This window comes from Methanoregula sp. (assembly GCF_041663825.1).
Classification (GTDB): domain Archaea; phylum Halobacteriota; class Methanomicrobia; order Methanomicrobiales; family Methanospirillaceae; genus Methanoregula.
The window spans coordinates 1-46741 of the sequence record NZ_JBAYLY010000025.1 but is presented as its reverse complement, the minus strand read 5'-3'; the positions used below and the strand labels follow the sequence as shown (position 1 = coordinate 46741).

General features: G+C 53.2%; 43 protein-coding genes, 1 tRNA gene and 3 pseudogenes. 20 read left to right on the top strand and 27 right to left on the bottom strand.

Annotation, left to right across the window (positions count from 1 at the left end; genetic code table 11):
* Positions 1-194: 194 nt before the first annotated feature.
* The 5 genes from WCX19_RS10960 to WCX19_RS10940 all read right to left on the bottom strand — a co-directional run bounded on the left by WCX19_RS10960 (position 195) and on the right by WCX19_RS10940 (position 3709).
* Positions 195-455 carry a YhbY family RNA-binding protein gene (locus tag WCX19_RS10960; RefSeq protein ID WP_373008037.1) on the bottom strand — a complete coding sequence of 87 codons (261 nt, stop codon included), beginning with the start codon at positions 453-455 and terminating at the stop codon, positions 195-197.
* A complete protein-coding gene (locus tag WCX19_RS10955; protein ID WP_373008035.1) occupies positions 439-765 on the bottom strand; it encodes a ribonuclease P protein component 4 in 327 nt (108 codons plus the stop codon). Before WCX19_RS10955 ends, WCX19_RS10960 begins: the two co-directional genes overlap by 17 nt.
* 100 nt (positions 766-865) lie before the next feature.
* Positions 866-1474 carry a phosphoribosylglycinamide formyltransferase gene (gene purN / locus WCX19_RS10950; protein WP_373008033.1) on the bottom strand — a complete coding sequence of 203 codons (609 nt, stop codon included), beginning with the start codon at positions 1472-1474 and terminating at the stop codon, positions 866-868.
* A gap of 18 nt (positions 1475-1492) precedes the next feature.
* On the bottom strand, positions 1493-2770 hold the full coding sequence (locus tag WCX19_RS10945) for a hemolysin family protein (RefSeq protein WP_373008031.1): 1278 nt from the start codon (positions 2768-2770) through the stop codon (positions 1493-1495).
* 111 nt (positions 2771-2881) lie between these two features.
* Entirely contained in the window at positions 2882-3709 is an 828-nt protein-coding gene (locus WCX19_RS10940) for a sugar phosphate isomerase/epimerase family protein (RefSeq protein ID WP_373008029.1), read from the bottom strand.
* 44 nt (positions 3710-3753) lie between these two features.
* Here WCX19_RS10940 and xseA point away from each other — a divergent pair, with 44 nt between their 5' ends.
* Both xseA and xseB read left to right on the top strand, forming a co-directional pair.
* Positions 3754-5028: an exodeoxyribonuclease VII large subunit gene (xseA, locus tag WCX19_RS10935; protein ID WP_373008027.1), complete on the top strand. Its 1275-nt coding sequence runs from the start codon at positions 3754-3756 to the stop codon at positions 5026-5028.
* A complete protein-coding gene (xseB, locus tag WCX19_RS10930) occupies positions 5012-5197 on the top strand; it encodes an exodeoxyribonuclease VII small subunit (protein ID WP_373008025.1) in 186 nt (61 codons plus the stop codon). The genes xseA and xseB overlap by 17 nt, the downstream gene beginning before the upstream one ends.
* Here the strand turns inward: xseB and WCX19_RS10925 are convergent.
* Positions 5181-5609: a DUF371 domain-containing protein gene (locus WCX19_RS10925; RefSeq protein ID WP_373008023.1), complete on the bottom strand. Its 429-nt coding sequence runs from the start codon at positions 5607-5609 to the stop codon at positions 5181-5183. The genes xseB and WCX19_RS10925 overlap by 17 nt on opposite strands.
* A gap of 33 nt (positions 5610-5642) precedes the next feature.
* Between WCX19_RS10925 and WCX19_RS10920 the strand changes: the two genes are divergently transcribed.
* Positions 5643-6218, top strand: coding sequence for an HVO_0476 family zinc finger protein (locus WCX19_RS10920; RefSeq protein WP_373008021.1), 576 nt, complete (start codon positions 5643-5645; stop codon positions 6216-6218).
* 198 nt (positions 6219-6416) lie between these two features.
* On the opposite strand, the gene WCX19_RS10915 is transcribed toward WCX19_RS10920, so the two are convergent.
* Positions 6417-7109 carry a hypothetical protein gene (locus WCX19_RS10915; RefSeq protein ID WP_373008019.1) on the bottom strand — a complete coding sequence of 231 codons (693 nt, stop codon included), beginning with the start codon at positions 7107-7109 and terminating at the stop codon, positions 6417-6419.
* A 795-nt stretch (positions 7110-7904) separates the two neighbouring features.
* Between WCX19_RS10915 and WCX19_RS10910 the strand changes: the two are divergent.
* Positions 7905-8072, top strand: a pseudogene (locus tag WCX19_RS10910) (Hsp20/alpha crystallin family protein); the annotation flags it as partial.
* Positions 8073-8140: 68 nt separating this feature from the next.
* A complete protein-coding gene (locus WCX19_RS10905; protein ID WP_373008041.1) occupies positions 8141-8926 on the top strand; it encodes a CBS domain-containing ParB/RepB/Spo0J family partition protein in 786 nt (261 codons plus the stop codon).
* 17 nt (positions 8927-8943) lie between these two features.
* Here WCX19_RS10905 and WCX19_RS10900 read toward each other — a convergent pair whose 3' ends face one another.
* Positions 8944-10122, bottom strand: a complete 1179-nt coding sequence (locus tag WCX19_RS10900; RefSeq protein WP_373008017.1) for a sugar phosphate nucleotidyltransferase — start codon at positions 10120-10122, stop codon at positions 8944-8946.
* 72 nt (positions 10123-10194) lie between these two features.
* On the opposite strand from WCX19_RS10900, the gene WCX19_RS10895 reads away from it, so the two are divergent.
* Positions 10195-10461, top strand: a complete 267-nt coding sequence (locus WCX19_RS10895; RefSeq protein WP_373008015.1) for a hypothetical protein — start codon at positions 10195-10197, stop codon at positions 10459-10461.
* 42 nt (positions 10462-10503) lie between these two features.
* On the opposite strand, the gene WCX19_RS10890 is transcribed toward WCX19_RS10895, so the two are convergent.
* Positions 10504-11946, bottom strand: coding sequence for a cobyric acid synthase (locus WCX19_RS10890; protein WP_373008013.1), 1443 nt, complete (start codon positions 11944-11946; stop codon positions 10504-10506).
* Between the two features lie 128 nt (positions 11947-12074).
* On the opposite strand from WCX19_RS10890, the gene yciH reads away from it, so the two are divergent.
* Positions 12075-12380, top strand: a complete 306-nt coding sequence (gene yciH, locus WCX19_RS10885) for a stress response translation initiation inhibitor YciH (RefSeq protein WP_292425120.1) — start codon at positions 12075-12077, stop codon at positions 12378-12380.
* A 175-nt stretch (positions 12381-12555) separates the two neighbouring features.
* Here the strand turns inward: yciH and WCX19_RS10880 are convergent, their stop codons facing one another.
* From WCX19_RS10880 to WCX19_RS10865, 4 genes and pseudogenes are all read right to left on the bottom strand, one after another.
* Positions 12556-13605 carry a type II secretion system F family protein gene (locus WCX19_RS10880; protein ID WP_373008011.1) on the bottom strand — a complete coding sequence of 350 codons (1050 nt, stop codon included), beginning with the start codon at positions 13603-13605 and terminating at the stop codon, positions 12556-12558.
* 1 nt (position 13606) lies between these two features.
* Positions 13607-14236 (bottom strand): type II secretion system F family protein, encoded by a 630-nt coding sequence (locus WCX19_RS10875; RefSeq protein ID WP_373008009.1) that lies wholly within the window; start codon positions 14234-14236, stop codon positions 13607-13609.
* Positions 14237-14332: 96 nt separating this feature from the next.
* Complete coding sequence (locus WCX19_RS10870; protein ID WP_373008007.1) at positions 14333-14530, bottom strand: hypothetical protein; 198 nt, start codon at positions 14528-14530, stop codon at positions 14333-14335.
* Positions 14523-16907, bottom strand: a pseudogene (locus WCX19_RS10865) (type II/IV secretion system ATPase subunit). Before WCX19_RS10865 ends, WCX19_RS10870 begins: the two are co-directional and overlap by 8 nt.
* A gap of 528 nt (positions 16908-17435) precedes the next feature.
* On the opposite strand from WCX19_RS10865, the gene minD reads away from it, so the two are divergent.
* Entirely contained in the window at positions 17436-18239 is an 804-nt protein-coding gene (gene minD, locus WCX19_RS10860) for a cell division ATPase MinD (protein ID WP_373008005.1), read from the top strand.
* Between the two features lie 49 nt (positions 18240-18288).
* On the opposite strand, the gene WCX19_RS10855 is transcribed toward minD, so the two are convergent.
* Together WCX19_RS10855 and WCX19_RS10850 are read right to left on the bottom strand one after the other, a co-directional pair.
* The gene (locus tag WCX19_RS10855; RefSeq protein WP_373008003.1) at positions 18289-19080 is read right to left on the bottom strand and encodes a response regulator; all 792 of its coding nucleotides are present in this window, start codon (positions 19078-19080) and stop codon (positions 18289-18291) included.
* 131 nt (positions 19081-19211) lie between these two features.
* Positions 19212-19823 (bottom strand): hypothetical protein, encoded by a 612-nt coding sequence (locus tag WCX19_RS10850; RefSeq protein WP_373008001.1) that lies wholly within the window; start codon positions 19821-19823, stop codon positions 19212-19214.
* Positions 19824-20093: 270 nt separating this feature from the next.
* Here WCX19_RS10850 and WCX19_RS10845 point away from each other — a divergent pair, with 270 nt between their 5' ends.
* The 3 genes from WCX19_RS10845 to WCX19_RS10835 all read left to right on the top strand — a co-directional run bounded on the left by WCX19_RS10845 (position 20094) and on the right by WCX19_RS10835 (position 22662).
* On the top strand, positions 20094-21260 hold the full coding sequence (locus WCX19_RS10845; protein ID WP_373007999.1) for an A24 family peptidase C-terminal domain-containing protein: 1167 nt from the start codon (positions 20094-20096) through the stop codon (positions 21258-21260).
* Position 21261: 1 nt separating this feature from the next.
* Positions 21262-21633 (top strand): phosphoribosyl-AMP cyclohydrolase, encoded by a 372-nt coding sequence (hisI, locus tag WCX19_RS10840; protein ID WP_373007997.1) that lies wholly within the window; start codon positions 21262-21264, stop codon positions 21631-21633.
* Positions 21634-21696: 63 nt separating this feature from the next.
* Positions 21697-22662: a cation diffusion facilitator family transporter gene (locus WCX19_RS10835; RefSeq protein WP_373007995.1), complete on the top strand. Its 966-nt coding sequence runs from the start codon at positions 21697-21699 to the stop codon at positions 22660-22662.
* A gap of 62 nt (positions 22663-22724) precedes the next feature.
* Here WCX19_RS10835 and WCX19_RS10830 read toward each other — a convergent pair whose 3' ends face one another.
* Positions 22725-23759 carry a PhoU domain-containing protein gene (locus WCX19_RS10830; protein ID WP_373007993.1) on the bottom strand — a complete coding sequence of 345 codons (1035 nt, stop codon included), beginning with the start codon at positions 23757-23759 and terminating at the stop codon, positions 22725-22727.
* A gap of 134 nt (positions 23760-23893) precedes the next feature.
* On the opposite strand from WCX19_RS10830, the gene WCX19_RS10825 reads away from it, so the two are divergent.
* The 4 genes from WCX19_RS10825 (at position 23894) to phoU (ending at position 28326) form a co-directional block, all read left to right on the top strand.
* Positions 23894-24883, top strand: a complete 990-nt coding sequence (locus tag WCX19_RS10825; RefSeq protein ID WP_373007991.1) for a phosphate ABC transporter substrate-binding protein — start codon at positions 23894-23896, stop codon at positions 24881-24883.
* Positions 24884-25014: 131 nt separating this feature from the next.
* A complete protein-coding gene (pstA, locus tag WCX19_RS10820; RefSeq protein WP_373008039.1) occupies positions 25015-26901 on the top strand; it encodes a phosphate ABC transporter permease PstA in 1887 nt (628 codons plus the stop codon).
* Between the two features lie 3 nt (positions 26902-26904).
* Positions 26905-27666 (top strand): phosphate ABC transporter ATP-binding protein PstB, encoded by a 762-nt coding sequence (gene pstB / locus WCX19_RS10815; protein WP_373007989.1) that lies wholly within the window; start codon positions 26905-26907, stop codon positions 27664-27666.
* A gap of 9 nt (positions 27667-27675) precedes the next feature.
* A complete protein-coding gene (phoU, locus tag WCX19_RS10810; RefSeq protein WP_373007987.1) occupies positions 27676-28326 on the top strand; it encodes a phosphate signaling complex protein PhoU in 651 nt (216 codons plus the stop codon).
* A 45-nt stretch (positions 28327-28371) separates the two neighbouring features.
* Here the strand turns inward: phoU and WCX19_RS10805 are convergent, their stop codons facing one another.
* Positions 28372-28758 carry a plastocyanin/azurin family copper-binding protein gene (locus WCX19_RS10805; RefSeq protein ID WP_373007985.1) on the bottom strand — a complete coding sequence of 129 codons (387 nt, stop codon included), beginning with the start codon at positions 28756-28758 and terminating at the stop codon, positions 28372-28374.
* 802 nt (positions 28759-29560) lie between these two features.
* Here WCX19_RS10805 and WCX19_RS10800 point away from each other — a divergent pair.
* Entirely contained in the window at positions 29561-31531 is a 1971-nt protein-coding gene (locus WCX19_RS10800) for a PINc/VapC family ATPase (RefSeq protein ID WP_373007983.1), read from the top strand.
* Between the two features lie 58 nt (positions 31532-31589).
* A complete protein-coding gene (leuS, locus tag WCX19_RS10795; protein WP_373007981.1) occupies positions 31590-34370 on the top strand; it encodes a leucine--tRNA ligase in 2781 nt (926 codons plus the stop codon).
* Between the two features lie 80 nt (positions 34371-34450).
* Here the strand turns inward: leuS and WCX19_RS10790 are convergent, their stop codons facing one another.
* Both WCX19_RS10790 and WCX19_RS10785 read right to left on the bottom strand, forming a co-directional pair.
* Positions 34451-35011 carry a YkgJ family cysteine cluster protein gene (locus WCX19_RS10790; RefSeq protein ID WP_373007979.1) on the bottom strand — a complete coding sequence of 187 codons (561 nt, stop codon included), beginning with the start codon at positions 35009-35011 and terminating at the stop codon, positions 34451-34453.
* 57 nt (positions 35012-35068) lie between these two features.
* Entirely contained in the window at positions 35069-35383 is a 315-nt protein-coding gene (locus WCX19_RS10785; protein WP_373007977.1) for a DUF5611 family protein, read from the bottom strand.
* Between the two features lie 34 nt (positions 35384-35417).
* On the opposite strand from WCX19_RS10785, the gene WCX19_RS10780 reads away from it, so the two are divergent.
* Both WCX19_RS10780 and WCX19_RS10775 read left to right on the top strand, forming a co-directional pair.
* Complete coding sequence (locus WCX19_RS10780) at positions 35418-36146, top strand: proteasome assembly chaperone family protein (RefSeq protein ID WP_373007975.1); 729 nt, start codon at positions 35418-35420, stop codon at positions 36144-36146.
* Between the two features lie 6 nt (positions 36147-36152).
* The gene (locus tag WCX19_RS10775; RefSeq protein ID WP_373007973.1) at positions 36153-36551 is read left to right on the top strand and encodes a DUF473 domain-containing protein; all 399 of its coding nucleotides are present in this window, start codon (positions 36153-36155) and stop codon (positions 36549-36551) included.
* A gap of 124 nt (positions 36552-36675) precedes the next feature.
* Here the strand turns inward: WCX19_RS10775 and WCX19_RS10770 are convergent, their stop codons facing one another.
* Positions 36676-37923, bottom strand: coding sequence for a PEGA domain-containing protein (locus WCX19_RS10770; RefSeq protein ID WP_373007971.1), 1248 nt, complete (start codon positions 37921-37923; stop codon positions 36676-36678).
* Positions 37924-38126: 203 nt separating this feature from the next.
* Between WCX19_RS10770 and WCX19_RS10765 the strand changes: the two genes are divergently transcribed.
* Positions 38127-38201 (top strand) — tRNA-Arg (locus WCX19_RS10765).
* Between the two features lie 122 nt (positions 38202-38323).
* On the opposite strand, the gene WCX19_RS10760 is transcribed toward WCX19_RS10765, so the two are convergent.
* The 7 genes and pseudogenes from WCX19_RS10760 to WCX19_RS10730 all read right to left on the bottom strand — a co-directional run bounded on the left by WCX19_RS10760 (position 38324) and on the right by WCX19_RS10730 (position 46599).
* Positions 38324-38794 (bottom strand): NusA-like transcription termination signal-binding factor, encoded by a 471-nt coding sequence (locus WCX19_RS10760; protein WP_373007969.1) that lies wholly within the window; start codon positions 38792-38794, stop codon positions 38324-38326.
* 1 nt (position 38795) lies between these two features.
* A complete protein-coding gene (locus WCX19_RS10755; RefSeq protein WP_373007967.1) occupies positions 38796-39089 on the bottom strand; it encodes a 50S ribosomal protein L30e in 294 nt (97 codons plus the stop codon).
* A gap of 42 nt (positions 39090-39131) precedes the next feature.
* Complete coding sequence (gene rpoA2, locus WCX19_RS10750; RefSeq protein WP_373007965.1) at positions 39132-40304, bottom strand: DNA-directed RNA polymerase subunit A''; 1173 nt, start codon at positions 40302-40304, stop codon at positions 39132-39134.
* 6 nt (positions 40305-40310) lie between these two features.
* Positions 40311-42948: pseudogene (locus WCX19_RS10745) on the bottom strand (DNA-directed RNA polymerase subunit A').
* Positions 42949-42958: 10 nt separating this feature from the next.
* On the bottom strand, positions 42959-44773 hold the full coding sequence (rpoB, locus tag WCX19_RS10740; RefSeq protein WP_373007963.1) for a DNA-directed RNA polymerase subunit B: 1815 nt from the start codon (positions 44771-44773) through the stop codon (positions 42959-42961).
* Positions 44770-46338 (bottom strand): DNA-directed RNA polymerase subunit B'', encoded by a 1569-nt coding sequence (locus tag WCX19_RS10735; RefSeq protein WP_373007961.1) that lies wholly within the window; start codon positions 46336-46338, stop codon positions 44770-44772. Before WCX19_RS10735 ends, rpoB begins: the two co-directional genes overlap by 4 nt.
* A 9-nt stretch (positions 46339-46347) precedes the next feature.
* Positions 46348-46599 carry a DNA-directed RNA polymerase subunit H gene (locus WCX19_RS10730; protein ID WP_373007959.1) on the bottom strand — a complete coding sequence of 84 codons (252 nt, stop codon included), beginning with the start codon at positions 46597-46599 and terminating at the stop codon, positions 46348-46350.
* Between the last annotated feature and the right edge of the window lie 142 nt (positions 46600-46741).

The following is a 46741-nucleotide window of genomic DNA, read 5'->3' as shown; positions in this document are numbered from 1 at the left end:
GGCTTGATCTCCTGCCGCTTCTTGAGCTCCTCGGCAACCTTCCTGATGAGGTGGTCGGCCGGGACATCATATACGGTCGTCATGAATAGTCCTCACTGTTTTTAAAATTAAATAACAGTCTTATCTTATTGGTAAGCGAGGTTCTTATATATTTCGAGAAGCCGGACCCCTACTCGGCCGACTAGAAAAAGGGTTTATTTTTTCTCTTTTTTCTCTTTTTTCCCGCGTGCCGCGAGTACCATCGTTTTTCCCCGGACGCTGACGAGTACGGCACGGGCCGCCTCCGCTACTGTTTCCGGGTCAACCTCCGTGTTCTGGAGCCATTTCACCTTGATTACGTTACGCTTCTTGAGCTGGGCCACGATCTCCTCGATCGTCGCCTCCGTGCAGCCCTGTTTCCCGATCCAGACCGTCGGTTTGAGGTCCTGCATCGCGGGATCAGTCTTTGTGGTCATGAGATCTCTCCATCCTATACCGGGTTGTTTTCTTGCATTCGAGGCAGGTGACTGCCACCCATCCAGGATGAATCCGCACCCGCATGTTAACCCCGGGCACCAGGTACCGGTAACAGTGGTGGCAGAACCGGCGCCGGTACTCCAGGTCAATCCTGACCCGTTGGCGCATGGCAATCTTCCGGGCAAGGGCGACATACCGGTCGCTGTATTCCGGGTGCTCATGATAGACGTTCTCTGCTTCAGTAAAGAGCACCGCGATACGCTCTCGGGCCAGGGGTTTTACCGAGGGGGTGCGGTGCTTGTCTTTCATGATTCACGGTCTGCCTTTTTGACGTGTCATACTATCAGCGCCCGGGATATAAAAATGACGGGGCGCGGGCAGGATGCTACGAAAGCCACGCCAGCCGGCCTTACATCCGGGTCCTTACTTTCCGTCCTTCGATTGAGAGCCGGTCCTCACAGAAGAGCCGGACTGCTTCAGGGAGTGCGAGATGCTCCTGTATGAGGATGCGATTCGCTAAAGTATCTTCGTCATCGTCATCCATCACCCGCACGCAGCGCTGGAGGATGATAGGGCCGCCATCCAGGCTCTCGTCTACGAAATGCACGGTGCACCCGGCAAGTTTTACTCCCTGTTCAAGTGCCTGCCGCTGGGCATGGAGGCCGGTGAAACTGGGAAGGAGCGCCGGGTGGATGTTTACCATCTTCCCGGCATACTCGCGGACAATTGCCGATCCGAGGATACGCATGTAGCCGGCGAGAATAACAAGGTCAGGCCGGACCTCATGAAGCGCCGCAAGGAGCGCCTGTTCATAGAGTTCCCGTGTAGCAAATGAACCGTAATCCACCACGACAACCGGGATATTGGCTGCCTCTGCCCGCTCGATTGCATAGGCTTTGGGATTGTCGGTGACAAGCGCCACGCACTCGGCCGGGATATTCCCGCGCTGGAGGGCCCCGATGATGGCCTGGAAGTTCGAACCGCGTCCCGATGCGACCACTACGATCCGTTTTGTCATGGTTTCTCCACTCCTCCCTTACGGGTGCTCTGCACCGTTTGTTGTCTCAGGACGGATGACGCATTTGATCTTGACAATCCGCCGGCCGTGCATCTGCATGACGACAAGCGTGATTCTCCCGGCCTCGATCTCTACTTTCTCCCCCGGGTGCTGCGGGATGTGGCCGAGCCTGTCGATCAAAAGGCCGCCGACCGTCTCGTACGATTCGTCCAGGGGCAGCCCGATACCGAGCTCGTCATTGATATCGTCCACCCACATCTGGGCGTCGAGCACATAGACCCCCTCGGAGATTGTCTGCACCTCGGGTTCCTCTTTGTCGTACTCGTCCATGATCTCGCCCACAAGTTCTTCAAGGATGTCCTCGACCGTGACGATCCCGACAAAACTGCTGTACTCATCGATGACGATCGCGATCTGCACCCGGTGTACCTGGAGTTCTTTTAAGAGATCGTCAATCTTCTTTGTCTCGGGTACGAACGTCGGGTCGTACATAATCTCTTTTATCGAGATGTCTTTCCTTTTCGAAACCATCGCGGAGAAGACGTCCTTGACATTGAGGACGCCGGTGATGTTGTCGATCTGCTCGTGGTAGATCGGGATACGGGAGAAGCCGGTTTCGTTGAAGACCCGGATTGCCTCACCGATGCCCGAGGTGTCTTCCATGAGGATCACGTCCACGCGGGGAGTCATGATCTCCCGGGCCGTGGTGTCCCCAAATTCGAGCACCGAGTACAGCATCTCTTTTTCGTCTTGCTCGATTGTACCCTCTTCCTTACCCACGTCGATCCATTCTTTGATCTCTTCTTCAGTCACCGCAGGTTCGGCCGCATCTCTGCCGGCACCAAGCGACGGGCTCACCCGATCGACAACCCAGATAATGGGCGAGACGATGCGCGAGAGGAAAAGGATAATGGGCGCCACGGCCCGGGGAAAGGTGTCCGGGGCCCGGCTGGCGTAGATCTTCGGACCGATCTCCCCAAAGACCAGGAGGACGATCACGACAACCCCGGTGGCGATCCCGACACCGATATTACCAAAGACGCTGATCGCAATAGCGGTTGCGATAGCAGCGGCAGCGATGTTGACGATGGTGTTTCCGATAAGGATCGTAATCAGGAAGTGATCCGGGTTCTCCTTTAAGGTGGCAAGGGCAAGGGCACCGGGCTTGTTATCGTTCACGAGCGTCCGCACCCTCGCTTTGGTGATCGAAATCAGTGCTACTTCCGAACTGGAAAAAAACGCGGAAAGCAGGATGCAGATGATAAAAAGCAGGAGATAAAAAAGATCCTCAATCATCCTATTTCACGCCGTGTAAAAACACGCCATACTATTTGGTTCATAGTCGTTCTTATACTCCAGATATGGGGAATGTGATTTAATAAAACCAACGGACGGCGACAGAACCGTTCAGTCAGGCTCCATACATTCCCTCATAAACGCATTATCCCTCGCGAGAACCGCGCACTTCTCCTCCGCCGAAAGCGGTTTTCCGAAGTTAAGGTCGTCGATCTCAAGCATCAGACCGCCCGGGTAGTGACAGTCGCGGAGCTTCTTTAGGATTCGGGCGATCACCGGGCTCCGGTCGAGAGGGAGATGGAGCCGGCCGTTTCCGGCCCGGCTGATGTGCACGTTCGCGAGCCGGTCGGCGCAGAGATCGATGTACTGCATCGCGGTCTCTTCGGAGGCCGCGAGCGCGTGGGAAGTATCGAGCGTGAACTTCAGCCACGGTTCGTCATCGAGGACTTCCCGCATCCGTTCTGGCGTGCAGATGAGAGAGTTTATGGCGGGTTCCATGTTTTCGATCGCGACCGTAACCGTATCTTTAAGGGCAGCTGCGCGGAGCGCCCTCATATAATGGTCGAACCGGGCGCGATCCGCATCGCCCGGGGGACGTTTTGCCGTTCTCCGGCCGGGGTGGACGGTGAGAACGCTGGCCCCGAGTGCCTGCGCCATTTCAAGCGACCGGACGGCGTATGCAACCGAGATCTCCGCAACGTCAGGATTGATGGAGCAGGGGTTCAGGTCGAGAACCGGGGTATGGATAGTGAACGTGACGATCTCCGGGTGATCCCGACGGCAGGCAATCAGCTCGTCTGCCGGGAGATCGCGGAGCCAGAAATGCGGTGTCTCCAGCCAGTATTCGATCCCGTCAAGGCCTGCCTGTGCGGCAAACGAGAAGATCTCTTCTGTGGTATATTCATGGAAGAACATGCTCGATACGCCGTAGGCAGTCATGATAATACTAATTGATAAGCGCTTTAGCGCATAATATTTCTTTCATGGACTGGTTTTACCGCACCGAGCCCCCGGAGGCGCAGGAACCAAAAGAGATGTCCGTCCTCCCGGATACACCGCTCACGGTCGGCGAAGTCTCTACAATCATCGAGCGCCTTCTCGATGACCGGCAGTTGCAGGATATCAGGGTACAGGGAGAGGTCACCAACTACAAGCACCACTCCCGGGGCCACCGGTACTTCTCCCTCTCGGAGAAAGGGGGAGGGAGCATGGCGGCGGTGATCAAGTGCGTCATGTGGCGGTCGGATGCGGACCGGCTTTCCTTTGAGCCGGAGGACGGCATGGAGGTCGTCATCACCGGTTCGGTCCGGGTGTACTCGCCGCACGGGTCCTACCAGATGCAGATAAAAACCATGACCCGGGGGGGAGCCGGGGAGAAGTACCTGCTCGTAGAGAAATGGAAGAAGGAACTGGAAGCGGAGGGCTGTTTTGCCACAGAACGGAAACGCCCGCTGCCGCCGTTTCCCGCGCGGGTGGGCGTGGTCACTTCTGAGACCGGGGCGGTCATCCACGATATCCGTACCGTGATTGCCCGTCGTTACCCTGTCGAGATCGTTATTTCTCCCACCACAGTACAGGGTGATGTCGCTCATAGGGAGATTGCACGGGCTATCGAACGGGTGGCGGGGCACGTGGATGTGGTGATCGTCGCACGGGGCGGCGGGAGTTTTGAGGATCTCTTCCCCTTTAACCACCCCGATGTAGTGCGGGCGATTGCTACCTGCCCGGTACCGGTTGTCTCAGCCATCGGTCACGAGGTGGATGTGACGCTGGCGGATCTCGCCTCCGATATGCGGGCGGCGACCCCCTCGGCTGCGGCCGAACTGGTGGTACCGGACCGAAAAGACCTCAGGCTCGCACTCCGGGATCTCCGGGGCCAGCTGGGCGCGACGCTGCTTTCCCGCGTCTCACGGGCACAGGATGAGATCGCTGCACTCCGGGACAGTCTCCGCCCGCAGCGGTTCTGCCGCAGGATCGGCGAGAAACGGCAGGCAGCCGCGGATCTCTCTGACCGGCTTGAACGGTCGTTCTCTACACGGATCGAGCGCGACCGGCTCATGCTTGCGGAGATGAGAACAGCACTTGAGGGAAGGAGCCCGCGTGCAGTGCTCGCCAGGGGGTACTGCGTCGCAGAAAAGAACGGCATCGTGGTGAAATCCGTGAATGCCATGAGAGAAAACGACCGGCTGAACCTGCGGTTTTACGATGGTAAGAGTAGGGTAATGGTGGAGCGTGTGGATCATGACGGAAACCTATGAAGAAAAGATCGAACAGTTACGGCAGATCATCGCAAAGATCGAGGACGGCGGCACGAGCCTTGACGAGAGCATGAAATTGTACGAACAGGGTGCAGCACTCGTCAAGCAGTGCGAAACCCTTCTTGCCGGGGCAGAAGAGAAGATAACAACCCTCAGTCGGGACGAGTGACCGTTAAGGTTACCGTCATCTCCGACCCTTTTTTGAGCGCGGCTACCAGGTCACGGGGCAGGGTTGCTGCGACATAATCCGAGCAGATGCCGATCGTCCTCCCGCAGGTAAAGGTACTGCGCCGCCAGACCAGATCCGTCGGGTGATCGAGGGTAAGGTGTGCCGATCCCCGGGATCGCACCTCTACTTCAGTGTTCCCCGCAGAAAGCCGTGTCACAAGAATCGCGTCATCATGGGCAAGCGCAGTTCTGAAGGCTGCGGAGAGGCCGGAGCAGCCCTTGTCGGCAGCGACTCCGATGATGCAGTTACCGTTTTCGGAAAGATGCTCTTCGCAGGTCACCTCAAATGTAGTCGGGTGGGTGCCAAGGACAAGAGGATGTCCCCGGCACCGGATAATCTCGTGCGCCTCCATGCTTTATCATGTGAGGGTTGCCATTCATATTCAATGTTTATCACCGTTTTGTGTCCCGAATGCGGGGAAGAGACCGAGCACGAGGTCCTCGCGGAGTCCCGCGACCGCCTTGTCCGGTGCACAGCGTGCGGGCACCACCACCGTATACCCTGGGAAAAGGAACCTGAAATGCAGGTAATAAAGACAATTGTCTCCCGGGAAGGGACTTCACTTACCGGCACCATCGAATTTGACCCGGAGGACGAGTGTTTCCTTGACGACCATCTTGTGGCAGAGTGCGGAGACGAAGCCTACGGGGTCGAAGTCACAGCAATCGAGTGCGGGGGAAAACGACTGACGCGTGCGAAAGTAAAAGACATTACGACGCTCTGGACCCGGACCATCGACAAGGTGGTCGTGAAGATCTCCGTCCATGACGGCAGGAAGACAATTCCGCTCTACCGGGAATGCGACGGGGAGGATGAATTTGTGGTCGGAGAGAAATACGTTGTCGACGGGAAACGGTTCAAACTCTCCCACATCAAACTGCGTGACGGTCCCCTAATGAGAAAAGAGGGATGGAAAACCATCGCTTACAAGATCAAACGTATCTATGGGTTCCGATCATAGGAGCCTTTTTCTTATTGTTACCACCCAATCTCGCGGGCAGGATAAGGCTACCGGCGGTCCCTAAAAGAAACAAAAAAGGAATACATCGTTTCGGTCTCCCGGCATGACATTCCAGCGAGGGATTAATCCCTCTTTTTTAAGAACACACAATACAACGGATACACGCCTCATAAAAAGATTAAAAAAGTATCCGGGGGATCAGGTCGCCTTATTGATTGAGACGACGGTAACATCAACACTCGGATAGGCGAAATCGAGAGTGATCCCGTCAGATGTCTTATTGGTGATCTCACCGAAACGGACATAGTACTGGGCAGTGGAATTGTCCGACGCCGCATCAGGGTTATCGGAAACGCCAAGGGCCATTAACTGGCCGACCTGCATCGATGAGAGACTCATGTTGTTCTTTGCCAGCTGGTCTGCCGACCAGAACTGTGTCATGGGCTGTTTCGACGCAAGAGAGATCGTTTTCTGGCCGTTGGTTTTGAGGCCGACAATACCCGTGCTGATTGCATCGTACTCGTTCGCGAATAAAGCAAACTGGTTCGCCCAGCCGGTCTTCTCGGAATAGATCTGCACCGGGAATATCGATTTTGTGAGCGACTGGTTTGCCGTTATGGTCACCTGTTTTGAGTACATGACACCGGAACCCTGACTGACAAGCTGCGTGTACAGCTGTGAGTTCGAGGTGATAAGCGCTTGTCCCTGCGCATCCCGGAGCGTATAGTCCACAACCGCCACATCGCCGGGTTTGACCGCAGCAAGCGATGTGATCCAGCTTGAGCCCATTGAGGATACTACCATCAGAACAACAAAGAGTACACCGGCAACAATCGCGAGTACTTTTGTCCACACCTTCTTTGATTTCTCTTCCTGCTTTTTTGCGCCCATTATTAAAATCCTCCTTATTATGTCAACGGTGAACGGTCATAAACTATTCTGATAGGATCCATATCTGGTTACCTGCTAGTTCCGCGTGGATGTGAGGGAATATGATGATGAGATCGTTATCGTTGCCGATCTACCTGGCATCGAAAAAATGAACGTCAGCATTCAGTTAGTGAACCCCAGTACTTCTCTATTTTCACGTTGAAAGAACAACCACTAAAAATTCGAATGAGACAGATCTGGAAGCGGGAGTACCCTTTTTTGGCAGTCGCCACCCTCCTTTATGCCAGGAGGGGGTACCTCCCCATTTGTACAAAGGTGGCACCCCCCACTCCCGGGCCATAAGAAGGGGGTGGGGGATCATGCTTTTAAAAAATTGGCCGGGGGGTCAGGGTACCTCCCGGTTTTGGGAGCGGGGGGTGCCCCCTTGCAAGAAAAGAGGCCCCTACCCCCCAAGCCATCGGTCGGAGAAAATATCCCTTCAGACGATAACTCCATGCGAAGCACAGGTTTTGGAAATGTCGGAAAGGGGGGGGTAGGCCTCCTCTTATGCCCGGACAGGGGGGAGGGGGTATCGTGCTTTTAAAAAATTGGTCGGGGGTCAGGATACCTCCCGGTTTTGGGAGCGGGGGGGTGCCACCCCGGGCTGGTTGAGGGGGGTACCCCCAATGAACCAAAAATCGATTCGGCAAACCTGTTAAAAAATTCTGATGTGTGTAAAGGAAAATTTAGAGAAGTACTGAACCCGCGTGTCCTTGAGATATCTGCGAACATAAATGAGAGACTGATGAGAAATCCAAAGGTTACTACATGCGAGAGCGGATGTACGGCACGATGCGACGTGTGGTGACACTGCCTGCATATGTAACCGAGAGCGATGCCAAAGCCCGTTTCAAAAACGGTGTGCTGGAAGTCCACATCAAACGTTCAAAGATGGCACAGGTTTCACACATCGCTATCGAATAGATTCGCCACCCCATCTCATACCTTTTTTACCGATTCATTTAAAGTCATCAGCGCCGGAAACTGTAATGATGGACAAAAAAAAGGTCAAGGATTATATGACCTATGATGTCGTCAGCGTGGATCTCCACGGTACGGTGCAATCGGTTATAGAGAAGATCCAGCAGACCAATCACGACGGCTTCCCGGTTGTTGACGGTTCAGCAGTGGTCGGGTATATCGCAGCCAGAGATCTTCTCTTTGTAAAGCCGGGCGAGACCATCGAGCAGGCGATGTCCGGAGAACTGATCGTCGCAGATCCAGAGATGGACATCACAGATGCCGCACGTGTGATCTTTCGGAGCGGTATCCAGAAGCTTCCCGTAGTGGACGAGAAAAACCACCTGCTCGGGATCATCTCCAATTCCGATGTGATCCGCTCGCAGATCGAGCACGTATCCCCGGAAAAAGTCTTCAACTTCATATCGACGCTCAAAAAACTCTATGGTGTCGATCCTACGCTCAACCGGGGCATTGTGCCCATAAAAGATCTGCTCCCCACCCAGTCCAGGATCTACGAGGATGAACTGGAAGGCAGAATCTACGAGATCAAAAAAGGGCTGGCTGAACCCATCATCGTGGTGAAAAGGCCGGGCCGGATTATTCTCGTCGACGGTCACCACCGTGCGATTGCCGCAAAAAGGCTTGGCATCACAGCGCTTGATGCATATATTATCGAGATCCGCGAGGATGTGGAACTGGGCATGGAGCGGACGGCAAACACGATGAACTTAAAAACGCTCGATGACGTGCAGGTGCTGGATTACGCCCGGCACCCCCTCGTTGCGATCACTCACCGGCTGGTAAAACGGCCATAAAATAATTGCAATCTTTTTTACGACCCTTCGCACCGGATATCGAACTTATCGTTTAAGATGTGTTCTTTTACAATAGTCCCGTCAGGAACCACGACCTCGGGCCAGATCCGGGTCTTTGAATGGACCACCACGTTGTTGCGTAAAACAACTCTGGGGCCGATCACGGTATCGTTTTCAATGCTGCATCCTTCCCCGATATGGGTATCGTTATCGATAATGCTTCCCGAGATCGTGGTGTTTGCCCCGATCACTGCCCGGTTATAGAGCGACGAGGAGAAGATCTTCGCATTGTTCCGGATGATGCACCGCTCACCGATGCTTGTATAGGGACCGATGAGGACATTGTCTCCGATCGTCGTTCCCGAACCGATCGCCACCGGGCCAATGACCCGGGTATTCTTCCCAAGAGTGATCGAATCACCCAACTGCACCGGGCCCTGCACCCGAGCGCCGTGCATGGAGAGATCTCCGATGATGTCGGTGATCGTGATATCCTGTAGTTTCCAGCGCTCTGCCTGACGGAGCGAGTGCGGGCTTCCCACATCGGTCCAGTTCCCGCGGGCAAACCAGCCTTTGAGGGGTATTCCTTCCTCCATAAGGTGCGGGAAGAGATCCCGCGCAAAGTCAAACTTTTTTCCTGTCGGGATGTGATCGAAGATCTCCGGACTGCAGACATACATCCCGGTGCTTGCGAGATTGGAGAATATTTCACCGGGCGAAGGCTTCTCCTTGAACCGCTTTATCTCGTAGTTGACATCGATCTCAGCGATACCATATTCCCCGGGATCATCAATCGAGATGAGACCGATGGTGATCATCGCCTTTTCTTTCTGGTGGGCGCGGTAGAATTCAAGGACATTTAAGTCGGTCACATGATCCCCGCCGACAACCAGAAAATCCTGCCCGTCCAGGTATTTCTTTGCGTTTCTTACACTGCCGGCCGTGCCGAGTTTGGTCTTCTCGTGGACATAGGTGATATCAACGCCAAAAAGGGAGCCATCACCAAGGGCAGCCTCGATATCCTTTCCCAGGTATCCAAGGGTCATCACCACTTCACGGAATCCAAGGTTCGAGAGGTGTGAGACGAGATGCTGGATTGAGGGCCGGTTGACAATCGGGATACAGGGCTTTGGACGTTCGAATGTGAGAGGGCGCAGGCGCGTTCCTTCGCCCCCGCACATAATACACACCTTCATGGCTCTAATTTTGGCGTTGAACTGTTTTAAGTATAGTGCCCGAGATACTATGGGAGAAGAGAGGACCAATGTATGGGATCTGATACGTACCGGGAACTGGACGTTAAAGGCGGCACAGTCCAGTGCCTGCCGGAAAAACGGGAGCCTGTCGGGTACTGCCGGCTCTGCATCCATTGTCGTGAGTTTAAGGTAAATGGAATCTATGTAAAATCCCCGTCACTTGCCTACTGTGTGAAGTGCCGGGTGACCGGAGAGGTGGATCTCTCCACCGTGCAGGCAGTCAGGTGTGCGGACCGTCAGGGGGAGGGCTTCCACAGCATTACGAGTCTCATCGGGTAATTGCCTCTTATGCAAAAACGCCGAATCCTCCCGCAATTCCCTTTATTCCTTCAGTATTGCGATTATTGCCCCCATATCCACATTCTGCTCAAATAAAGTCGCAAGCGTATCGTAGGGATCGCTGCCTTCCTGAAGGATCGGGTTAAAGGGCAGCCCTTTTTTCCCGTAAAGGTAGGAGAGCAGTGCATTTACCGCTGACGGGTTTAAAAACAGCCCGTGCATGTAGGTACCAAAGACAAGTCCATCGGCACTCACCCTGCCATCCCCGCTGAATGCCTCGCCATCCATCTCCTCATGGGTAACCCCCATATGGATCTCGTACCCTGTCACTGTGCCCATGGCCGACAGGATGGGGGGGACCGGGCATGCCTCGCGTTTCACCTGCGTGGTATTTTTGGAATATGAGGAAAAACGGGTGACACAGTCAAGCAGGCCGAGGCCTACATAGGTCCCGGCCACCGATTCAAAACCTTCATCAACGAGAGTTTTTCCCAGAATCTGGTACCCCCCACAGATACCGATCACCGGGACGTTCCTTGCCCGTGCATCCCAAAGTTCACGATCGGTTCCTTTCGCCTTGATCGCTGCAAGATCCTCGATCGTATTCTTTGTTCCGGGAAGGATAATACAGTCATAGCCCTGAAGTGAGGTTCCACAGGAAACATACTCGACAGCCGCATACTGTTCCAACAGTTCGAAATCCGTGAAATTGGCGATGTGAGGGAGCCGAATCACCGCGATCCGGACCGGAAATTCCCGTGCTATCTTGTCCCCGATGGAGAGGGAATCTTCGCTTGGGAGCGGGAGGGTAAAATAGGGCACGACGCCGAGCACCGGCACTCCGGTAATTTCTTCGATCATCTTTACCCCCGGGGCAAAGATGGCCGGATCGCCCCGGAACTTGTTGATGATAATCCCCCGCACCAGCGGCTTAACCGATTCTGGAAGGAGATGGATGGTACCGTATACCTGGGCAAATACTCCGCCTCGTTCGATGTCGGCAACAAGGATCAGGGGGAGTTTGAGTTTCTCTGCAAGCAGCGTATTTGCGATGTCCCGATCATACAAATTCACCTCGGCTGCACCACCTGCCCCCTCAACCACAACCTGCCCGTGCTCCTGGAGAAGCCGTCGGAATGCTGCAACTGCTTCCGTGAGGAGATATGGGGTTTCCGTGTAGTAGTCCGCAATTGGGACATCCTTATACGGGTGACCGAAAAGCACCACCTGCGAAACGCAGTCACCCTTCGGTTTGAGCAGCACCGGGTTCATATCGGTCGTGGGTGAGAGCCGTGCGGCCCATGCCTGCATTGCCTGTGCCATCCCGATTTCCCCGCCGTCCTCCGTAACAAACGAGTTCAGGCTCATGTTCTGGGACTTAAAAGGCGCAACCCTGATACCGCGGCGTACCAGGCACCGGCAGATCGCAGCTACCGTGATGCTTTTTCCCACATGTGACGAAGTCCCCACGACCATGAGTGACATAGGTACTCATTTGAATGCCCGCACATAAAACGGATATGTGCCGGAAACTGCAGCAAACGCAGCATATCGACCGAATATCATCCGGACAATGCCAAGTAATAAATAACCAGAACTTGAAAATAGCTGTAATGATTGGTGGCATTTGCCCGACGTGTGGACTTCCCAAGGAATTATGTATCTGTGAGGAGGTAGCAAAGGAACAGCAGCGGATCAATGTAAAAGTGAACAAACGCCGGTACGGGAAAGAAGTGACCGTGATCGAAGGCCTCGACCCGACCGATATTGATCTCGAAGTTCTTTCAAAGTTCATGAAAGGAAAACTCGCATGTGGTGGTACCGTGAAAGGGAATTCTATCGAACTCCAGGGAAACCACCGCGACAGGGTAAAAGAGCTCCTCTCCCTGAAAGGATACAGCACGGAAAATATTTCCTGATGGGTGTACCCCAACATATTCTCATTTTATTAAGATTTAGTGTGACATTCCGACCAGTTACCGGATTCCGTGATTTTGTGTAATATCGGATGTTTACAGTTGTCTCTTTCAGGTTCCTCGCATTCGGAGGGCTTTTAGAGAGAATAATAAACCGCTGCCAAGAATAAAAAACAGGTCAGATGAAGAAGCGGAAAACAACCCATGATACGATCAGCATAATCGCTGAATATTTAAGACCGCCAACAACCCGTCCTTCACCCATCTGACCGGCGCAGAGCCCGGAGAAAAACCCTTGTATCATTGCGGCATGGGTGAACAGCCGTTTGTATGCCGGGAGATCTATTTTTGACATGAACTGGCTGCTCGCTGCCGTCGCCTGCGCCGACGCACCCGCCGTGGCCATTGTCGTTAAAAAGGTGCTCACCAGAATCGCAATAACAAACATAAAAACTGCCCACGAGACTAATACGATGATCACGTAGATCAGCATGTTATTCCGGCGTTCCTGGGAAAGGTTGACCACCTCAAAGGTATCGCTCGCTGCTGCACGGAGCACTTCGCTGATATCCCCCCCGGCCTTACTTGCCTTTGCGATCAGATCGACACTCCGGTCGGCAAGCGGTGTTCCCAGGTTCTTCCCGAACCGGTACATACCCTCTACAAAACCAACACCCCACGACATCTCGTTGTCCAATTTCCGTATATGGGGTGTGAGGGTCCCGTATTCAGCGCTGGCGACAAGGTGAACGGCATTGGGAAGTGTCATCCCGGAATCATTCATCCCGGCTAGATCGCGGAAGAAGTTGGGGAGGGCATCCTCGAGATTTTTTATCCGCTGCTGTTCCCTGAAATCAAGAACTGCTACAGGAATAATTGAGATTAGCACCGCAAGCACTGCAAAATCATCGATGACCGTCGAAGTAAAAAGCACCTTGATGCCATATATCTTCACCATCGAGATAAAACCGCCGATAAAGACAACGAGCGACAGGGGGATACAAACGATAAGGATATTAACGGGTTGTTCCGTGAGAACCTTGAACGGGTGCTTGAAGAAGCGCCCGATTCCTTCCCGGCTCTTCCGTTCAGACTCAAGTCGGCAGGTGATATCAGTAAGTTCCCCTTCAACCGAATCCATCTCGGCGCGGGTAAGCGGCTGAGGGGGCCGTGAAGCCGGATCCTTCTTTTGTCCAAGCAGACCGGTGAAGGTATCTTTAATTGCCATATCAAGTCTCCGGGGTCATAGAGCTAATCATTATGATAAACATCATCGAGCCAAAGGGAATCATCAGGTAGATGATGATATAGAGGAACATGGGCTTTGCATCGCCACCAAGGACCGACATGATCGACTGGAGAATGATCAAAAAGAGCGTGCCTGCCACCATTGCCGTAACGTACGATTCCGCGATCAGCGCGAGCGTATCCAGGAACATTTTCTGAGTCTGGCGGTTCTCCAGGGCGTACTGGTTGGCCTTGGTACGGAAATAGTCCGTGAGGTTCCCCCCGCTCGATATACTGGCCATCGCGCCCTGTAAAAACTCTTTCATCCGCCGGGAGGGAGTGCTCGCAGAGACAATCCTGATCGCATCAATAAGATCTCTCCCGAAAATGTCGATTTCGCGTGCGATATATCGCGCTTCCACCGAACTCTCGCCATAGATCGGACTGTCTCCCAAGAGACGGAAGATCTCCGCCGGGGTTATACCGGCGGTGGACATGGATGTAATATAGTTGATGGCGTAGGGTATGGTTGCGTCGATATTTCTCCGTCGGTTTCCGGAGACGACCGAGGGGTACACGAGAAATACCGCATACGTCATCCCGCCAAAGACAAGGAGCGAGAAGATGATCACAAAAACAGTTCCGATAATGAGACTATGCTGGGATAAAATGAGGAACGATGCAGGAACCGCTCCTTTGTATTTTATGAGGTTGGGGAGGTTGAGAAATCAGGTAAGAAAACCTAATCCTGCTGCGGCGATAAGGCCAACAAGGACTGAACTGACAATGGCGGTGGAGATATAGACTTCAAACGGGGTTTTAAGCCGGGCCGATATCAGGTCATTACGGAGCTGGGAGTACTGCTCCCGTTGTGCCTTCATCCGCATGCCAAGGAGATTGAAGCAGAACCGTTCAAAACTATTCATACAGGTCCTTCCTTACACGTTCGATAACGACTTCCGGCTCCCGGTAATATGAGATGAGGATCTTTGCAACATCCTTGTAGTGCCGGATCTTCTTGATGCGCATCCACTCCAGCACTTCCTGCCGGCGCTTGAGTTCTTCCCGCATCCGGTTCTCGTTCCAGCCCCGGGCCTCCATGATCTCTTCAAGGAGGTAAGACTTTCCGGAATAGGAGATCTCATCGGTTGCCGATCGCCATTTGAAAACCTCGTTTGTAATCAGCTCGTTTGTCCGTGGGTCGATATCGAGGATCTCAACGATCTGCTTGTTCCGGCGGATACGTTTACCCCCCATCCGGGCCTGTACCTGGATGCAGACAAAATCAAGTGCCGAGAGCATGTTCCGCGGCACATCCATGGGAGGATTCTCGATACGGTGAACGACGCTCGATACCGAGTCCGCGTGGATCGTGGAATACGTGACGTGGCCGGTACTCATCGCCTGGAAGAGTGTCTGGCACTCCTTGCCACGGACTTCCCCCACGATGATGTACTCAGGCCGCTGCCGCATGGCGGCACGCAGGAGTTCGTACATGTTGATCTCCCCGCGTCCTGCCGTGTCAAATGAGTCACGTGTTACACTGGGGATCCAGTTGGGATGCGGAAGCTTCACTTCGCGTGTGTCTTCGAGGCTGACAATCTTTGCCATCGGAGGAATAAACAGGGAGATTGCGTTTAACGACGTAGTCTTACCGGATGCAGTTCCCCCGGCAAAGATTGCGGATTTGCCATTCTCGACTGCCAGCCAGATATAGGCAAGCGAAAGCGGGGCAAACGTGTGCTACTCAATGAGATCCGTGGGTGTGATCGGCTCATCCTTGAACTTACGGATGGTGAATGTGGAGCCATGGGCGGTCACTTCCTGCCCGAGTGTCATCTGGATGCGGGAACCATCCCCCATGGTCGCATCCAGAATCGGTTCCGCAATGGAGATATACTTGCCGGCACGCTGGGCGAGTTTTGTGACAAACGAGTCGAGATCCTCTGCATTGTGGTACATCAGCGTCGTCTTCATCGATTCGTAACTCGCGTGGAATGCAAAGAGGGGGGTGTCGACACCGTCGCAGGAGATATCCTCGATGTACTTGTCATGCATGATCGCGTCGATCAGGCCGTCGCCCAGGAAATCCTTGTGCATGTTATACAGCATCTTCTCGCGCTGGACCGGGCTGAGCTTGATCCCGTAATCAGCGAGGATCTCATCCACCGAACTCCTGAGTTTGAGCCGTGCCTCCTCTTTGGAGATATCCTTGGTGTTGACATCGAGCGTTTCAAAGAGGCGTTCTTTTAATTCCTTTAAGAGGTCTATTTCAGGCTCGGTTAGAACAGGCTCGATAACCTGATAGGTGTATTCATGCGTAGCGTGGTCATAGATTATCCGGACATATGCGTAAGGCTCATTAACCGGATATATCTCCATCTCTTCGATACCCGGTTTCGTTTCAAATGAGAGGTCCACAAGAGGACCATGCTCCCCGGGGTTGTATTCCACGGATGCCGGCCGTATGACGTTGAAGAACGCAGAAAACCGGCATTTCTTTGTCGCGGCGGGTTCTGCTTTTTTCGGCTCATAGGTCAGTTCGGATTCGAGATCCTTGAACCCTGCAGTCGAGAATTCCCGTTTCCAGATATCAGCAAGTTCCAGGGGCAGGGTTCCGGTCCCGGTATGCTCAAAGGTATTTAGTCCGCCATGAAGTTTGATCTCATCGATCTGGAATGTTGAACGTTTGGGAAGGATGAGCCCGGAGTAGTCTGATATCTGGTCGGCAGAGATGATCCGCTCATCTTGTTCACACTCGCCAGAATCAGCATGTTGGGATGGTACTTCCTGCTTTGCCTTTCGCTTCCGGAATAATGAGGAGGTATGGCGATCCCGGGGATCTTCATCAATAATTTCAACAACCGGTTCTGGTGGGGGTTTGGCAATTGGGGAAACGGATTTTTCTTCGGGGGGTATAGATAAGGCGGGTGTTGCCGCAGCCCCAAATTTCACCCCAGACTCACGGGGCACATCACGTACATCCTTTTCACTCGTTCCGGATTCCGGCAGGGTTATATCCTCAAGCAGGTCATCAAGATCATCTATACCCAAGCATACTGGTGCCCCACTCTTTTCCGGGACTTCTCCGGCAGGGGTTGCGATTTTTTTTTCTATGCCAAGTTTTTGCAGGAGAAGAGAGAATTCCCCCGCTTCCTCATGGCTCGGTTCTTCCGGTCCTGGTTTTTTTTCGGGAGATCCTGTTACAGTACCGACTAATTTATCTTTGGGGGTTTGTGCACCCCGGATTTTTTTAAGAAGGGCACTTATATCGTCATGAGCCTCGTCATCATGTGCTTTCAACCCTCACATCCCCCGGTCCGATAATCACGATCAACTGGTATTACTATATAAAGATTCTTTTATCTTGAACTATATCTATTCTCTGAATTACTGCAAAAAGAACTTGGCATCGTGCCCCATCCCATTTTTACCAGACATAAACCTACCGGTACATCCGGCTCACCGGGTAATTGTGAGAAAAACGGCCCGGCCCCGGAAACGAGTGTCTCTACACCCGAAAGTCCAAATAATCCTGTCAAAGTGTCTTCACAAACGATACATACAGCAACCGTACCGGTTCCAAAAGGGGGAGAGACACCTTCAAGCGATACTGTACATGCCGATAGCGAGCACGATTTGGATCCTTTGGATTCCATGAACATTTACCAGATGACAAACAGATCCAGTGAGAGTGCAGGACACGACCTGATACGTGAGATAAAAGATATTTTAAACTGGTGGATATAACACGAATATGAAACGCGAAAAGCAAAATCCTTCTTTATTCCTATAATTGCAGCAAATTATAATCGGGACGACTGGTATCTGATGGTTAAAATATATACGATCGCATCCGGAAAAGGAGGTACCGGTAAAACCACGGTTTCTATCAATCTGGGGACGATGCTTGCAAAACTGGGAAAAGAGACCTACCTTATAGATGCGGATATCGGCATGGCAAACATCGGCCTGATCCTGGGGCTAGAAGATGTACCGGTAACCCTGCATGAGATCCTTGCCGGAAAAAACACTATCGATGAAGGGATCTATAATGGCCCGGCCGGGCTCAAGGTTATTCCGAGTGGCATATCCCTGCAGGGCTTCCAGCAGGCAGACCCGGACAAGATCCGGGACGTTTTGTCGGAGATTGAAAAAAGGTGCGAGTTTCTGATTATCGATGCACCTGCCGGGATCAGTAAAGACGGTGTGGTTCCGCTAGCTGTTGCTGACGAGGTTATCCTGGTTGTTAACCCTGAACTGCCCTCCATTGTTGACGCACTTAAAACAAAAATTCTTACCGAGGTCGTAGGCGGACATGTTCTCGGCGCGATTATCAACCGCGTTGACCAGGACACGAGCGAGATCATTTCAAAGAAGATTGAAAAAGTGCTTGGAGTAAAAGTGATCGGGATCATCCCGGAGGATATCAATGTGAGGAGAGCCGCAGCTGCCCGTTCCCCGGTTATTGTTAAATTTCCGGATTCCCCCGCCTCAAAAGCAATACAAAAAATCGCATCAGACCTCGCCGGTATTACGTATAAGGAAGAGGCGGAAAAAGTCTCAAGTGAAGGGTTTGTCGAGCGTTTCTCAAAAGCACTCTTCAAAAAGAAATCCGACAAGGAACGGCATTAAGCACTTTTCCTTTATCTTTAACGTTATGGCATAGCCAAAAAGCACAGTTTCAGATTTTTTCTGCCATCTTGATCTCGGTCGGAGTCTTTTCACGGATCTGAACCGACACGCCAATCATCTCGTTCTTGTCATTCTTTACCGGGCGTGCCGTGAGTGCAACATACCTTTTCTTGTTCGCAAGGGTCACAAGCACCGTATTGAAATCATAGGTTACGACAATTTTATCCCGGATTACATCAAGCGCCGGGTCGTTGATCCGTTCTCCGGTCTGTTTGTTTACCAGAATAAGTATCTGTTTGAGAGGTTTTACCAGTACGTCCTTTTCCAGAACATCCAGAAGCCTGCAGGAATATGGGTTTAAAAAGATGATGCGGCCCCTGGTGTCGGTAATGATTACTGATTCAAGCGCTGCCATAATTTTAGGCATATCCCAGAGTGAAGCCTTGTCAAAATACCGTTTGCGCATGCTGTGGTTGTACAGGGCAATCTCGATGTTGGAGACGATCTCGTTTGAATTGAACGGTTTAAGAATAAAGCCGTACGGTTCTGCAACCTTGGCCCGGGTAAGGGTAGTATCGTCGCACTGGCCGGTTAAAAAGATCACCGGAATGTGGAAGATGGAGTTGATGTATTGTGCTGCAATGATTCCATCAATCGACCCGGCGAGATTGATATCCATGAGCACAAGATCCGGCTGGAATTCAGCGGCCTTCATGACCGCATCTTCACCAGTCGTAACCTTGCCTGCAACAACATACCCCTTTTTTTCAAGGATTACGCTGATGAGGTTGGAGATTATCTCGTCATCTTCCACAATCAGGATCTGAATAAAGGTGGGCATGGTATTCACAAGGATCGACGAGTAGTTCCGGTTAAATAATTAGAAACCGGAATATATAAAGATAGATTTTTGAGCGTGAAAAACCTTGCATCTGCCATGAGACCCGGCACCTTATTATTCCATTTGAGGTATTAAAGATCCAGAATATGAGAAGTGTGGGATTCATCAAAAGTGATCTGGAAATGCGTCACATTCTGGAACCGGTCCTGAACGAGGCAGGAATAGTTACCGTGCATCACACGGAAACTGACCTCCCCGTTCCCGGTAGTGGAATCGCTCCCCACAATTTTTCCATCTTTTCTGATCGAAACACGCACGCCGTTCTGCAGGTTTTTTTCTCGCCGTACTGACAGGGTAACAACCCCGATACCCGGGCTTTTTTCCCCTATTTCAGGGACGGTGTACGTACCATTTTTCCGGATATGCCCCTTTTCAAAGATCCGGCATCCCATAACAAAAGCATCGATTATTTCCGGTTTCACATCGCGGATAACATAGTTCCGGCCTGCCCGTATATGGACGACAGCCTTGTCACCAAACAGCGCCCCGTCACTATCCACATAGATCGCTCCTTCAGGTTCACCGTTCAATATTGCAAGGTAACACTCACGGTTTCCTTCTTTTGCCACAGCAATCGCATCCAGGTGTCGCGAGGCTGCAAACGTGAGCAATTCAGGGAGCGAAAAGGTACCCTGGCACTTCGATCCTTTATGGATATTTTCCAGCAGTTCCTGCAGATCCATGAAACAATCCTCTCACGTATACTCTCGGGGGGAATTTTTTTGTTCTCCCACAGATTGCTCTTTAATAATCTCAATCATGTATTCGCAACAGGTTTATTAGACATTTGCAAAGTTTATCTTCACGAAAAAAGAAGGGGGATTGGAATATTCCGGATTCCGATGTGGTACTATCTTCATACTGCAATGCAACCCCGTTGTGGCCTGTTCGGGTATCGCCATGCATAAGTTGTAGAAGATATAATGGTACTGCTGTTTATGATATTTTACCCGATGGTAATCTCCGCTGTTGCGGTTCTTGTTACCCTTATCTATGCCTCGTACCTCGACATCAAGGACCGTCGGGTACCGTTCAGGACGTGGTACCCGATGCTTGTTGTCGGGCTCGCCGCAACGATTGTGCTCTTCTACCAGCAGACCGGAAATATCAGCCTGATCTTCGGTTATCTCGCTCTGGTTGCCAGTTTCTTTTACGCAGACTATCTCGACAACCGCGATCCTGAAACCCCGTTCAGGTTCTCTTATCTTGCAGCCATCCTTGCCCTTCCCGCGCTCTCCTGGTTTATTATACCTGCCATTTCGTCAGGAAAACTACCCGAGCTCCAGCTCATCCCCTGGTATGTGATGTTTGTCGGGCTTCTTGCCTATGTATCCTACCGGGAATCCAAAAAGAGGCCCGAACGGAAACTCACGGCAAAACAGATAAAAAAAGACAGCCTGATGGACTCAAACGTGGAAACGGTCTTAACCAGATGGTATTTTGTGCTTATCATCATTATCCTTGCCATCGCGTCATTCTATATGATCGGCGGCGGGAACTGGGGTGTTTCCGGGGTCTATATCGCCCTTGCTGCCGTCTTCTGCGGAGTGTTTTATGTGTTTGGGCAGATGCACTTATTTGGCGGTGCCGATGCCTGGGCGCTCATCTTTATTGCATTCTGTATCCCGACATTTCCCATAACTCCGCTTTTAAATACACCACCGCTCGGTTTTCTCTCGTTCTCGGTGCTAATCAACGCGTTGATCCTCAACCTGGTAGCACCGGCGGGCATTTTTATTATCAACGTGGTAAAGAAGAACCGCGCACCGCTCCAGTACATGTTCTTCGGGTTCCCGGTAAAGGGAGAAAATATCCAGGAGTCGTGGGGCTTTGTAATGGAAGACTTTAACGAGAAAAATGGCAAAGTCGAGCGGAAATTTGTCGGTTTCTGGGACTCCCTGCGCCGGATGCGTTCCGAAGAAGGCAGGATCTATACAAAAGACCTTCGGGAACACCCTGAAGAGTACGAAAAGGAACTGGGGCTCTACCGGAAAGCAGGAACTGTCTGGATCTCCTACGCAGTCCCGTTCATCCTCCCGATAACTGCCGGCCTTATCACCGCCATTTTCTGCGGGGATTTCCTGCTTGCGATCATGACCGCACTCACCGGTGGGGTGTAAGGTGCTTTCCCTTAAATTTTCTGACGGGGGACTGATCCCGGTGATCGTGCAGGATACAAAAACCCGGGATGTCCTCATGATGGCATACGCAAACGATGAGGCAGTGCATCTCACAGAGACCACCGGTTATGCCCATTACTACAGCAGGAGCCGTAAAAAACTCTGGAAGAAAGGCGAGGAGAGCGGGCATTTCCAGAAAGTGAAAAAGATCCTCGTAGACTGTGACGAAGACTGCCTTATCTACGAAGTTGACCAGACCGGTGCTGCCTGCCATACCGGGTACCGCAGCTGCTTTTTCAGGACGCTTGATGGAGGGATCATCGGCCAGAAGGTCTTTGACCCGGAAAAAGTCTATGGGAAGACCGGGCATTGATCCCGACACTCGCATTTCCACAAGGGAAATCCCCTTCGACAGAGATACCATGAGACGACGTATATGAACGATACACCAGATAAACGAGAGGCCACAAACCGGTTAAAAGAGCAGACTGCACACCTGTCAGTCATCTCTAACTCCTGCTTAGTGGTCATGAAATTTGTTGTGGGCTTTGCGATCGGCTCGGTGAGCATCATCTCTGAGGCAATCCACTCCTCCATGGATCTGCTTGCCGCGGTTATCGCCTTTTTTTCAGTGAAAAAGTCCGCAGAGCCTCCCGATGCCGGCCACTCTTTCGGGCATGGGAAATTTGAGGATATTTCAGGACTCATCGAGGCGCTGCTCATCTTTGTTGCGGCCATCGTGATCATAGTTGAGGGAGTACTCAAACTCCTCAGCGGGAGCGAACAGGAGTTCTCGCCTACCCTCCTGTATGCCGGTATTGCCGTGATGGGCATCTCGGTACTCGCCAACTGGTATGTCTCCTCGCGTCTCATGAAGGTGGCAAAAGAAACAGAGTCCATCGCCCTTGAGAGCGACGCATGGCACCTGCGAACGGATATCTATACGTCACTTGGGGTTTTTGTCGGGCTGATCCTGATCCATTTCACCGGCATTACTGTTCTCGACCCGATCATCGCCATCGCGGTCGGCCTTGTGATCCTGAACGCAGCCTACGACCTCCTGAAACGATCGTTTGCCGATCTCATCGACCATTCCATCCCCAAGATTGACGAAGACCGGATCAAGGCGATCATCTGTGAACATGCAAGCGAGTACGCCGGATTCCACGGCCTGCGGACACGCCGGTCCGGCCCGGAGATCTTTATCGAGTTCCACCTGGTCGTGCCCGGAGAGGTTTCCGTCACCCAGTCCCACGATCTCGCCGATCACCTCGAATCAGACCTGCTTGTGGAGTATCCACGGGCAAATGTCACTATCCATATCGAGCCCTGCAATAAAGGGTGCAACCGGTGTGGTTCGTTCTGCACGTATTATGAAAAGCAGAAACAGAACAACCCGTGAATATAGGTGGTTTGTATTTTTTTAAACGAACCTTCAAAAAAAACACGATGAGTTCAGGAGGATTATTTACTTGACGGGCGCCGGTGGAGGGACCGGTCTTCCTCAACGATGTAGTTAATCACGTTCTCGGAGATATCTGCAGAATATTCGCCAGCCCTGCGGATACTTTCGGCGATATAACCGATAGAAATTGCGGTTACCGTCTCCTGTTTTAATGCCAGGTTGTTAATATCTCCGCAGATGTTTTCCAGCGCCGAGACCGACTCAATTGTCTTGTGAGCTTCTCTGATATCGGCATTGAAAAAGGAAATAATGCTCTTGTCAAAGACGTTCATGGACAAGACGCTTGCCTTCTTTAACGCAGTCACGATCTTCGGGTCAAGATTGACATCCATGATCGGCTGGGAATTCTCAGCTATCCGTACGGCATGATCCCCGATCCGCTCAATGATCCGGCTGATGATATAATAGTACATCGCCATACCGACCGAGACCTCCATCTTCCGGGACAGGGACGGGTTCTGCATGATCATATTGGTCTGGCGTGCGATCAGCCAGTTGAGACGATCCGAGTCCATGTCGCGGTTGATCACATCGGTCGCAAGGGTATGGTTGTGAGTCTCAAGTGCGGTGAGGGCATCCTCGTGCATGTTCCTTATGATCACAAACATGCGCTTGATGGTGTTATCAAACGGCATCTCTGCCGGATTGAGCAGGTCTTTTATCGTGATGAGCGTATCCGTCTCCTCGACAACTTCCTGTCCGATGGTCATCTGGGTAAAATCCCGTACTACCGTGCGGACAAACGGGGGAAACCGCTGTTTGGAAGTAATCCTGATCGAGTTAAAACCGGTGATATAGGTCCCGATAAGCATCCTGAACAGGAATGAGGGATCGGTAATGTGTCCGATATCGATCTCTTTTACCCGCTGGAGCGGTTCCTCGGTAGTGTTTTTCGTGACAAGCAGCGTCCCGTCCGGCTGCACGATCAGACCGATGGGATCGTTCTTCTTGATCCGCATCTCCTGTATCCAGTCTTTTGGCAGGGTGACGACGAACGATGACCCCCCGGTCATCTGGACCCGGCGAATTTCCATCTTTTTTCCACCTCACGAATAGAGTAATATGATGAATATGCTTTTCTCTATTTAACACTTTTTTGTATATATACTCGTATAGTTTATGTCGAAAATCTGTATATTAACTCTGGTTAATGTCATGATCGAACACCATGAAAACCAAACGAAGTTCGTATGTATTGGGGACTGTGTGCCTCGCGGCATTACTCATTGTATCGATGTTCGTTGCCGGCTGTACCAGCAACGGGACAACAACTTCCACCGCTGCAACACCGGCGACAACAACTTCGGCCAGTGCCGCAGCCACGCAGGTCGCAGTACCAGCAACCACTGCAGTCCCGGCCACAACGGCAGTTCCCACCACTGCAGCACAGAAGCAGACCATCACCGTTACCGGTTCGACAACGGTCCTTCCCATTGCACAGGCTGCAGCCGATGCCTACATGAAACTGCACCCTGAGGCAAACATCCAGATATCCGGTGGCGGGTCGGGCGTCGGCATACAGTCAATCGGTGCAAAAACCGTTGATATTGGTATGAGCTCCCGGGATGTAACCAAGGCTGAACTGGCAAAGTACCCCGGCTTCAATATCGTCACTGTTGCACACGACGGCATTGCCGTTATCGTCAACCCGAAAAACACGATCCGGTATATCACCATTGATCAGGTCAACCAGATATACACCGGCAAGATCACAAAGTGGACCGAAATTACCGGAGCCGAAGTCCCCAACACCAACAACCAGATTGTGCTCATCGGCCGTGACAGTTCATCCGGTACCCGCACGTATTTCGATGAAACCGTGCTGAAATCAGCAACTCCGGTAAAGACTATGCTCGAACAGAATTCCAACGGTGCGGTTGCGCAGAGCGTTGCCCAGACCCCCGGTGCAATCGGGTACGTATCCATCGGGTTTGTCTCCTCTGATGTCAAGGCACTCCCCATCTGGTACAATGCCAACAAGATCATTACACCCAGCATCAGCACCGTAAAAGACAAGACCTACCCGGTCTCCCGTGACCTCTATATGATCACGAACGGCCAGCCCACCGGTCTTACCAAGGATTACATCGACTACATCCTCAGTGCAGATGGCCAGAAGATCGTCGCTGATCAGGGATATGTTCCCCTGACGAGCTGATGAGAGCATCCTACAAAAACCACTCATTTTTTGTTTAAAATGGGAGGCGACTAATCATTCCATTCTTACAACGAGTTACCGGGAATGCCACAGGGTGTACCGCACAGGTTTCCCGGATCAAGGAAAAAACCATCAAGTCCGTCTTCTTTCTCACAGCACTCTTTGCAGTTGTCGTTGTATCGTTTATCCTGCTTTTCCTGCTCCGGGACGGTTATCCGATATTTGAGACGGTGGGGATCGCGAATTTCCTCTTTGGATCTACATGGACCCCCACCGCAGTTGAACCCAGTTACGGGATATTTGCCCTCATCGTAGGGACAATCCTCGTTACCCTGGGTGCAATGATCTTTGCCGTCCCGCTTTCTATCGGCTGTGCGATCTATATTTCAGAACTCGCCTCTCCCCGTATTAAAAGCGTCCTCAAGCCGGCCACCGAACTGCTTGCCGGGATTCCTTCGGTAGTCTACGGTTTCTTTGGCCTGATTGTTCTTACCACGTTCATCCGCACAACATTTGACATCCCGACCGGGCAGACCTGGCTTGCCGGGTCGATCCTTCTTGGGATCATGGCACTTCCCACGATCATCAGCGTATCCGAAGATGCCATCAGCTCGGTTCCCCGTGAATACCATGAGGGGTCCCTTGCGACCGGGGCCACCCGGTGGCAGACGATCAGCCGGGTGGTTGTCCCGGCAGCACTCTCCGGTATTGCGGCGGCGATTATCCTTGGTGTCGGCCGCGCAATCGGCGAGACCATGGCTGTCATGATGGTGACCGGGAATGCGGCTATTATCCCGGACCCAATCTGGAATGTGCTCTCCCCCATCCGTACCCTCACCGGGACACTCGGTATCGAGATGGGCGAGGTCTCCATCGGAAGCGACCACTACCATGCACTCTTCGGTGTTGCCGTTGTCCTGCTTATCATCGCGCTCATCGTCAACCTCAGCGCGGTGGCAATACTGTCATACCTCCGGGACGGGAGAACTGCCAGTCATAAAAGCACGTTGCGCCTCAAATTCCCACTCGTCACGACATTTAGGGAACGGTTCGGCCAGTGGTGGCGGATCACTGCGCTCGCACTGTTCGTGCTGTTGCTCCTGATCACTGCACTCTGGGGGGTAGCACTCCTTGTCATTCTTGCGGCAGTGCTCTGGCACTACGGCCGGCACCGGCTCTCGCGGAAGCATATCGAGACAATCGCCTTTGCCGGCGTCACGGCGGCGGCCCTGATCGTGCTTGCGATCCTTGCCATCATTCTCGGGGACATTATCATCAACGGGCTGCCGGCGCTCTCTTGGGACTTCCTGACGCAAAGCCCCACTAACCTTGGCAGGGGTGGCGGGATCTTCCCGGCAATTGTCGGGACGCTGTATCTCGTAACCGGCGCGATCCTGATTGCCCTTCCTCTCGGAGTAGGGGCGGCAATCTACCTTGTCGAATATACCCGGGAAGGACGGGTTACAAAGATAATCAGGACCGGCGTGGACCTCCTCAACGGGACACCCTCCATTGTCTTTGGCCTCTTTGGGTTTGCCTTCATCGTGTTGTTTCTCAACGTAGGGGTATCGCTCCTTGCCGGTATGATCACCCTTGCCCTGATGGTGCTCCCGACCGTGATCCGGACAACAGAAGAATCCCTCAAAAACATCCCGCAGTCCCTGCGCGAGGGAAGCCTTGCGCTCGGGGCAACCCAGTGGCAGACGATCAAAAATGTCGTCATCCCACCGGCAATCCCGGGTATCGTAACGGGAGCGATCCTCTCGATCGGCAGGGCGGCAGGAGAGACTGCACCGATCATGTTCGTAGCGGTCGTCTTCTCGACACGATTCCTGCCAACATCGCTCTTTGACCCGGTGATGGCACTGCCCTATCACCTCTACATCCTCTCGACCAATGTACCGGGCGCATCGACCAACAAGTACGGGACTGCCCTCGTTCTCGTAATGCTGGTCGTGGCATTTTACACGGTCGCGATTCTGGTAAGGAATCATTATGCAAAAAAGGCACGGGGATAACACATGTCGGACACAACGATCATTTCCACGAAAAACCTGAACCTCTGGTATAACGAGAAGCACGCGCTCCAGGATATTTCCATGGAGATCGAGAAGAAAAAGACCACCGCACTGATCGGACCGTCAGGGTGCGGGAAATCCACGCTCCTGCGGTGTTTCAACCGGATGAACGATCTGATCAACCAGGTTAAGATCACCGGGGAACTCCTGCTTGACCGGGAAAACATGCTCTCCTGTGACATGGACGTGGTATCTTTGAGGAAACGGGTCGGCATGGTCTTCCAGCGGCCAAACCCGTTCCCGAAATCCATCTACGAGAATGTTGCATACGGCCCCCGGGTCCACGGGATCAACGATCGAAAGGAACTGGACGTCATTGTCGAGAAAAGCCTGCGGCACGCGGCGCTCTGGGAGGAGGTGCGGGACCGGCTCGATGAGTCTGCACTCGGGCTCTCGGGAGGCCAGCAGCAGCGGCTCTGCATCGCACGGACGCTTGCGGTCGAACCGGAAGTGATCCTCATGGACGAACCCTGCTCGGCGCTCGATCCTATTGCTACCGCAAAGATCGAGAACCTCATCGAGATGCTTAAAGAGGATTACACGGTGATCATCGTCACGCATAACATGCAGCAGGCCGCCCGAGTCAGCGACTACACCGGTTTCATGTATCTCGGCAAGCTGATCGAGTACGACAGGACGACGAATATCTTCGAACACCCCAAAGAAGACCTGACCGAGAACTATATTACCGGCCGGTTCGGGTGAGGCGGGAATATGACGGATAAATTCCATACGGAACTCAAAGACCTGAAAAAAGGAGTCTCGGAGATGGCACGGTACGCCCTCTCGATGCTCCAGGACTCGCATGATGCGTTCATCAACCAGGACTCCCCTCTGGCGACAACGGTTCTGGACAGAAAAGACCAGCTCCGGGAAATGACGGTTACCCTTGAAGAGAACTGCTACCAGCTTATCGCCCTGAACCAGCCGGTAGCAAAGGATATGCGGACTATCGTCTGCTCCCTCAAGGTAATCGCTGCATCGGAACGGATCGGGCGATACGGGAAATCCACGGCAAAGATCGTAAAGGAGATCGCTGGCAAGCCCCATATCGCGAACATGATGAGCCTTCCACTCATGTCAGAGTACGTGCTTGCGATGATCGATGATTCTATCAAGGCCTACGAGACGGAGAATATCAGAAAACTCGACGGTTTTTCCGCACGGGACGATACGATCGATGCGCTGCGCCACTCCATCTTCCGCGAAGCGATCACGTACATGATGGAGAACCCCAAGACCATCACGCAGGCCACGTACTACATCATCATCGCCCGGTACCTGGAGCGCTGCGGCGACCATGCCTGCAAGATCGCTGAGAACGTCCAGTACATGGAGACCGGCGAGAGAATCGAGATCAAGTAACCGTCCATCTCCACTTACAGGGCACAAAGGAAGCGCGTGACCAAGTCACTTGTTTACAATAACCGTCCCTTTTATTCCCGCATTATCCGCGCAGTGATAGCCATACGTCCCCGGTACGGTGAACGTGAACTGGTACCGGTGATTATTTTCAAGCAGGGGGGAAGTAAACGACTCGGGAGTCCCGGCATCAGAGGTAATGATATGACGCCCCATATCGTTGTTGAGCCAGGTGACAGTGACTCCACGATCGACCACGAGTATCTGGGGATTGACGCTTGAACTTCCAATAAGAATCGTTGTCTTTGGAGTATAGACCGGTGTCGTGGGCGGGGTTTGAGGGGACGAATTTGTACAGCCTGCCACAAATACGAGCGCAACAAACAGCAGGATTATTCCGGCCAAAAGTGTCGCAGGGCCCGATCGAATATGCATGTAGTACGGTTTGTTCGAACACATTAAAAGTTCGTGGTTACCCGTTACGGACACACGGCGACCTGCGATGAGAGATTACGTCGGGACCGGATCCTGGCATTACTCTCCCGCACGCAGAAACCCGGGGGCAGTCAGGGACATTGAGCGAGTCGGTTCGGGCTAAAGAGGGGGTACCCCCTCCTGCTTTGGCACATGGGTGGGGGGGTGATCCCCTCTGAAAAAATAAATTGTGGGGGGGGAGGGGGATCACCCCCCTCCCCCCCAAGCGCCGCGAAACCACCTTTTCTGCAGGGTTACAACCGGTATTTCGTGTGGACATATCGGCGTGAGGGTGAGCAACAGTAAGATTTTCCGGAAACGGGTTGATGGGCCCGGCCGGGACCGGAAGGGGAGGGGGTACCCCCCACTTGCTCCGGCACTTGGGGTGGGGGGTGGTCCCCTCCGGAAAAATAAATTGCAGGGGGGGCAGGGTGCCACCCCCTCCCCCCAAAAAAATGGTAAGACCCATTTTCCGCAGATGTTTTTATGGCCTTTCGTGTGCAGCCACCAAAAACACCAGAGGATACAAAATATGTGCAGGAGCAAACATCAGCATACGTCTAAAACATTTAGAAGACAGTAAACATTTCCTGAAAACAGCACCAAAAACTTTGTTTCCCCCATCCCAAAACTATTCCAAAAGTACCATAATTTCCTGCAGAACCCCTTATAAACCCCAACGCCTCATATCTTTAACTATCAACGATTCTTCATCGTTGAACGAATAGTATACAACACCATACTATATGGGAGAGAATATTTTATGATACTGGTACCAGATACGAGCGTCCTGATTGACGGGCGCATAACCTCGATGATAAAGGCCGGTGAATACAAAGGAGCAACAATAATCGTCCCTGAAGCAGTCGTTGCAGAACTCGAAGCCCAGGCAAATAACGGGCGCGAGATCGGGTTTTCGGGCCTCAATGAGCTTCAGTCGCTCTGCAAAATGGCAGAGGAAAAAACCATAGAACTAAAATTCTCCGGCATTCGCCCCTCGCTTGAGCAGGTTAAGCTCGCAAGCGGTGGAGAGATCGACGCGATGATCAGGAACATCGCGATTGAGAACTCTGCACGGTTTATCACAAGCGACAATGTGCAGGCCGAAGTGGCGCGGGCTAAAGGGCTCGACGTCATCTACCTAAAACCGCAGATCACCGATTTTGTCCCGCTCGGGATCGACCAGTTCTTCGACGAGCACACGATTGCCGTGTACTTGAAGGAACGGTGTTCCCCTGCCGCAAAGAAGGGCACCATCAACGACATGAAACTCGTGAAGATCCGCGACCAGCCGGTCAGCGAATACGAACTCCGTAACCTCGCACAGGAGATCCTCGAACGGGCCAAGCGCGACCCGGACGGATTTATTGAGATGGAGAAGCGCGGCATCACGGTCGTCCAGATCGGATCGATGCGCATCGCGATCGCGAGGAGACCGTTCTCGGACGGCATGGAGATCACGGCCGTGCGGCCCATTGTTGACGTAACGCTCGACAATTACGCGAAAGCAGATGTCATCAAAAAGCGGATCGTCTCCGACAAGCGGGGCCTCATCATCGCCGGCTCTCCCGGTGCAGGAAAGACCACGCTTGCGCAAGGAATCGCGACGTACCTTTCCGACAGCGGATTTGTCGTGAAAACAATGGAGGCACCCCGCGAGCTCCAGGTGCCCGACCAGATCACGCAGTACACGATGCTCGATGGCAGCATGTCCAACACCGCCGACGTCCTGCTCCTTGTACGTCCTGACTTTGTCATTTTTGACGAACTGCGGAAGAACGAGGACTTCGAGGTCTTTTCCGATATGCGGCTTGCCGGACTCGGCATGGTTGGTGTCATCCACGCAAACAGCGTGCAGGACGCGATCCAGCGCTTCTCCGACCGGGTGGACTTCTCCGTCCTCTCGCAGGTCGTTAACACCATCGTATTCCTGGAAAAAGGCGTCGTCACGAAGATTTTTGAGGTTGGATTTACCATAAAGGTGCCCGAGGGCATGGGAAGCGAGATGCACATCCGGCCCGTGACCACCGTTACCGACTTCGAGACCGGCAGGCTCGTGCTCGATATCTTCCGGTACGACGGCCAGACCATTGTCATGCCGGTGCTTGAGAGTACCTCTGCCGCATCTGCAACACGGATCCCGCAGGTGCCGCAGATCCAGAACTTCAGCCAGCCGGTGTTACCGGTCAACAAGCTTGGCAGTTCTCTTTCAGCCATCCCGGATGCGACCCCACGGGCCCCGACTGATGAACGCCCCGGCTGGAAACTCACCGAAAAAGAGATCCAGCGCGAGATCGGAAGGTATACTGACGGTGCCATCGATGTCGAGATGATCAGCGACACGAAAGCCGTCGTCTTCATCGATGACAAGGATGTCCCGGCTGCAATAGGGAAAGGCGGCAAGAACATCTCGGCTATCGTAAACAAGATCGGGATCGGCATTGATATCAAGCCCCGCTCAGACCTCGACCGGCAGCAGGCGCAGCCGCAGAAACCCGAAGGGGAGTTCTCGGTCGGGAGCGGGATTAAGATCCAGACCGACAAAAAGCAGCTTGTTATCGTCGCTCCCGAACAGTCTGGGAAGATCGTTGATGTCTTTGCCGGCAAGGAGTACCTCTTCACGGCGACAGTGAACGACGCCGGGGAGATCAGCCTTGCGAAGAACTCGAGCATCGCGCAGGAAATGATCCGGCGTTACCAGAACAACGAGAACATCAAGCTGAGGCCGGTATAACAACCCCTGTTTTTTTACGGATTGCTTTCACATAATAAGAGGAGAAGGTGAAGGGATTTTGACCGAATTTGATCTGGGCAAGTTTGAAGAAGAAGCGCACGAACGGTGGCTCCACGCGTTTGAGTCCAACCCTTCGAATCTTGAAAAATTTTACATAACCGTTGCGTTTCCGTACCCGAGCGGCGCCATGCACGTCGGTCACGGCCGGACCTACATCGTCCCCGATGTGATCGCACGGTTCTGGCGGATGCGGCAGAAACAGGTGCTCTTCCCGATGGCATTCCACGTCACGGGCGCACCGGTCGTCGGTATCTCGAAAAGGATCGCAAGAAACGACCCGAAGACGATCCACCTGTACCGCGACCTCTACAAGGTTCCGCAGAATGTTCTCGAAGAATTCACGAACCCGCTGACGATTGTCAAGCACTTTGCCGCCGAGTACCAGCGCGTGATGACCTCCTGCGGTCTTTCGATTGACTGGCGCAGGCGCTTTATCACCGTCGACCCGACCTACAGTAAGTTTGTCGAGTGGCAGTGGAAGCACCTGTACGAGGCCGGTCACGTGATCAAGGGTGTGCACCCGGTCCGGTACTGTACGGTCGATGACAACCCGGTCGGCGACCACGACCTTCTTGAAGGAGACAAGGCAGAAGTGATCAAGTTCACTCTCGTCATGTTCCGTTTCGGCGACGCGTTCATCCCCACCGCCACACTCCGGCCCGAGACCATCCACGGTGTCACGAATCTCTGGGCGAACCCGAATGTTACCTACGTAAAAGCGCTCGTTGACGGTAAGGCATGGATTGTCTCAAAGGAAGCCGCTGAAAAACTCGTTCTGCAGGACCACACAGTCGAGATTAAGGAAGAAGTCCCGGGTAAAGACCTCGTGGACAAGACAGTGAGCCACCCGCTCTGCGGCACTGTCCCGATCCTCCCAGCAGACTTTGTCGATCCCGACATGGCAACCGGCATGGTCATGAGCGTGCCCGCCCACGCACCCTTCGATTATATCGCACTCCGCGACCTCCAGCAGCAGGGGAAGTACACGACCATCAAGCCCGTCCCGTTGATCAAGGTTGATGGCTATGGCGAAGTCCCGGCGCAGGACGCAGTCGAGCGGGCCGGCATCCACCACCAGATGGACAGCCGGATGGACTCCCTCACGCAGGAGATCTATTCCGCCGAATTCTCGAAAGGAAAACTTTTCGCAAAGTTCGGCGGAAAGCCGGTCCGGGTCGCCCGCGAGGATATGGCGCAGGAGATGCTCGACAAGTACGACTCGGTTGTCATGTACGAGTTCGATTCCCGCCCCGTGATCTGCCGGTGTGGCAACAAGGTCAAGGTCAAGATCCTCCACGACCAGTGGTTCCTGAAGTACAGCGACCCGGCGTGGAAGCAGCAGGTCAGCGATCACCTCAAGGACATGGCACTCGTACCCCCCGAGGTCCGGGCCGAATTCGACCGGACGGTCGGTTGGCTCAAGGACTGGGCCTGCACCCGTCGTGTCGGCCTTGGGACGAAGTTCCCGTGGGATCCGGCCCAGCTCATCGAGCCGCTCTCCGACTCGACCGTCTACATGGCCTATTACACGATCGCCCATAAGATCCGTGAGATCGATTCAAAACTCCTCACCCCCGAAGTCTTTGACTACATCTTCCTCGGGAAGAAGTCCCCGGACCTGCCCGAGAAGAAGAAACTCGACGCGATGCGGGAAGAGTATCTGTACTGGTACCCATACGACTTCCGGTTCTCGGCTAAGGACCTCATCAGCAATCACCTCACCTTCCAGATCTTCCACCACGTGACGATCTTCCCGAAGGACAAGCTCCCGAAGGGCATGGTTGTCTTCGGCATGGGTCTCTTAAACGGCGCGAAGATGTCCTCCTCCAAGGGGAATGTCTTCCTCCTGGAAGATGCGGTGAGCGAGTTTGGTGCCGATACGGTCAGGATGTTTTTGACCGGCAGCGCTGAGCCCTGGCAGGACTTTGACTGGAGAAACGAGCTCGTCCTCTCCACAAAAAAGCAGATCGAGCGGTTCTACGCGACCATCACGGAGCTCAAAGGAGCACAGGGCGAGCCGCAGGACATCGACCGCTGGCTGATCAGCCGGCTCCAGGAGCACATCGTAAAGATGACCGCGGCCCTTGAGAACTTCCAGACCCGACAGGCATTGCAGGAAGCCTCATTCGGGATCGAGACCGATCTCAAGTGGTACCGCCGCCGGCTGCCCGAAGGCTGCGATGGCAGCAGGGAACTTGCCACGCTCTGTTCGGTCTGGACCCGGCTCCTTGCGCCGTTCATCCCGTTCACCGCAGAACACCTCTGGAAGGAACTGGGCAACAAGGACCTCATCTCCTTTGCCGAATGGCCGGTTGCGGATGAGAAACTCATCAACTCGAAGATCGAACTCTCCGAGGAACTCCTCGCCCGCACGGTCGAGGATATCGAGTCGATCAAGAAACTGATCCAGCTCACCCCGAAGTCGCTCACCATCGTGCTCGCCCCCGCGTGGAAGCACGAGGTCTTCCGGACGATTGCTCAGTCAACCGACCGGAACACGGTGATAAAGGAGATAATGAAGAACGACGCGATGAAGAAACGGGGCAAAGAGGCGACCGACGCGGCAAAGCAGTGCACCACCCTCATCCACCGCCTGCCCCCGCATGTCGTCGAACCGCTCGCAAAAGAGCCCCTGAACGAACGTGCGGTCTTTGAAGCGGCACAGGCCTTCCTCGAACATGAGTTCGGGGTGCCGGTCCACATCGTCGATGCGGAATCGAGCGGTCATGCAAAAGGGGCAACCGCCCTGCCGTTCAAGCCGGCGATTGTTATAGAATAATTTTCCTTTTTTTTACGATTATATCGTCGGGGATACTATCCTTGAAAGTCGTGATTCCGGGGGTATACTCCAAGAGAGTATCACGTCACCGGTTCGCCCCGGTACCCGTGAGACGCCAGGATCGCGGATACCTTTTGCATCCACACGGGATCGTTGCAGGGCGAGGTTATCAGGCCGGGAGACCGGTCTGCCGGCTTTGGGGATACGGCCGCCACAGCGAGCGGTTTGACCTCGTCACTCCAGATCCGGGCAAGGTCGGGGTCATCGGTCTGGATATCATGATGCCCCACAATCCGGCCCGCGACCGTTCCCCTGTCATTATAGATCAGTATGTGGTAACACCGGAACTCCCGGCAGACCTGCGGCCGGTTTGCGTAGATCGCACATACCGTACCCGGTCCTTCCGGGTTTTTGCGCATGAAAATACATCCCCTGGGGGAACCCGGGGCCTCCCCTTGGTTTGAGGTAAATTCCTCATCTATCTCATCGGCATATTCTGGTTGCACGTGCACCGGGAAAACTTCGCCCGTGATACCGTTACGGCAATAGTAATCCCCGCTTGTCAGCTGCCGCTCGATCCTGATGTATGCGCCAAGACTTGTGCAGCATTTTCCGCAGCCGTTGCAGACAAAAGGTAACATGCCCGTTCACAATCTGTGTGGAGTAGTGATTGAAAAATGAAGATTGAAAGCGGAGAGTTATTCCTCAACGCTCTTTGCCCGCTTAACCCGCTCTTTCGTAGAGAAACCCGTCGCTGCGTCCAGGAATTTCCTGAACCGCTTGTTGGTATCGATGATCACCTCATCGCTTGCCGAGATATCGGATTCGGTGTTTATCCGGAGTGTTTTCCCATCGGCACCGCAGGTCGCTTCCAGTTTTTTGAGGGCCCCGAACCGGATCCGGTAGGCATTCCCGTTCTTTTCCGGCTCGACACCGAAACAGTTTTTAAGTTCTGCCACGATTCTTGGCTCGAGATCCTTTGTCAGGCCTCTTTTTATGGGGTACTCCTGCATACTCTTTTTTAGGTAGTGCGTGTATGTTAATTTAATGACGACCGATTCCTCGCATGATCTCCAGATCTTTTCTAAACCGCTCCCGAGTGAGAGCACGTCGGTGCTGATGGGATTCCCCGGCAGCGGACTGGTCGGCACTATCGCTCTCCAGTATATGGTCGACCAGCTCGAGTTTGAGCTGGCCGGCACCATGACCTCCCGGTACTTCCCTCCCCTTGCCATGATGAACAAGGGTGTGATTAACGATCCGGTACGGCTGTATATGAAAAACGATATCGCAGCAATTGTGGCCGACATCCCCATCCACCCCATGATCTGCTACGAGATCTCAAACGGCATCCTCGACTGGCTCGTGCCGTTCAAGCCAAAGGAGGTGCTCACCATCGCCGGGATCGTAACAAACGAACCGGAGAAGCGCGTGTTCGGCGTTGCAACGACACCCGATGCACTCAAGCGTATCGAGGACCACACGGAAATCCTGCCCATCGGGAGTATCTCGGGAATCGCGTCAAGTATCCTGACAGGATGCAAGATCCGGGGCATCCCGGCCTACGGCCTTCTGGGGGAGACCGTCAATGCACCCGACCCGCGTTCATCTGCGGCAACCATCGAAGTGCTCAACAAGATGTACAACCTCGGCCTCGATGTAAAGCCGCTTTTAGAGCAGGCAGAGGAGATCGAACAGAGCATGCACAAGCTTTCCGAAGAAGTCCAGCAGTCGACAGATACAACGCCGAAAAAAGATCTGCCGATGTACGGGTGATTCACGATGAAATGCGCTGCGTTAACCGGTATATCTCCTGAAGTGATCCGGGATCTTCGGACGGGAAAACCCCGTACTATCGAACTTCAGAGTGCCCATAACATTGTGACCATCGCCGGTGTCGAGCCCGGGCCCGAGATCCACATCTTCATGACCTCAATCGATATCGAGGATTTGGGCCCGGGGGATGCCGGGATCTGCGTGGACCTTCTCTCATCGGTGATCTCCATGAAACGGATCGTGGAATACTCCCAGGGGTTGTATTTCGAGGAACGGGAACGGATGTCGGCCCGGGTCCAGGTCAAATACTGTTCTTCGTCCGTGGTAAAGGAAGTCTTCCATGAAGGTCTCTGTGCCCCGACGCAGGTGGAAGTACTCAAGTCCTCGTGTTATCATGCAGGATGAGGCTAAAGCGGCATTCACCAGATAATCCTATTTTTTTATTGATCGGTAAAGAGGCACGGCGTCTCCATATGAGAACCCCGGAATCCCTTAATTGGCGGGCAGCCTTTGTTAACACTCTGAAAAATTAGTATTTCCGGTGGAAAGCCACAATCCCGAGCCCGACTGCACCAAGGACCATAGCGCCTTCAACCGGTGACTTCTGGGTAGTTGTTGTGGTCTTCGGATACGTGGTTGGCACCTTTGCGGTGGTAACTTTCAGGGTGGTTTTTACCGTTGTCGGCGTAGACGTTGGTGCCGTTGTTGCATCAGTAGCAGTCGCCTTCAGGGTAGCATATTCGTTTATGGTGTTCCCTGACGTTACCGTAATCGTATCCGACCAGTCATTGTATCCTGATAATAAGAGATGAATGGTATGCGATCCCGGGGTGATGTTGTACAACGTCATCGTAGTTTTTCCCATGTAAGCGGAATCCACATAGATGGATGCACCTGAAGGACTGGACTGGACATAGAGGGTCCCATTGACCGTGTCGGAAGTGTATATCACAAATGAGAGCCCGCAGACGTATGTGGTTGCATCATTCGAGACACAGACCTGGTACGTTCCGGGCGCCCGACTGGTCAGGTTGAAGGTTCCACCAATTTTTGTTGAGGATGAGTATACAGCAGTGCCGGGTATATCATTATAACCGGTCCGGGAAAGTTTCATGGTTGCCATACTCAAAAAATTGGTCCCTGTAAGACTGGTAATGGTAATGGTGTTATTGACCAGTCCATTATTCGGTGTTATAGACAACAGGGTGATGGCCGACCCTGCATTGTAAATGGTAAACACAGATGTGGCGGACTGTCCGTCCGGATTGGTGACAACGACATTCCAGACTCCTGCAGGTTTTCCTGTAATGGGAAACTGACACGTGATCGATGTCGTCCCCGCTACGGATACTGACGTTGCGGTGATATTGGTCTGTCCGGATTGTGCCAGAACGATTGTGGGGGATGTCGAAAAGCCGGTTCCTGAAACGGTGACTGTTACGATGCTTGAATTATAACCACTCGTGGGAGAAATGCTGGAAATTGTCGGAGCAGCAACGACAGCGGTCAGGGTTAAAGAAACAACACTCGTTTGGTTATCATTGACCACAACCGACTGGGTGTAATCCTGATACCCGGTAAGTTGTAACAAAATCGTATGGGATCCAGACGCAGCACCAATCACTGCATTTGTTGTTGACCCGGTGGGTACACCGTCCAGATAAATTGTAGCTCCAACAGGTGTTGAACTCACCGAAATATTACCGTCAGCAGAAACCCAAGCCGTGAGGAGTAGTATCGCTAAAAATAGGGATAACAGGAGATTGATTCTTTTCATTATAGGGCTTCCTGATTTTGTGTTCAGATTAAGGTATCTTGGAACCGACATTAGATATATTTTATCAAATCGTATTTGAACAAAAAAAATGGAAAGTGATACCTATTCACGGGTTATCTGTTTCGCGATTCTCAAATAAACCGACCGATTGGCTGGGGAAGCAGATTAATTAGCCCGGAACACGAACCTAATAGGCGTCAAGAGGGCTTGTGGCTTAGCTTGGACATAGCGCCGGGCTTCTAACCCGGATGTCGGGGGTTCAAATCCCCCCAAGCCCGTGTTGTTTCTTTTTTATCCATCGAAACTTATCAACACGTGAGGCAGCTTGCGTAAAAAAAACGTCTGTTTTACCCGAAAGGAAATAAGTGCACACAAAAGAGTGAGAAAAGAAATAGAATAGTTACTGTTCTGCAGTAACAGCGGCATCATCACCGGGCTGCTGAAGGATCTGTACATCGATGATGTTATGCTGCCTTTGAGCCAGTTTTTTTGCCTTGAAGATATTCTTGCCGTTTTTACCGATCGCAATGCCCCGGTCCTCGTCACTGACATCAACCGTGGCGGACTGGGCATCAGGTTCACCGGTAAAGACTATGCTAGTTACCTTCGCCGGTAAGAAACAATTCCTCAAAAATTGTTCGGGGTTGCTATTATATTCGACAACCTCGATCTTCTTACCCATCACTTCAGAGGCCTTCTTGATGGATGCCCCTTTCTTCCCGATTGCAAGCCCCATGTCCCCGGGGTTCACGACAAAGATCAGTCTTTCATTGCGTTCGTCAATGACGCAGTCACGGCTTCCCGCGCCGGTCAGCGATTCGAACTGAGAGATCAGGCGCATGCCGTCTTCAGTCAGTTTGACTTCAACCATATCATGCCGTCCTCTTGAGGGAGAGAATATCCGACTCGCCGGGGCTTACGATGGCAAGTGTGCTCACCATAAAGGGTTTACCACACGCTTTACCAAGTGCAACGCTTGACCCCTCAAACGTGTGGATAAAGATGTTTTCATACCCTGCGAGCTGGGTTTTAAAGTTCTCCGGGCAGTTTGCCGCGATGACGACCATCTGAGCCTTGCCCTCTTTTACGCATTTTTCCGTGTTGTTCTGACCGAGAATGACATTTCCGGTCTTGATCGCTCTTCTCAATGAAGCATTAAAATCCATCTACAATTCTCCTTGGTATTTTTGATTTGTCTGATTTAGTCTTTAGTTGTCAAGTTGTTTGACGGCCACCAGTTTGACATCACCGGTACCGAGCTGGATCGGCTGGCCGACAATGACATTCTCCGTGACACCGCTCAGTTCATCGGTCTCGTTTGCGACCGCGGCATCAAGCAGGTGGTTGACGGTCACTTCGAACGCGGCCCGGGAGAGGACACTTTCCTTCTCACCGGCAATACCGTGCCGGCCGATCTGCTTAACCTCGCCTTCCATGCACATCATGTCAGAGACGAGCATGATATGCCGGACATCCACAAGGATACCCTGTTCATTCAGGGTCGATTGGGCCTCATGGATGATCGCATTCCTGGCCGCTTCGATACCAAGCACCTGGGCGATCTCACTGATGTTGTTGGTGCGGGTCCGTGTGGTATCCACACCCACGACATCAAATACATCCTTTAGGTTAGATCCTTCAGTATAAAGTATATACTCCCCGGTCTCTTTCCTGACGACTACCCGGAGGATATCGTCAATACCCTGAACAATGACATTTCTCACATGTTCGGCAAGCTGGAAGAGGTTCTGGTAGCTCTCGCGGTTTTTCGGGGTAAAGATGATAGTCGCGGTGGACTCGTTGATATCGTGCTCGAAGTCGCGGTAGTGCCGGCGGTCGCGGATCTTCTTAGGCGCAACTTCCATGACCTCTGCCGGCGAGATTTTGCGTTTCTCACAGACCTTGGTATTAAGGTGGACGACCACCTGCATGTTCTCCATATCGGTGGTAATATCCCCGAATTCGTGGAGCGGGGCCGCTTCGATCTGCCAGCTGACCTCACGAGCCTTGTCCCGGTCGACACCGAATTCGGGTTCGAGGTAGACGGTCATGGTCGGGGTGCTGGGCTCTTTTCGCGCATCCATAATTTCGATAAGCCGGGGCAGACCCAGTGTAACGTTAATTTCCGCGACACCGGCGTAGTGAAAGGTACGCATCGTCATCTGGGTGCCCGGTTCACCGATCGACTGCGCAGCAATCACGCCGACTGCCTCGCAGGGCTCGACACGGGTTGAAAGATACTCCTTTATGACACGATCCAGAATTTCTTTGAACTGCGCATCGGTGATCTCTTTTCCATCAAGGAATGTGCGCAGCTGGTCTTTTGTCTTCGGCAGGAGATCTGCAGCCTCGATCTTCTTTTCGTACTTGTCCGGTATCATGATCCTCTAGACCTCCTCTTTTAACACAGATTCTACGATACCTTTGACATCGACCGGATCCCCGAATGCACTCTTCGTGGGGTCAGTGCTGTCCTCGCCGTACTGGAACTGGATGATCCGCCCGCCGGTTGTCCTCACGGTGCCATCGTATGCAACCTTGAGATCCTGTAGCGCATTGATCATACGGCGCTGGAGATACCCACTCTGGGACGTACGGACTGCTGTATCAACAAGCCCTTCACGGCCACCGATGGCGTGGAAGAAGAACTCAGTCGGGTTTAAGCCGCCCTTGTAACTGTGCGCGATGAACCCGTGGGCATCGGCACCCCGGTCGCCCTTCTTGAAGTGCGGGAGTGTGCGGTCATCGTAACCTCTGACGATACGCTCACCACGGACAGACTGCTGGCCGATACAACCGGCCATCTGGGTCAGGTTCAACATCGACCCACGGGCACCGGAGACGGCCATCAGCACAGCGCTATTTCCCAGACCAAGGCGACGGCCGGCAATCTGACCGGTCAGGTCACGGGCTTTTCCGAGCACCTGCATGATCTGCATTTCAAGGGTCTCTTCAATGGTACGCCCGGGCATCGGTTCGAGCTGGCCATCCTCGTAAATCTTAATCCTTCGGGAGACATCGAGCGCGGCAGTCTTCAATACATCATCGATCTGGCCGTACTCGGTCTTGGTGAGATCCTCATCGTCAATACCAAACGAGAATCCATCGATCATAATGCCTCGGATTGAGAGTTTTGTGACCTGATCGATGAACTCTGCTGCACGTTTCATGCCATACAGCCGGATGATACGGTTAACAATCTGACCTTCGAATGCTCCAATCGCTTTCTTATCGATAGTGCCCGACTCAAGTTTTCCGTCAATGATCCTGACGTATGCATCACGTTCGCAGCCATCTTTCTTGCATTCGTCACAGTTCTGGCAGGAACTGGCCTTAAAGACCATGTTGAGTGCGTCAGGCAGGATCTGGGAAAAGACCTGTTTGTTACTCCAGTACTCGACACCGTTCTCGGTCTTGCCGGCCGGAGGCATGTGTTCGATCTTTACCGGCTTTAAGAGGTAAAGGGTTTCTTCCTTGTTGAACCACCGCATATCGTGGGTCAGCATGAAGATCCCCGAGATATGGTCGTGGATACCGCCGATGATCGGACCGCCGAAACGGGGGGAGAGAATGTTTTCCTGAACTGAACAGAGGATGAATGCTTCTGCCCGGGCTTCCTCGGTCTGGGGAACGTGGAGGTTCATTTCATCCCCATCAAAGTCTGCGTTATACGGAGGGCAGACGGCAGGGTTGAGCCGGAATGTCCGGCCTTCCATGACTTTTACCCGGTGCGACATGATACTCATCCTGTGCAGGGATGGCTGCCGGTTAAAGAGCACGATATCACCATCGCGCAACTGGCGTTCGACCGTCCAGCCGGGTTCGATCATATCTGCGACCGTATCCAGGTTATCGGATCCCAACCGGAGCCGGCGGTTGTCAGGCCGGATCACATAGTTTGCACCACAGGGAGCATTTACATCCGGGCGGACCGGGCCGGTTCGAGCAATCTGCTTGAGTTCCTCGATATTGTACGGGGTGACCCGTACGGGGATCGTCATCTCATTTGCGACGGCGCGGGGGATACCAACTTGCGCAACCGAGAGATTCGGATCGGGGGAAATTACGGTACGCGCAGAGAAGTTCACACGCTTACCGGAAAGTGACCCACGGAACCGGCCGTCCTTACCCTTGAGACGCTGGGAGAGGGTCTTTAAGGGCCTGCCGCTGCGATGGCGTGCAGGCGGGCACCCGGCAACTTCGTTGTCAAGATAGGTCGTCACGTGGTACTGCAGCAGTTCCCAGAGATCTTCAATGATCAGCTGGGGCGCCCCTGCATCCTGGTTTTCCTTGAACCGCTGGTTGATACGGATGATATCCACGAGCTTGTGGGTAAGGTCATCTTCCGAACGCTGCCCGTTCTCAAGGATAATCGACGGCCGCATGGTGACCGGCGGTACCGGGAGCACGGTGAGGATCGTCCACTCGGGCCGGGCAACTTTCGGGTTGATCCCGAGAGGAACCAAATCTTCGTCCGGGATCTTTTCGAGGCGCGCACGAATATCGGCGGGGGTGAGCTTGTGCTCGACCTTCTTGCCATCCTCGACCATCACTTCGGAGAACGTAGTCGGCTTCTCGAAGTTGATCTTGAGCTGCTGTTCGCCGCAGTGCGGGCAAACGCGCTCCTTTTACATCCTTTTCCGAGATCTGGTCGCCGGTCTGATCATCATCAGTCCCGATAACCTTCTCAACTTCATCCGGTGACAGGAGCACCCGGCCGCATGACCGGCAGGTAACACGCAGGAGTTTTCTTATAAGCCGGGTGTATCCGACATGGATAACGGGCTTTGCAAGCTCGATGTGCCCGAAATGCCCCGGGCAGTCGCTTGCCTTCTGGTCGCAGGTCTTGCACCGCAGCCCCGGGTCGATAACACCGAGGTTTAAGTCCATAAGACCCTGCGGGTAGGGGAAGCCGTCATCATCGTAGGTGTCCGCCCAGATGATCTTCCTGACACTCATCTCCCGGATCTCTTTTGGAGACAGCAATCCGAACTCAATTTTTCCGATTCTCTTTGGGCTTGGCATGACGCACCTCCTATACGACGTCCTCTAATCTCAGGCGGGGTGCTATCCCCATGCTCTTCATCTCATCAAGCAGAAGCTTGAACGCGTAACTCATCTCGACCGGATAGATATCGGTCTCGTTACCGCAGGCAAGGCACCGGGTCATGTTGCGCTTGCGGTCAAGCATTGCCACCATCCCGCAGTGGGCACAAACATATTCCGTTACCTTATCCGATTCATCGAGCAGGCGTTCCTTTAATGCCATGGCGGCTCCGTGGCCGATCATGACATCACGTTCCATCTCACCGAACCGGAGACCACCTTCACGGGCACGGCCTTCAGTTGGCTGGCGGGTAAGAACCTGCACCGGCCCACGAGAACGGGCATGCATCTTCGAGGATACCATGTGGTACAGTTTCTGGTAGTAGATCACACCGATATAGACATCGGCCTTGAACGCTTTTCCGGTAATACCGTCGTACATCACTTCACGACCGGTATGTGAGTAGCCGAGTTTCTTGAGCGATGAACGGAGGTCGGCTTCGATTTCGCCGCCGAATGCGGTAGCGTTGATCCGCCTCCCTTCCAATGACCCGACTTTACCACCAATCATTTCGAGCATATGCCCGACAGTCATACGGCTGGGGATTGCATGCGGATTAATGACGAGGTCGGGCGTGAGTCCGCTCTCGGTAAAGGGCATATCTTCCTGGCTTGCAATCAGGCCGATGACCCCTTTCTGACCGTGACGAGATGCAAACTTGTCGCCAATCTCGGGCACACGCAGGTCACGAGTCCGCACCTTGACGAGGCGCGAACTGTTCTCACCTTCGGTGATAATAACCGTATCGACAATACCATGCTCGTTGCTGCGCATGGTGACCGAGGTGTCGCGGCGCTTCTCTTCCGCGATAAGTTCTCCTGTTGGTTCCTCTAGGAACCGGGGCGGGGAGGTCTTTCCGATCAGGACGTCCTTTTCTGCCACAATCGTTTCGGGGTTGATCACGCCATCCTCATCGAGGTTTTTGTAGGAGTCCGCACCGTGAGCCCCACTGACATCCTCATCCGGCACTTCGATCCGGTCAATCTGGCCACCCGGGTACCGGCGCTCTTCACCTTCGTAGGTCCTGTAGAAATGCGAACGGCCGAGACCCCGGTCGATCGAAGCCTTGTTGAAAATGAGCGCATCTTCAATATTGTAGCCTTCATAGGACAGGATGGCAACCACAAAGTTCTGCCCGGCAGGCCGATCGTCAGATCCGATCAGCTCAGAGGTCTGGGTGTGGGTGAGAGGTTTCTGAACATAATGGAGCTGGTGGCCACGGGTATCGGGGCGGAGCTTCATGTTCGCCGCGCCAAACCCAAGCGCCTGCTTGACCATCCCGGCGCCCATCGTAACACGCGGACTTGCATTATGTTCAGGGAATGGGACATGTGCCGCACCGATACCGAGGATAAGCGAAGGATCGATCTCCAGATGCGTGTGCTCTGGGGTGATATCCGCGGGGTTCATCGCAATGTAGAGGTCTTCTTCTTCTTCGGCATCGATAAACTCAATCATCCCATGCTTCACGAAGTAAGAGAAATCGATCTCCTTTTTTGCGAGTTTTTTGATCTCCTCGTCGCTAATAAGAGATTTGCCATCCTTTAAGACGATGAGGGGACGTCGTGCACGGCCCCGGTCGGTCAGAAGGATAACATCGCCGTTGAATTCCTTGTATGAGACATTTACCTCTGATGAGAGGGCACCCTGCCGGCGCATGGTACGGATATTCTCCACAAGGGTCTTTGGGTCATTGACAAGACCGATCAATGCACCATCGACAAACACGCGTGACTTTTTCATCGGACCTCACCTCTGATCTGCTCGACATCAAGCGTATGCAGGATGCGCATGATCTCCTCTTCATCGCCAACACCCTTGCTGATCTCGACCATCTGGGCGAAGTTTTTCACCAGACCGCAATTCGGCCCTTCTGGGGTCTCGCTCGGGCAGATCCGGCCCCACTGGGTCGGATGCAGGTCACGGGCTTCGAAGTGAGGCTGTGAACGCGAGAGCGGAGAGATGACACGACGCAGGTGGGAGAGTACGGCCATGTGGTCGATGCGGTCGAGTAGCTGAGACACACCGGTCCTTCCACCCACCCAGTTACCGGTGGCGAGTGGGTGAAGCAGCCTCTCGGTGAGGACGTCGGCCCGGACTGCTGTTGCGATCGACAGGTCGCGGTGCCGCATGCTTGCTCGTTCGAGCTGGTACTTGATATCACGGGTCAGCCGGTTGAGCGAGATTCGGAAGAGATCCTCCATGAGATCGCCGGCCAGTTTGAGCCGTTTGTTCGAGTAGTGGTCCTTATCATCGATCCGGCGCTTGTTTAAGACGAGATCAAAACAGGCCTCGGCCATGCGGCCAAGGAAGTGCGCCTTTGCAAGGCGGACAGATGCAACTGCCTCGGCATAGCCCTCGTCACCTTCCTTAAGTGTGACAGGAAGCGCATAGTTGAGGTGCGGGAGCAAGTAGTTGTCCAGCACAAACTCGGCGCGCTTCTTCTGGTAGTCCTTGGTCTGGTTGGGTGCAAGCTTCTTACCCACGTACATGACGCCACCTTCGACCGAGTCGCACTCGCTCTCTTCGAGGTTCTGCATCATGAAGGTGAGGATATCCTCATCAGTTGAGACCGCATTAACGACTTCCTGGTCGTTTGTCATGCCAAGCGCGCGCATCAGGTCGACAAATTTTAGGTGCCCTGCAACGGATGGGAACGAAACCTCCAGAAGGTTCTTCTTGTTGCGCTCGACAACCACGAGCGCACGGTATCCCCGGAACTGCGAAAATACTTTTGCAACGTAGATCCGCTCGTTGTACCGCTCGGTGAACTCGGTCATGATCTTGTTGGACGCAAGATCCTCTAACGTCATGAGCACACGCTCGGTACCGTTAACAATAAAATAGGCGCCCGGATCGAATGCATCCTCCCCATGGGAGACGCGCTCATCGTCGCTCATTCCGTACAGGTTACATGCGACCGACCCGACCATTATAGGCAACTGCCCGATAGTCGTGACGATCGGATCCTGTCGGTCCTCACCATGCACGAGCGTCAATCCAAGCTGGATCGGTGCCGCATAAGTAAGATTGCGCAGGCGCGCTTCGCACGGATACAGTTCGCCCTGCGATCCGTCCGCTTCGCGCACAAGTGGCCTTTTTACCTCAATTGTGCCGAGCTCAACCCAGACCGGTTCATTGTTCTTGCCCCGGTTCTCGATGTCGGTCTCGATAATCTTCTGTTCATTGACCACTTTCTGAAGATTCTCTGTCAGGAAATAGTTAAAGGAGTCAAGCTGGTGGCGCGCAACATGCTCCCGTGCAAAGTATGCCCTAGATAAAACGCTTCTGTCAATCAGATAGACCACCCCCGGCCATTATTTTTTAGGTCTCCTGATCACAAGTCGATACGCTTCGGCCCTGCCAGCTGTATGACTCTTGCGGATAGTCCGAATTACATCATCGACTTTTGCGTCGATCTCTTTCACCGCAGGATCGTCATGGTAAATTTTTGGTAATTGTTCGGTAGTAATATGGTAGCGGGAGAGTAGCGCTGAAACCTCATCCTCGCTCATGAGCTGGTGATCCGGCACCATTACGTGCTTTAACACATTCAGTTTGGTGCTCAAAGAAAAACCCCCTTAAAGTTGAAACGATTGCCTATCAGATGCATCACCGCAAAAAATCCACGATTGGATCGTGGTAACGGGCCCGGAGGGATTTGAACCCCCGACCACCTGGTTAAAAGCCAGGCGCTCTACCGAACTGAGC

What these genes read in the sequence shown, in the direction of transcription:
- WCX19_RS10960 (WP_373008037.1), bottom strand. Translation starts at nt 455, where the DNA reads ATGACCACAAAGACTGATCCCGCGATGCAGGACCTCAAACCGACGGTC.
- WCX19_RS10955 (WP_373008035.1), bottom strand. Translation starts at nt 765, where the DNA reads ATGAAAGACAAGCACCGCACCCCCTCGGTAAAACCCCTGGCCCGAGAG.
- purN (WP_373008033.1), bottom strand. Translation starts at nt 1,474, where the DNA reads ATGACAAAACGGATCGTAGTGGTCGCATCGGGACGCGGTTCGAACTTC.
- WCX19_RS10945 (WP_373008031.1), bottom strand. Translation starts at nt 2,770, where the DNA reads ATGATTGAGGATCTTTTTTATCTCCTGCTTTTTATCATCTGCATCCTG.
- WCX19_RS10940 (WP_373008029.1), bottom strand. Translation starts at nt 3,709, where the DNA reads ATGACTGCCTACGGCGTATCGAGCATGTTCTTCCATGAATATACCACA.
- xseA (WP_373008027.1), top strand. Translation starts at nt 3,754, where the DNA reads ATGGACTGGTTTTACCGCACCGAGCCCCCGGAGGCGCAGGAACCAAAA.
- xseB (WP_373008025.1), top strand. Translation starts at nt 5,012, where the DNA reads ATGACGGAAACCTATGAAGAAAAGATCGAACAGTTACGGCAGATCATC.
- WCX19_RS10925 (WP_373008023.1), bottom strand. Translation starts at nt 5,609, where the DNA reads ATGGAGGCGCACGAGATTATCCGGTGCCGGGGACATCCTCTTGTCCTT.
- WCX19_RS10920 (WP_373008021.1), top strand. Translation starts at nt 5,643, where the DNA reads ATGTTTATCACCGTTTTGTGTCCCGAATGCGGGGAAGAGACCGAGCAC.
- WCX19_RS10915 (WP_373008019.1), bottom strand. Translation starts at nt 7,109, where the DNA reads ATGGGCGCAAAAAAGCAGGAAGAGAAATCAAAGAAGGTGTGGACAAAA.
- WCX19_RS10905 (WP_373008041.1), top strand. Translation starts at nt 8,141, where the DNA reads ATGGACAAAAAAAAGGTCAAGGATTATATGACCTATGATGTCGTCAGC.
- WCX19_RS10900 (WP_373008017.1), bottom strand. Translation starts at nt 10,122, where the DNA reads ATGAAGGTGTGTATTATGTGCGGGGGCGAAGGAACGCGCCTGCGCCCT.
- WCX19_RS10895 (WP_373008015.1), top strand. Translation starts at nt 10,195, where the DNA reads ATGGGATCTGATACGTACCGGGAACTGGACGTTAAAGGCGGCACAGTC.
- WCX19_RS10890 (WP_373008013.1), bottom strand. Translation starts at nt 11,946, where the DNA reads ATGTCACTCATGGTCGTGGGGACTTCGTCACATGTGGGAAAAAGCATC.
- yciH (WP_292425120.1), top strand. Translation starts at nt 12,075, where the DNA reads ATGATTGGTGGCATTTGCCCGACGTGTGGACTTCCCAAGGAATTATGT.
- WCX19_RS10880 (WP_373008011.1), bottom strand. Translation starts at nt 13,605, where the DNA reads ATGGCAATTAAAGATACCTTCACCGGTCTGCTTGGACAAAAGAAGGAT.
- WCX19_RS10870 (WP_373008007.1), bottom strand. Translation starts at nt 14,530, where the DNA reads ATGAATAGTTTTGAACGGTTCTGCTTCAATCTCCTTGGCATGCGGATG.
- minD (WP_373008005.1), top strand. Translation starts at nt 17,436, where the DNA reads ATGGTTAAAATATATACGATCGCATCCGGAAAAGGAGGTACCGGTAAA.
- WCX19_RS10855 (WP_373008003.1), bottom strand. Translation starts at nt 19,080, where the DNA reads ATGCCCACCTTTATTCAGATCCTGATTGTGGAAGATGACGAGATAATC.
- WCX19_RS10850 (WP_373008001.1), bottom strand. Translation starts at nt 19,823, where the DNA reads ATGGATCTGCAGGAACTGCTGGAAAATATCCATAAAGGATCGAAGTGC.
- WCX19_RS10845 (WP_373007999.1), top strand. Translation starts at nt 20,094, where the DNA reads ATGGTAATCTCCGCTGTTGCGGTTCTTGTTACCCTTATCTATGCCTCG.
- WCX19_RS10835 (WP_373007995.1), top strand. Translation starts at nt 21,697, where the DNA reads ATGAACGATACACCAGATAAACGAGAGGCCACAAACCGGTTAAAAGAG.
- WCX19_RS10830 (WP_373007993.1), bottom strand. Translation starts at nt 23,759, where the DNA reads ATGGAAATTCGCCGGGTCCAGATGACCGGGGGGTCATCGTTCGTCGTC.
- WCX19_RS10825 (WP_373007991.1), top strand. Translation starts at nt 23,894, where the DNA reads ATGAAAACCAAACGAAGTTCGTATGTATTGGGGACTGTGTGCCTCGCG.
- pstB (WP_373007989.1), top strand. Translation starts at nt 26,905, where the DNA reads ATGTCGGACACAACGATCATTTCCACGAAAAACCTGAACCTCTGGTAT.
- phoU (WP_373007987.1), top strand. Translation starts at nt 27,676, where the DNA reads ATGACGGATAAATTCCATACGGAACTCAAAGACCTGAAAAAAGGAGTC.
- WCX19_RS10805 (WP_373007985.1), bottom strand. Translation starts at nt 28,758, where the DNA reads ATGCATATTCGATCGGGCCCTGCGACACTTTTGGCCGGAATAATCCTG.
- WCX19_RS10800 (WP_373007983.1), top strand. Translation starts at nt 29,561, where the DNA reads ATGATACTGGTACCAGATACGAGCGTCCTGATTGACGGGCGCATAACC.
- WCX19_RS10790 (WP_373007979.1), bottom strand. Translation starts at nt 35,011, where the DNA reads ATGTTACCTTTTGTCTGCAACGGCTGCGGAAAATGCTGCACAAGTCTT.
- WCX19_RS10785 (WP_373007977.1), bottom strand. Translation starts at nt 35,383, where the DNA reads ATGCAGGAGTACCCCATAAAAAGAGGCCTGACAAAGGATCTCGAGCCA.
- WCX19_RS10780 (WP_373007975.1), top strand. Translation starts at nt 35,418, where the DNA reads ATGACGACCGATTCCTCGCATGATCTCCAGATCTTTTCTAAACCGCTC.
- WCX19_RS10775 (WP_373007973.1), top strand. Translation starts at nt 36,153, where the DNA reads ATGAAATGCGCTGCGTTAACCGGTATATCTCCTGAAGTGATCCGGGAT.
- WCX19_RS10770 (WP_373007971.1), bottom strand. Translation starts at nt 37,923, where the DNA reads ATGAAAAGAATCAATCTCCTGTTATCCCTATTTTTAGCGATACTACTC.
- WCX19_RS10760 (WP_373007969.1), bottom strand. Translation starts at nt 38,794, where the DNA reads ATGGTTGAAGTCAAACTGACTGAAGACGGCATGCGCCTGATCTCTCAG.
- WCX19_RS10755 (WP_373007967.1), bottom strand. Translation starts at nt 39,089, where the DNA reads ATGGATTTTAATGCTTCATTGAGAAGAGCGATCAAGACCGGAAATGTC.
- rpoA2 (WP_373007965.1), bottom strand. Translation starts at nt 40,304, where the DNA reads ATGATACCGGACAAGTACGAAAAGAAGATCGAGGCTGCAGATCTCCTG.
- rpoB (WP_373007963.1), bottom strand. Translation starts at nt 44,773, where the DNA reads ATGAAAAAGTCACGCGTGTTTGTCGATGGTGCATTGATCGGTCTTGTC.